The 57,671-nt window shown below is 39.6% G+C and carries 45 protein-coding genes and 1 pseudogene (2 of these 46 running past the window's edge); 13 read left to right on the plus strand and 33 right to left on the minus strand.

Annotated elements, in window-relative coordinates:
• Positions 1–386 carry the beginning of a sulfatase family protein gene (locus KI363_RS03720; protein ID WP_212965542.1) on the minus strand. The gene continues 1,132 nt to the left of window position 1, outside the view, so 386 of the gene's 1,518 nt are visible here — the first part of the coding sequence; its start codon is at positions 384–386; its stop codon lies beyond the left edge, outside the window.
• 145 nt (positions 387–531) lie between these two features.
• Between KI363_RS03720 and KI363_RS03725 the strand changes: the two genes are divergently transcribed.
• The gene (locus KI363_RS03725) at positions 532–1,377 is read left to right on the plus strand and encodes a helix-turn-helix transcriptional regulator (RefSeq protein ID WP_212965543.1); all 846 of its coding nucleotides are present in this window, start codon (positions 532–534) and stop codon (positions 1,375–1,377) included.
• 98 nt (positions 1,378–1,475) lie between these two features.
• Here the strand turns inward: KI363_RS03725 and KI363_RS03730 are convergent, their stop codons facing one another.
• The 17 genes from KI363_RS03730 to KI363_RS03810 form a co-directional block, all read right to left on the minus strand.
• Positions 1,476–5,588: a carbohydrate-binding protein gene (locus KI363_RS03730; protein WP_212965544.1), complete on the minus strand. Its 4,113-nt coding sequence runs from the start codon at positions 5,586–5,588 to the stop codon at positions 1,476–1,478.
• 226 nt (positions 5,589–5,814) lie between these two features.
• The gene (locus tag KI363_RS03735; protein WP_191967496.1) at positions 5,815–5,985 is read right to left on the minus strand and encodes a hypothetical protein; all 171 of its coding nucleotides are present in this window, start codon (positions 5,983–5,985) and stop codon (positions 5,815–5,817) included.
• Between the two features lie 70 nt (positions 5,986–6,055).
• Positions 6,056–6,460 carry a hypothetical protein gene (locus KI363_RS03740; RefSeq protein WP_158322619.1) on the minus strand — a complete coding sequence of 135 codons (405 nt, stop codon included), beginning with the start codon at positions 6,458–6,460 and terminating at the stop codon, positions 6,056–6,058.
• A gap of 15 nt (positions 6,461–6,475) precedes the next feature.
• A complete protein-coding gene (locus tag KI363_RS03745) occupies positions 6,476–7,186 on the minus strand; it encodes a carbohydrate ABC transporter permease (protein ID WP_306345148.1) in 711 nt (236 codons plus the stop codon).
• 150 nt (positions 7,187–7,336) lie between these two features.
• Complete coding sequence (locus KI363_RS03750) at positions 7,337–8,260, minus strand: carbohydrate ABC transporter permease (protein ID WP_246516739.1); 924 nt, start codon at positions 8,258–8,260, stop codon at positions 7,337–7,339.
• A gap of 85 nt (positions 8,261–8,345) precedes the next feature.
• The gene (locus KI363_RS03755; RefSeq protein ID WP_212965545.1) at positions 8,346–9,608 is read right to left on the minus strand and encodes an extracellular solute-binding protein; all 1,263 of its coding nucleotides are present in this window, start codon (positions 9,606–9,608) and stop codon (positions 8,346–8,348) included.
• A 239-nt stretch (positions 9,609–9,847) separates the two neighbouring features.
• Positions 9,848–11,626 carry a glycoside hydrolase family 2 protein gene (locus KI363_RS03760; protein WP_158322616.1) on the minus strand — a complete coding sequence of 593 codons (1,779 nt, stop codon included), beginning with the start codon at positions 11,624–11,626 and terminating at the stop codon, positions 9,848–9,850.
• Positions 11,627–11,879: 253 nt separating this feature from the next.
• Positions 11,880–12,812 (minus strand): ArsR/SmtB family transcription factor, encoded by a 933-nt coding sequence (locus KI363_RS03765; protein ID WP_306345149.1) that lies wholly within the window; start codon positions 12,810–12,812, stop codon positions 11,880–11,882.
• Between the two features lie 296 nt (positions 12,813–13,108).
• Positions 13,109–13,750 carry a spore coat protein gene (locus KI363_RS03770; RefSeq protein ID WP_212965546.1) on the minus strand — a complete coding sequence of 214 codons (642 nt, stop codon included), beginning with the start codon at positions 13,748–13,750 and terminating at the stop codon, positions 13,109–13,111.
• A 245-nt stretch (positions 13,751–13,995) separates the two neighbouring features.
• The gene (locus tag KI363_RS21950; protein WP_191967495.1) at positions 13,996–17,400 is read right to left on the minus strand and encodes a rhamnogalacturonan lyase family protein; all 3,405 of its coding nucleotides are present in this window, start codon (positions 17,398–17,400) and stop codon (positions 13,996–13,998) included.
• Between the two features lie 508 nt (positions 17,401–17,908).
• Positions 17,909–18,106, minus strand: a complete 198-nt coding sequence (locus KI363_RS03780) for a YwbE family protein (RefSeq protein WP_158322613.1) — start codon at positions 18,104–18,106, stop codon at positions 17,909–17,911.
• 223 nt (positions 18,107–18,329) lie between these two features.
• Positions 18,330–20,537 (minus strand): ABC transporter ATP-binding protein, encoded by a 2,208-nt coding sequence (locus KI363_RS03785; RefSeq protein WP_212965547.1) that lies wholly within the window; start codon positions 20,535–20,537, stop codon positions 18,330–18,332.
• A 437-nt stretch (positions 20,538–20,974) separates the two neighbouring features.
• The gene (locus KI363_RS03790; protein WP_246516740.1) at positions 20,975–21,514 is read right to left on the minus strand and encodes a DUF1854 domain-containing protein; all 540 of its coding nucleotides are present in this window, start codon (positions 21,512–21,514) and stop codon (positions 20,975–20,977) included.
• Positions 21,515–23,818: an ABC transporter ATP-binding protein gene (locus KI363_RS03795; protein WP_246516741.1), complete on the minus strand. Its 2,304-nt coding sequence runs from the start codon at positions 23,816–23,818 to the stop codon at positions 21,515–21,517.
• A gap of 95 nt (positions 23,819–23,913) precedes the next feature.
• Positions 23,914–24,771, minus strand: a complete 858-nt coding sequence (locus KI363_RS03800) for a TolB family protein (RefSeq protein ID WP_212965548.1) — start codon at positions 24,769–24,771, stop codon at positions 23,914–23,916.
• A gap of 271 nt (positions 24,772–25,042) precedes the next feature.
• Positions 25,043–25,672 (minus strand): peptidylprolyl isomerase, encoded by a 630-nt coding sequence (locus tag KI363_RS03805; protein WP_212965549.1) that lies wholly within the window; start codon positions 25,670–25,672, stop codon positions 25,043–25,045.
• 208 nt (positions 25,673–25,880) lie between these two features.
• Complete coding sequence (locus KI363_RS03810; protein WP_158321481.1) at positions 25,881–26,183, minus strand: metal-sensing transcriptional repressor; 303 nt, start codon at positions 26,181–26,183, stop codon at positions 25,881–25,883.
• Between the two features lie 556 nt (positions 26,184–26,739).
• Here KI363_RS03810 and ahpC point away from each other — a divergent pair.
• From ahpC to KI363_RS03830, 4 genes are all read left to right on the plus strand, one after another.
• A complete protein-coding gene (gene ahpC / locus KI363_RS03815; protein WP_158321482.1) occupies positions 26,740–27,309 on the plus strand; it encodes an alkyl hydroperoxide reductase subunit C in 570 nt (189 codons plus the stop codon).
• A gap of 13 nt (positions 27,310–27,322) precedes the next feature.
• Positions 27,323–28,852, plus strand: coding sequence for an alkyl hydroperoxide reductase subunit F (gene ahpF, locus KI363_RS03820; RefSeq protein ID WP_212965550.1), 1,530 nt, complete (start codon positions 27,323–27,325; stop codon positions 28,850–28,852).
• Between the two features lie 350 nt (positions 28,853–29,202).
• Positions 29,203–30,087, plus strand: coding sequence for a fructose bisphosphate aldolase (locus KI363_RS03825; protein ID WP_212965551.1), 885 nt, complete (start codon positions 29,203–29,205; stop codon positions 30,085–30,087).
• 223 nt (positions 30,088–30,310) lie between these two features.
• A complete protein-coding gene (locus tag KI363_RS03830; RefSeq protein ID WP_212965552.1) occupies positions 30,311–31,582 on the plus strand; it encodes an acetyl-CoA hydrolase/transferase family protein in 1,272 nt (423 codons plus the stop codon).
• 108 nt (positions 31,583–31,690) lie between these two features.
• Here the strand turns inward: KI363_RS03830 and curA are convergent, their stop codons facing one another.
• From curA to KI363_RS03865, 7 genes are all read right to left on the minus strand, one after another.
• The gene (gene curA, locus KI363_RS03835) at positions 31,691–32,716 is read right to left on the minus strand and encodes an NADPH-dependent curcumin/dihydrocurcumin reductase (RefSeq protein ID WP_212965553.1); all 1,026 of its coding nucleotides are present in this window, start codon (positions 32,714–32,716) and stop codon (positions 31,691–31,693) included.
• 279 nt (positions 32,717–32,995) lie between these two features.
• On the minus strand, positions 32,996–34,564 hold the full coding sequence (locus tag KI363_RS03840; RefSeq protein ID WP_281414058.1) for a malate:quinone oxidoreductase: 1,569 nt from the start codon (positions 34,562–34,564) through the stop codon (positions 32,996–32,998).
• A 260-nt stretch (positions 34,565–34,824) separates the two neighbouring features.
• Entirely contained in the window at positions 34,825–35,640 is an 816-nt protein-coding gene (phnX, locus tag KI363_RS03845) for a phosphonoacetaldehyde hydrolase (protein ID WP_212965555.1), read from the minus strand.
• The gene (phnW, locus tag KI363_RS03850) at positions 35,637–36,731 is read right to left on the minus strand and encodes a 2-aminoethylphosphonate--pyruvate transaminase (RefSeq protein ID WP_212965556.1); all 1,095 of its coding nucleotides are present in this window, start codon (positions 36,729–36,731) and stop codon (positions 35,637–35,639) included. The genes phnX and phnW overlap by 4 nt, the downstream gene beginning before the upstream one ends.
• A 20-nt stretch (positions 36,732–36,751) precedes the next feature.
• Positions 36,752–37,750: an extracellular solute-binding protein gene (locus KI363_RS03855; protein ID WP_212965557.1), complete on the minus strand. Its 999-nt coding sequence runs from the start codon at positions 37,748–37,750 to the stop codon at positions 36,752–36,754.
• Positions 37,751–37,781: 31 nt separating this feature from the next.
• Positions 37,782–39,407, minus strand: a complete 1,626-nt coding sequence (locus KI363_RS03860) for an ABC transporter permease subunit (RefSeq protein ID WP_212965558.1) — start codon at positions 39,405–39,407, stop codon at positions 37,782–37,784.
• A complete protein-coding gene (locus KI363_RS03865; protein ID WP_212965559.1) occupies positions 39,400–40,152 on the minus strand; it encodes an ABC transporter ATP-binding protein in 753 nt (250 codons plus the stop codon). The genes KI363_RS03860 and KI363_RS03865 overlap by 8 nt, the downstream gene beginning before the upstream one ends.
• A 379-nt stretch (positions 40,153–40,531) precedes the next feature.
• On the opposite strand from KI363_RS03865, the gene KI363_RS03870 reads away from it, so the two are divergent.
• Entirely contained in the window at positions 40,532–41,533 is a 1,002-nt protein-coding gene (locus KI363_RS03870; protein WP_212965560.1) for an LLM class flavin-dependent oxidoreductase, read from the plus strand.
• A 50-nt stretch (positions 41,534–41,583) separates the two neighbouring features.
• Here the strand turns inward: KI363_RS03870 and KI363_RS03875 are convergent, their stop codons facing one another.
• Positions 41,584–42,747 carry a DUF4317 domain-containing protein gene (locus KI363_RS03875; RefSeq protein WP_212965561.1) on the minus strand — a complete coding sequence of 388 codons (1,164 nt, stop codon included), beginning with the start codon at positions 42,745–42,747 and terminating at the stop codon, positions 41,584–41,586.
• A gap of 199 nt (positions 42,748–42,946) precedes the next feature.
• On the opposite strand from KI363_RS03875, the pseudogene KI363_RS03880 reads away from it, so the two are divergent.
• A pseudogene (locus KI363_RS03880) lies at positions 42,947–43,234 on the plus strand (SDR family oxidoreductase); the annotation flags it as partial.
• A 156-nt stretch (positions 43,235–43,390) separates the two neighbouring features.
• Here KI363_RS03880 and KI363_RS03885 read toward each other — a convergent pair.
• The 4 genes from KI363_RS03885 to KI363_RS03900 form a co-directional block, all read right to left on the minus strand.
• Positions 43,391–43,876, minus strand: coding sequence for an NUDIX hydrolase (locus KI363_RS03885; protein ID WP_158321496.1), 486 nt, complete (start codon positions 43,874–43,876; stop codon positions 43,391–43,393).
• 85 nt (positions 43,877–43,961) lie between these two features.
• The gene (locus KI363_RS03890; protein ID WP_158321497.1) at positions 43,962–44,954 is read right to left on the minus strand and encodes an LLM class flavin-dependent oxidoreductase; all 993 of its coding nucleotides are present in this window, start codon (positions 44,952–44,954) and stop codon (positions 43,962–43,964) included.
• Complete coding sequence (locus KI363_RS03895; protein WP_212965562.1) at positions 44,954–45,217, minus strand: DUF3219 family protein; 264 nt, start codon at positions 45,215–45,217, stop codon at positions 44,954–44,956. Before KI363_RS03895 ends, KI363_RS03890 begins: the two co-directional genes overlap by 1 nt.
• A gap of 96 nt (positions 45,218–45,313) precedes the next feature.
• A complete protein-coding gene (locus KI363_RS03900; protein ID WP_246516743.1) occupies positions 45,314–46,432 on the minus strand; it encodes an RNA-guided endonuclease InsQ/TnpB family protein in 1,119 nt (372 codons plus the stop codon).
• Positions 46,433–46,821: 389 nt separating this feature from the next.
• On the opposite strand from KI363_RS03900, the gene brnQ reads away from it, so the two are divergent.
• Entirely contained in the window at positions 46,822–48,204 is a 1,383-nt protein-coding gene (brnQ, locus tag KI363_RS03905) for a branched-chain amino acid transport system II carrier protein (RefSeq protein WP_158321554.1), read from the plus strand.
• Between the two features lie 102 nt (positions 48,205–48,306).
• On the opposite strand, the gene KI363_RS03910 is transcribed toward brnQ, so the two are convergent.
• A complete protein-coding gene (locus KI363_RS03910; protein WP_158321499.1) occupies positions 48,307–48,969 on the minus strand; it encodes a GntR family transcriptional regulator in 663 nt (220 codons plus the stop codon).
• A gap of 343 nt (positions 48,970–49,312) precedes the next feature.
• Between KI363_RS03910 and KI363_RS03915 the strand changes: the two genes are divergently transcribed.
• Positions 49,313–50,401, plus strand: coding sequence for a 5-methyltetrahydropteroyltriglutamate--homocysteine S-methyltransferase (locus tag KI363_RS03915; RefSeq protein ID WP_212965564.1), 1,089 nt, complete (start codon positions 49,313–49,315; stop codon positions 50,399–50,401).
• Between the two features lie 79 nt (positions 50,402–50,480).
• On the opposite strand, the gene KI363_RS03920 is transcribed toward KI363_RS03915, so the two are convergent.
• Positions 50,481–52,082 carry a ribonuclease J gene (locus KI363_RS03920; protein WP_373306720.1) on the minus strand — a complete coding sequence of 534 codons (1,602 nt, stop codon included), beginning with the start codon at positions 52,080–52,082 and terminating at the stop codon, positions 50,481–50,483.
• Between the two features lie 334 nt (positions 52,083–52,416).
• Here KI363_RS03920 and KI363_RS03925 point away from each other — a divergent pair, with 334 nt between their 5' ends.
• The 4 genes from KI363_RS03925 (at position 52,417) to KI363_RS03940 (ending at position 56,588) form a co-directional block, all read left to right on the plus strand.
• A complete protein-coding gene (locus KI363_RS03925; RefSeq protein WP_306345150.1) occupies positions 52,417–52,851 on the plus strand; it encodes a MarR family winged helix-turn-helix transcriptional regulator in 435 nt (144 codons plus the stop codon).
• Positions 52,852–52,863: 12 nt separating this feature from the next.
• Positions 52,864–54,087 carry an MFS transporter gene (locus KI363_RS03930; protein WP_158321502.1) on the plus strand — a complete coding sequence of 408 codons (1,224 nt, stop codon included), beginning with the start codon at positions 52,864–52,866 and terminating at the stop codon, positions 54,085–54,087.
• 415 nt (positions 54,088–54,502) lie between these two features.
• Positions 54,503–54,784, plus strand: a complete 282-nt coding sequence (locus KI363_RS03935; protein ID WP_158321503.1) for a hypothetical protein — start codon at positions 54,503–54,505, stop codon at positions 54,782–54,784.
• Positions 54,785–54,968: 184 nt separating this feature from the next.
• The gene (locus KI363_RS03940) at positions 54,969–56,588 is read left to right on the plus strand and encodes an ABC-F family ATP-binding cassette domain-containing protein (protein WP_212965566.1); all 1,620 of its coding nucleotides are present in this window, start codon (positions 54,969–54,971) and stop codon (positions 56,586–56,588) included.
• A 450-nt stretch (positions 56,589–57,038) separates the two neighbouring features.
• Here the strand turns inward: KI363_RS03940 and KI363_RS03945 are convergent, their stop codons facing one another.
• Positions 57,039–57,671, minus strand: the 3' portion of a protein-coding gene (locus KI363_RS03945; RefSeq protein WP_158321505.1) for a zf-HC2 domain-containing protein. The gene runs 90 nt beyond the window's last position; 633 of the gene's 723 nt are visible here — the last part of the coding sequence; the start codon falls outside the window, past its right edge — the gene reads right to left on this strand; the stop codon is at positions 57,039–57,041.

A 57,671-nucleotide genomic window follows, 5' to 3' on the forward strand; every position in this document is an offset into this window, starting at 1 on the left:
TCTTTCCAAAAATCACGATCATGTATATGTGGTGGGGCTTCAAAACTACCCTCTTTTAATACAGGCTTAAAATGTGCCTTTCCAAACAACCCTGTCGTATATCCATGTTCCACCATTAACTGACCCATAGTTGTTCTATTTTCATCTAATTCAACACCTATATTCCAGCATTTATGTCTCGAAGGGTATTCCCCCGTAATAATGGAGGAACGACTCGGAGAACAAACCGGACTTGTAACATATGCCCTTTCGAAAGCAATCCCTTCCTTGACCAATCGATCCAAGTTCGGGGTATGTATCGTTTCGTTCCCTAATGCATGAATCGTATTCCAATGTTGTTGATCTGTTGAAATTAACAGAATGTTAGGTTGTTTTTCTTTTCCCACTTGCTAGACCTCCAGTTGTCACAATATAATAGATATAAAAATAAACCTTAGTTTCTAAGATAGCCAAAAATTCTTAAACCCTGAATGTTATATTGTTAGATGAATAGATAACAATTTGTTAGATTTTCGAAAGGAGGGGTTACACTTGAAGGAATTTTCCCATGAATATGCGGAACATTGGTTTCATACCCCAACCCCAATGGAAAAGGCTGGTGGGCTTTGGCCTATTAGAGCGGGGCGTAACAAGGCCAAGTCGAATTATAAAATGGGGCCACGTATGATTACATATTATAGTGTACACTTCATCCTAGATGGTGAAGGAATGTTTAATCAGAACGAGACGAATAAAAACATTCAGCAAGGAGATATATTTTGCTTACTCCCTAATCAAACGCACCAATATTCATCCAATCCTGACCATCCACTCCAGATGTTCTGGTTGGCCTTTGATGGGAGACAAGCAATTCCACTTTTAAAACGGATTGGGATTACGAACTATTCCACTCATGTGAAAGGGATAATAAATGAGGAAATTATTGAAATTTTAAGTGAACTTGCTACACATTTTAAAAAGGATGAGGAAGATGATGATCTATTTGGCTTAAGTATCATGTATAAACTATTTCACAGCCTTTCTGTTCAATCAAAACAGAAAAACCTCGCTCCTGCTACACCTAGAAATTGGCTGCAAAAAAGTCAAGAATATATGAATATGCACTTTGCAGAAAATATCTCCGTAAAAGACGTAGCCAAATACGTTGGTATTCACCGCTCCTACTTTGCTGATTCATTTGTTAATGAGGTCGGAGTGACACCAAGTAATTATCTTCTGTCTTTAAAAATGAATCGAGCGGTGGAATTAATTTTAGAGAGAACACATACAATTACCGAAATAGCGCTCTCTCTTGGTTATTCAGACCTTTACTCTTTTTCTCGGGCTTTCAAAAATTATTATGGTGTTTCGCCAAATCGATACCATGCAAAAGAATAAGTGTAAGGACATAATCCCTTCGAAACCAATGGTATCTATACATAAGAATTCCCCATGCTAGAAAACTACCTGCATGGGGAATTTCCACTTAGCTCCTCTTATTTTCCTTTCCAATTCTCAATGAGCGAGTTGGTAGTAGTCGTTAAAACCCCGTACAGCTCATTAGAAATCAAATCATTTTCTAGCTGATAATCAAGCAATTGACTGAAGCTTTCCATATGTTTGATTACCTTTTTAGCCGCTCCTTTTTTCTCAAATTGTCCAACTGCTGTCAAATGAACTTTAAGTGATCGATAATCTTTTTCTGCTAAATCTCCTTGATGCTCCGTAAGGATTGATAGTATATCATTCGTACTTGGTTCTAAAGGGCGCACAAAAATATTATCGTATTTTGTATCACTAAAGACACTTCTAACACCAACCTTACCGTGGATAAACGCGGTAGCACTATGATCATCGTAATCAATTTTTGGCTTGTCCATGTCTCCTACATATATCTTGATATTCGTTCCGCTTGCAACTACTTTAATATGCTGCCATTCATCGATTGGATCATCAAGTTTGGCCCCTGTCAGGTAGGTCCAATTGTAGTTAAATTTACCGAGATGAACGCCATCTTTATTAATATAGGCGACATATCCTTGTAACATATCGGCATTATTGTGGTTCAGTTCTTTTCCATGGGCAGGATTATTTACCCTGAATAGGATACCGCCATCCCCTTTTCCATCCACAACCTGAACATCCGCTTCAACCACATAATTATGCCATGCACTATCCCCAATCACTGACTTTCCAAATGTTCCGGCCCCTGAACGATAAACTCCTTCTTGGTCAATTGGTTGATACTGATCTTGTTCAATAAAACTGAAATGGTGAAAATCAAACTCACCCTTCACCGTTTCTACCTTAATCGTGTGCTTTCCGCTAGGTAATGAAATGTTTTCTTTTATTACACTAGACCAATCATCCCATTCCCCTGTTCGTGGAATATCGATTACTCCCGTGAGATCTATTTTATCATCTAACCACAATCTTACTTGACCACCCTGTTGTTTAGTTGCGACATTTATATCTAATACATAGTCACCACTTTTGGCAATATCAACATTATATTTATACCATTCATCGGTTTGATTCCACCCAATATTAAACGTGCCATCCGGATGATTGCGAATATCCACGCCATCATACCGATATTTGCCTCCGATATTTCTCGGGGTTTTATCATGATAGGCTACACCTTCACCACCAGTCATATAATCGACGGCCATCACTTTTCCCGGCAAGGAGTTAGCACTATCAAATGTATGGAAAATCATTTTTGTAAAAGATAATTCGCCATCGATCACTTCAATCTTGAGCGTATGTTTTCCTTGCGGTAAATCTAAATCGGAAATAGAAATATTCTCCCAATCCTTTTCTTTATCCGTAACGGAAATGGTTATGCTTTCCACTACATCTATTCCATCATCTAACGAAATACGTATTTTCGTATCTTCATCGGAATTATTGGCAATAAAATCAAGTCCATATTTATCTGATTCAGATATGTTTACATTATATTTGATCCATTCTCCCTTTTTTAAATCGCGGATGGCATATCCGCCTTCCGGATCAGGTTTAATGTTTACCCCGTCTTCTCTAAATTCCCCATCGGTATTTGAATCCACATGAACATGATACGCGACACCTTCGCCACCAAGATTATAATCTTCTGCTTCAATTGTGCCAGGGATAGGTTTGTGGATGTCAAAAGATCTAAAGTGGAATTTAGAGATATCAAATTCCCCTTTCACAATTTCTATCTTTAACGTATGTTCTCCTTTTGGCAATTGGACATTTTCCATCCTAAGTATCTGCCAATCGTTCCAACCTTCTGTTGCAGGAACATCAACTATGCCCGTTAAATCAATTTTATCATCCAACCAAAATCTTACCTTGGCGTCCTCGAAAGTTGTGCCGTATTCCATTTCCAGATTGTAGATTCCTTCAGCTTGAATATCGACATTATACTTTAACCATTCACCCGTTTGATTCCATCCAACTGCAGTTCCACCACCTGGCTTATCGCGAATATCAACGGCATCATCTCTTAGCACACCGCCAATATTTTCTGGAGTCGTATCATGATAGGCAACGCCTTCCCCACCCGTGATGTAATACGCTGCTTGAATATCTCCGGGAATCGGTTTAAAACCATCAAATACACTTATGGAATCTTGATTGGTATCCACTCTCCAATTACCTTCATAACGATCCCAGCCGGAATCAAACCCATCATTAAAATCCTCAAAAAGAATGGGTGCATCCTTATACTTACTAATCTCAAAACTAGCAAAAGATAATGAACCCTGAGTGACTTCGATTTTCAGCTTGTGATTTCCTTTTGGTAAAGAAACATGATCGATTATAAAGTTTTGCCATTGACCACCGGTATCTGGAACATCAACCATACCGGTCAAATCAGTCTTGTCATCAAGCGATACTCGCACTTTTGCTCCATTTTTTCCTGTAGCAACCCTTAAGTTAATACTATATTGACCTTCCTCTTCTACATTGACGTTATATTGCAGCCAATCTTTTTTCGCTAGCTTAACACTATACCCACCTTCAGAATTTGGCTGAGTATCAACTTCATCCTGCCGATACGTATGATTTAATTCACCATCAGAAATGTGATAGCCAATACCTTCCCCACCTGAATTATAATGAACAGCCTCTATTTTACCTGGCAAAGGTTTGTGGAAATCAAATACACTACTTCCATTTACTTTATTGCTTGTTGCGATATAACCAAAAGAGGCATGTGCATCGCTTGTTGTGTACCCAATCTTCCCACCATTTAATGAACTTACATCTCTTGTTTGCTTATGCATTCCATCAACGAATATGTTAAACTTGGAGTCTTCCTTTTCAACTCTAATTTGATGTAACTGTTTATAATCAAAATCAGTAGGAAGTGCTGATTTCTTCCAACCCTGTTCAACACCATCAACAACAAAATTTGTTTCTAATTGATTTTCATTTGCACTTAAAACAGCGACTCCATAATTATCCTCGTCTTGGTAGGAAAATACCGCTCCATAACGGGGGTTAGTACTTTCACCTTTATTCACTAAAGTCATGTTAAATTCAGCTGTATAATTGTTTTCTGTCTCATAAGTGGTAACGAGGCGATGCCATGAAGCGTCATTGATTGACTTTTGTTCCAGGGCATGATCATGAAGCGACCAAGTACCGCCATTAACTTCTGACCATTGATTGCCAATATCCTTTCGTTTAAAACGATCACTAAAATCCGGTAAGCCTGGATTTTCTTGTTCAAATGTGGTGGGGCCTAGCACCGTCATCTTATCCCCGTTCCATGCAATCCGATCCATATTAAAATAGCGACCGGGATTCGCATGACTGTGATACACGATGTACTCAGAATCTAAATCAGGACCTCTTACAATGCCATTATGTCCTAGTCCAACATTTTCACCTTCCGTTTTAAGAAGAATTGGATTCTGTAGTGATTTCTCTTTAAAGTTTTTCGTTGGAGAATCACTTGTCGCGTAGTTAATACGATAAGCTTTGCTCCAAACATGATTCCCCACATAGGTCATATAGTATTGCCCATGTCTTTTAAAGACTGTGGGAGCTTCTGTCCATCCATCCATCTCCGCACCTGTGTTTATGGCTGGACCAAAGGTATAGGGATCTTCCATTTTGTAAGCACTTATGCGATCAGACCCCGTACCATAAAAATACCATTGACCATCGTCATCAATAAAGACGTGACCGTCGATTCCCATTCCCAAGTTTTCTGTTTGTTTTACAAAAGGACCTAACGGGCTTGAGCTTTTATAGACATAATGCCCATTGCCGCCTGGCGATGTATACATATAAAAGGCCCCATTCCAATAGGTCACTTCAGGCGCATAAGCTGCTTTTGTACTTGGTTCCTCCGTGACAAGGCCAGCATACTCCCAGTTAATCAGATCTTCCGAAGTCCAAGCCTTGACACCGCTTTTATCATCAACAGTACTAACATAGAGATAGTAGGTGCCATTATATTTTAATATGTAAGGATCTCCTTCCCCATAAAAATCTCCATTATCCCATTCCCATGAATTTGGCAGATCAAAGGGGTTACTGTAGGCAAATGAAACGCTCGGGAATAGGAACAATCCACCTAATATGAGAAGTGCACGTACAAACTGCATTGTGAATAACCCCCATTACTTAATATTCGAATCCTTTAGACGTCCATTTTTCCAATTTTCCCCATCCCTCTAGAATTTTGGAACTACATGATTTGCAAAGCCTTAAATTTAGGTCGTAAGCTGCTTGGTAGGAGACAATGTGGCTGAAATAATTATCAATTCGCCCTGCGTGTATCATTAACCTCTTTAATCTTATCCAATGAAATCTTCGGTGTTCGATCTTCCCTTAATAATCCGTTATTTCCTGATAACGCTTTAAAAGTGCTTCTTCTGAATCAACCTTGTTTCCATCCCCCAAACCATCATTGACAGTGACCAGCCCTTTGCTATCAAATGCTTTTGTCAGATGATAAATTCCTTCCATAAGAAATGCCAATTCATTATCAGGGCTGCCCAATTAATGACTCTTGATCATATTTGGTAAACTGTGGCCCCGAAGGTAACCCTTTCATTTTTTCCTCCTTCAATTAATCATTTAATATTTTTAGTGAGCGATTTTTTGCAAGAATAATAATACCAGCGCCCATATATAGAATTAGGCTGATTATATCCATCGTAAAATATGAAATGATACCACATATTAGAAACCAGAAAGGAACCTTCTTGGGTACGATGCCTTTTTTTAAATAGGTCCTTGTTAGGTAAATAGTTATCAAACCTAGTAAAATGAGTAAAATCCCGTAGATAGAAGCAACGCTATACATACTCCCTAAGAGAGAGTCTAACCCTTCTTTTTCCACAAAAGATAATTCAGCATTATGCGCTCCTTTGTTCCTTATATAAGGTCCATAGATAAAGATGGTTATGAGTCCATCTAAAAGCTGCCAGCCAGATGCAATATAAACTAAAGTTTTTTCCATTTTATTAGACATACTCACAACCCCTTATTATCCCTTTATACCAGCAGAAAGTGACATGGATTCCAAAAAATACTTTTGTGCGAATAAATATATAATGAACGTAGGAATAATAGCAATTACAGCTCCAGCCATAAGCATAGTCGGTTGTGAGTTATACATTCCTTGTAATAACTGAAGTCCTGCAGTTATTGGCATTCTTTCAATATCATTGAAGACAATGGACGGCCATAGAAAGTCATTCCACGAGCCCGTAAAACTGAATAATGCAACAACCATTAAAATAGGTTTTAATTGCGGCAAAACAACTTTATAGAATATCTGAAAATCCCCAGCACCATCTACTCTTGCTGCCTCATCATATTCGATCGGAATATTCGCCAAAAATTGCCTTACTAGAAAGATATTAAATACTCCGGCGGCTCCAGGAACAATTGCTGCCCAATAAGAATTGATCCAACCAAGCGTATCAACAATTTTATACAAAGGGATTAAGTTAACAACACCTGGAAACATCATTGTAGCCATTAAAAACATAAAAATAGCATTACGGCCTTTAAATTGTAATCGACCATAAGCGAATGCAGCTAAAGCAACTACGACTAGAACTAATAGAGTATGAACAACTGATATAATTAATGAGTTAAAAAACCAGTGTAACAATGGTGAACTATAGTTATCCACTAAGAGTGAAGTGTAATTCGTGGTTACCCATTCAACAGGCAGAAATTTAAAACCCATCATCTTAAATTCCATATCAGTCTTAAAGGATGTGACTAGTCCCCATACTAAGGGAATAACCCATATAATTGCCATTAATAGTAGAAATAAAAAAGCCACTAATTTAGGAAAAGACAGTAGTTTTTTTTTCATCCATTCTTCACCCCACATCTAATCTTTATTACGTAAAAAGAGAAATTGAATAAGTGATACAACCATAATACATAGACCAAGCATAAAGGCCATGGCCGATGCAATCCCTGCAATCGATTGACCAGACCCAAATGCATTCTGTTGAATATCCATTAACAGAACACGTGTAGAGTCAGCCGGGCCTCCATTTGTAAGCATCAATGGTTGACCATATACATTAAATTGGGCAATGGTTGTAATAACGACTGTATAAAGTATTTGTCCACGAATGCCGGGAAGCGTAATTTTAAAGAATTTTTGAATAGAATTAGCTCCGTCTATAGAGGCTGCCTCATAAAGATCTTTTGAGATTCCATTCAAAGCAGCTTGATAAATAATCATGTTACTGCCAATGCACCACCATACTGTGACAATCACTATAGATGCCCAGGCATACGGCTGCGAACCAGTCCAAAGGATCGATTTACCAAGTAAATTGTTAATAGGCCCTTGATTCACATTAAACATTAAGGTCCATATAATCACAACAGCAGAAATAGAAAATAAAGTCGGCATATAAAAAATAGATTGAAATAACTTATGAAATCTTGGTTTAGCATTTAAAGCACTAGCCAATAATAGCGGTATGATGATACAACTAGGAACAGATAAAATGACAAAAATGAATGTATTTTTAAGTCCATTGTGGAATTGTGTATAAAAAGAAGAATCCTTTTGGGATAAGATCTCTTTATAGTTCTCTAATCCGACAAAATCTGCTTTCCCAATCAAATCCCAATTAGTAAAAGAAATATAAATCCCATAAAGAATCGGCACTAGAAAAAAAAGGCTAAAAATCAACAAATGTGGTGTAACAAAAGCCCAAGGAGTCCAGTTCACAGATTTTCTTTTGGACGGTTTTATCTTCGACTGTGGCTCCATAGACCGCAAAGGTACTTCCATAACTACCCCTCCAAGATGATTAATTGGTGGAAGCTGCATACTAAATTCTATAGAAGCAGCTTCCATTGCTTTAAGTTCATTCTTCCTATTTATTCGAAGCATCCTTAGCTATTTTATCTTCTAGTGTCTTTTGAATATCGGCAAGTCCTTTATCAACAGGAATTTTGCCGAATATAATATCAATCCCTTTGGCATCCAGTTCCTCTGACACGTAACCATTGTATTTGTAGTCAAAAATCTTAAGAGAAGCTTGTTCCTCAGGATCATTCAATAAAAATGATTGAGCCATTTCTTTATATTCTGGTTCATCAAGAATTTTAAGGGAAGCTGGGTTTTGTCCTGCTTTTGCCCATTCCAGTGAATTGTCACGAACCCAGTCGATAAACTCTACAACACTTTTCGCTTTTTCATCCGAACGATCTTTACTATTAAACATGACAAATTGATGGGATGAAGACCAGTTGACCATTTTGCTCTTATCATCAGTTAATTGCGGTGCATTGGTTAATCCATACTCAAATTTTGCATCTCTTAAATTATTATTCATCCAAATTCCTTCTGGATAGAAGATTAATTTCCCTTGAAGGAATAATTGAGCAGGGTCTTCGCCATCTTTATTTGTAATATGTGAGTCATATAAATCAATCCATTGTTGGAATGAAGCCTTTGATTGATCATTATCAAAGGTTGGGTCTGTACCATTTTCCGTTAACTCCCCACCATTTTGTGCGTACAAGGAAAGAATATTCGGTTTAACCCACGTAACCCCTAGGCTGGTAATCTTATCCTTCTGCGATTGTTCTCCGGCAGCTTTAATTTCGTCAAAAGTAACAATATTATCATCAAGTGCTCCTGGAGCATATTTTTCTACAAGATCTTTGTTGTAATACATTACGAATGAATGGATATCAAGAGGAATACTGTATCTAGAACCATCTAAATCTCCAATTTTCCATGCTTCTTGTATATAATTTTCTTCTTTTATTTCTGGGTAATCGCTTAAATATTCATCATAACTAGTTAGCATCTCATTATCTACATACTGCTTGATACGTTCTGCATGAACAATCATCAAATCCGGGACGTTTTTCCCTGAATTCACAACCGTTTGAATTTTCGTATACATATCTCCTTCTTTTAGAGGGATATTTTTTATTTTATATTCTGGATTTGTTTTGTTATATTCGTCCACCATTTTTTTCATATTTTCGCCATCTGGGCCAGTAAATGGATTCCAAAAGACTATCTCTTTGCTTGAACCAGAACTTGAACCGGAAGCATTACTACCACAGGCCGATAGTGTGACAACAAGGACAATTGACATAAATAATAAACCTAGTTTTCTCATTTTTAATACCCCCCTAATTTTTCGTATTGTCAAAAACTTTATAGTAAAAAGTTAATAAAACCTTGAAAGAGAGAAAAAACTTGCCACCCCCTAAAAATCTAAGGATCATTGAGGTTACCAGACCACCAACATCCCAGATTAGGAAGTGACAAGCGAGCCCTCAATTAATAACTTACTTACTCAAACTTATCAAGTATCAAGACCAAATTATTACGCTAGCTAATTTAATGCTGTAATGACTACCGATTCGCCCTGCGTGTATCATTAACCTTTTTAATCTTATCCAATGCAATCTTCGGTGTTCGATCTTCCCTTAATAATCCGTTAATTTCCTGTTGAACATCCGTTGTTTGCGTATAGCAATATCCACTTATATAAGGAATAGCCTTTATCGCATCCGTTATTTCTTGATAACGCTTTAAGAACGCTTCTTCTGAATCTACCTGGTTTCCATATCCCCAACCACGATCGTCATTAAAAGCAATCCCGCCATATTCCGTTAGCATGACAGGCTGTCCTTTATATTCATATCCTTCGGCAAATGCGTATTTATGATGGTTATGAGTGATTTCATTATTAAGAATTCTATCCTTATCTTTATAACGCTCGTAGAACGCTTTTCCTAATTCTTCATAGTCGTGTAAGGCGATAATATCTGAAATTGTATGTTCCCAACCATCATTCACGATAACTGGTCGTTCGGCATCGATTGACTTGGTTAAATAATAAATTGCTTCTGTAAACTTTTGTTGTTTTTCATCTGTAAGGATATTCGGCACTCCCCAAGATTCATTGAACGGAACCCACGTGATGATCGAAGGATGATTATAATGCTGTTGCACAATCTCTAGCCACTCGTTTGTAAAGTTTTCAACTGCTTCATCTGAAAACTCATATGTGGCAGCCATCTCGGACCATACCAATAGTCCCTTTTTATCACACCAATATAAAAATCGTTCATCCTCAATCTTTTGATGTTTTCGAACGCCATTAAAACCCATCTGAAGCGTTTTTTCAATATCCTCTAACATCGCTTCATCGGATGGAGGTGTTAACATAGTATCAGTCCAATAACCTTGATCTAATAAAAGCTTTTGGTAGATTGGCACATTATTTAGCAGAACCTGCCCATTTTTAATAGAGATTTTTCTCATACCAAAATAGGAATCTACTTCATCGACAAGTTCACCTTCTACATATAAACGAAATTGAACATCATATAAATTCGGATGTTGCGGTGCCCAATGAAATACTTTCCATTCATGTATTTCTGATGTAAGATCTACCTCAAAATGGATATTTGAACGATCAGGAATAATCGAAAATTGTTTCACCTTTTTTCCTGAAAATGTAATGGTTGTCTCTAGTCTTGAATCTTCTGCCAATTCCCCGTGTAGTTTATAGTCAAAAGCAACAGATTTTGTATCAATATTTGGCGTCATCTTCACACTTTCAATACTTTCTTCATTTAGAAATTCGAGCCAAACAGTTTGCCAAATACCTGTAGTTTGTACATACCAGCAACCAAAGTTCTTATCTGTCCATCGCTGTTTTCCTCTTGGCTGAGTACAGCTCTGGGAGTCTTCCACTTTTACTACTACTTCATTTTCTTTTGTGTGATCAATCGCATGGCTAATATCAAAGGAAAAGGCCGCATATCCCCCGACGTGTTCACCAATATACCTACCATTCACCCATACTTTGGTGACATAATCAGATGCTTGGAATCGTAAAATGGCTCTTTTCCCAATTTCCTCTTTTGGAATTTCAAATGTTCTTTGATACCAAATATATGGATGGAACTTCTCTTCACCAATCCCACTAGCCTTTGTTTCATACGTAAAAGGGACTTGAATCTCTGTTGAAAAAGAAGGTTGTTCATGCCATCCTCCCTTTTCACCAACATTGTGATCATCAAATGCAAATTTCCATGTCCCATTTAAATTCATCCAAGATTGACGCTGAAATTGCGGTCTCGGATATTCTGTTCTTTGATATGTCGTTACACTCGTGGTCATCTACATTACTCCCCTTCGATTTATTCTTCTCTAATGAGTCAATATCCATGTTCTGATTATCTGTCACACATCCCCTATTACAATAAAACTGTTTTAATACTATTTTATTGTAATTAATGTCAAGAATACACCTTCATTTAATGAATGTCAAGGTTAATCTTTATTATTTTTGAATTGTTCCATTATTTATGTTTCATTTAAAAAAGCCCTTCCGTTTTTCTAGAATAGAAGAGCATTGAGTAGGTCTCATTTTCTATGAGTATTCTACACTCAATTTTATATCTTGTGGGTGATCTCCGAATTCACGGCCAAATAAATTTAAACCTCCTTTATGAATCGCATCTTCCTTAATGCCAATCTTAAAGGACATAAACATACGGTCTAAGATACCTAGTTCATCAACGGTCACATCGGAAAGGGGAAAATCATCGATGGTTGAATTTTTTTTTGTTATTTTCCACGTTTTTAATAATCCATATTGTGTACTAGTTGTTTCGCACCAATATTTAGGATTCAGTTTTCCCGGACGATCCCCAAAGTCTCCTGGGCTAGTCCATGTCCCGACATCAATGTCGTTTATCCATACGGTTAAATCTGATGGCCAATTAGGATCATGGTTAGGTGCCTCCGAACATAGCTCTAAGGAAAGTTGAACAGATTCTATTTTTGAACCAGCCGGAATTACGAGTGGAAATTTATATTCAAAATATCCCTTTCTTGTCCATATAATCTGTGCTTTCGCTCTCTCTGGACTATAAAAGTGGACAGGAGCATCTTCCGGAATAATCATTCCTTCATGATTCGCCATTCCACATGTAGGAGCGACATCAAAATCGGTGTACTGCCCGATCGGCATTTCCAATTCAAAAACCTTCTGAGTATTTTTCATGAAATTTTCGGCACTATTTAATTGAATATGTATATCATCAAAGTTACGTTTGCAAACTTTCATAGCACCCCTACTGGCCGGACGAAGTTCTGTATTGATCAATCCGGCTTTTTCGAGTATTTTTATATGCGAAGCTGTAGTGGAGACAGGAATCTCCAAACTTTCAGCCAGCTGATTGACATTCATATTACCTTTATTCAGCAGATTAATGATTTGTAAGCGCACTCCTGATGATAAAGCATGAGCAATTTTTTGCAAACCTTCAGGGTCTTCCATTGATAATTCTAGCAAGGTCATTCCTCCAAATCGTGTGTAGTCCATACATCTATTATATATATATTCCTTATTCTAATATAAACAAAAAAATTGTAGATATCTACAATTTTAGTAATAGTATATGTATTGTAATCGGTAAGTCCTTTATAAATTCATTTTGTTTGAACCAATTAACGCACTAAAAACACCACTTCCATGAAAGAGGAAGCGGCGTTTTTTTAAGATGAGAGGGGATCCAGCTCTCGCTCAAGAGTCTCAGCTACATTAACTTGGCAATTGGCTTTTAAGCCATTCTTCCTTCAATGCGCTTACCGAAATTAGTGCGTAGGATTGTTCCCCGGCATTTGCGGTTGGACTGTGGCAGGTGCATAGCCATTTTGCATTTGCTGCATGTCTTGTTGTGCCAGTTGTGGCACTTGATAATAACCATGCTTATTTTGATAAAGAGATATTTCATAGGCCATTTCAATACAGTTTGGCAAAGAATCGGCAAGTACACGGCGAACGACCGGATTGGTTGCTTCCATAGCAGCAGCTGTTTTAACAGGAGCACCCGATTTAACGGCATTAAGCATGCTTTGCGCTATGATTTCATCGTTGATTTCTGTAGCAGACTGCATTGGTTTTTGCGGTTGACCCGTCGGTTGCATTCCATAAGTGAAGTCATTCCCCTGTTTCATTTTATAGCTTTGCGTAGGCTTTGCAGGATCTTGTCCCGTTTGAAAACATTCTAAAGTGATGTTATATTCATCTACCATGAATTGCTTCTGACGTTGCAATATATCGCGAAGCTCCGGATCTTGTACATGTTCACTTAGCATCGTATAAGTATTCATTGTGTTAATGGCACCTGACAACACCTCGTGAACATCAAACATTTCATGACCGCCATGGTTCATTTGCGGTGGTACAACACCTGTTTCAACGTTTTGGTGATTTTGTGGCTGTTGGAATTCCATTCTTATACCTCCTAAATATGGTTTACTTGATGTAGTATGAGCTATTTGTGAAAAACTATCCGTTCCACTTACGAGAAGTCAGTAAAAATAGAATAGAATTAAGAAATCACACCTAGCCGACATTATTCTATATTTTTAAAAAGGCGGGCCGTTTTCCCGACTTTTTTATATATTGAACTTTGTTTCCACTCAGTTTCAAGTTCCCCCTACCATCGTGGTAAAGGGAACTCTTTGTGAAATTTTTGTTACGCTCCTTCCCATTTCTGAATAAGTGAATCGGCTTCTGTTTTTAGGGAATCATACAGTTCTTGAGAAATAGAGGCATTTTCTAGCTGATAATCCAGCAGTTGTTTAAAACTCCCCATGTGTTTGATAACCTTTGCAGCCGCTCCCTTTTGCTCAAATTGGCCAATAGCGGTCAAGTGAACAGCAAGGGATCGATAATCTTTTTCCGATAAATCCTCTTGATACTCCTCAAGGATGGAGAGCAGATAGGATGTATCCAGTTCCTCTAGAGGCTTTAATCCGTCGATCGCTATTTGTAAAGCAGCAATCGCGGAATTCAGTTCTTCCTCTGTTTTCACTTCTCCCACTGCCTTTTCTGCTACTGAAATGGCTTTTTGTAAAGCGGTATACGAGGATTCCGTATACTTTCCTTCATTCTTAATTAACTTTGCTTCTTTCACTAATGATTCTAATTCAGAAACATCCAAATCTGGATCTTCCCAATCTCCTTTTACAACTTCAATATTCGGCATTGCTGGCTCCTCCATATTCGCTCCAATAAAGAAACTCGGATGTGGCGGCTGATTATAAGCAACATTTTGCCAAGCAATGGCCGTACGATATTGTGGATCATGCATTAACGTAAAGATTCTGTGTTCCGTGATGTCTGTTGTCGTATAAATTCGTAATTCAGTACTATCAGCAGAAGGCCAAATGACTTCTTCTCGCCAATCTCCGAACAAGTCAGCTTGAAGGGACGGATTCCCCTTTGTCCAGTTATTAGTACGGGTGCCCTCCGGAACCAATAGTGTTTCTAATTTTTCCGTTTCCCAATTCCACTTTTCAATTTTACCGACACCATGTGGATCAACATCAGGGTTAAAATTATGATCTAGCAACTCACGTAAAAGGTCCCCGTCCCACCAAATGGCAAAGTTCATGGAACTTGGTGTCTCCTTGGTGATCAATTCACCTTCGACCGAGAAGAGGCCACTCTTACCACTGGATCCATCCCAACTACTAGAAGCCCAATATTCTGCACCGTCATAGCGCGGATCTATGTCTGCTATCAGCGCGCGTCCAACATCTGTACCTGTACGTTTTCCAGATAACACTTCACCTGTTTCTGCATCTCGTATCGCAAATCCATATGGAGAGCTTTTATCTTCATAAGATTCATAGATTTCCAACCCAGGGCGATTAGGGTTGAAATTACTTACATGGCCTGCATCCCCATGTCCGAAGCCTGTTGAATAAAGTCCCGTACCATCATGATCAATGACTGCGGCGCCATAAATAATTTCATCTTTGCCATCTCCATCGACATCAGCTACAGATAGGCTATGATTTCCCTGTCCAGCATACGCTTCATTTCCAGGTTCATCACTATCGAAGACCCATTCTTCCGTTAATTTGCCATCCCGCCAATTATAGGCCGCTAAGACGGTTCGTGTATAATACCCACGTGCCATGACGAAGCTCGGACGTTCCCCATCCAAATAGGCAACTCCAGCTAAGAAACGGTCGACACGATTTCCGTAATTGTCGCCCCAGTCGTTAACATTGCCACGTGGAGGATAATAATCTATCGTTTCCATCGCCTCTCCTGTTTCACCATTAAACACGGTCAGGTACTCCGGACCATCCAATATATATCCATTCGAATTACGATAATCGGCATCAGGGTCACCAATGACATTACCAACACCATCGACGGTTCCATCTGCTGTCTTCATAACGACTTCTGCTTTACCATCTCCATCAAAGTCATAGACTAAGAATTGCGTGTAATGGGCACCTGCACGGATATTTCTCCCGAGATCAATTCTCCAGAGTCTTTCCCCCTCAAGTGTATAGGCATCAATATAAACATTGCCTGTATGACCACTATGTGAATTGTCTTTAGAGTTGGATGGATCCCATTTTAAAATAATCTCGTAATTTCCGTCACCATTCACATCCCCAACACTGGCATCATTGGCAGAGTACGTGTATTCCACCCCATCAGGCGTAACGCCACCTTCTGGTTTGTCTATGGGAATGCTTAAATATTGTTCAGACCAAACTCCGACCTCTTCCGTCACTGGATCCCCACTACCGTTATTGACACGCACTTGATATTTAGAATCGATCGTTCCCTCTTCATCTAAATAGTTTGTACTTGTAGTAATTGGTTCCTTATTCACCTTTTCTCCATCACGGTAAAGATCAAAGGTGACACTTTTCGAGTCCGTCCCTAACATCCTCCAGCCTACATAAATACCGTTCTCCGTATCTACAGCAACCAATGAGCGGTTGAGATCTTCCATTTGCCGCAACTGCTTTTTCGTAATAGGCGTTTCTAACACCTCTGATGCCTCCGATATTCCACCTTCATTTACCGCAAAAACTACATAATAATAATGGTTAGTAGTGAAAATGGAATCATCTTTAAAACGAGTGTCCTTTGTTGTCGCAACTTTTGTGTAATGGACATCATAGTCAGGGTAATCCTCTTGGTTAAACCTTGACCGATAGATATGATATTCAACTGCTCTATCAACGGGTTCCCATTTAAAAGCAACGGAGTCTTCTTCAGCATTTTCCAATTCTAACCCTTTTGGTGCTTCGGGAATAGCAACAGACTCATCAATCATATTTACGGACACCTCATTACTTTTGGTTGTTTCAATCCCTTGATCATTGACCAACGAGACAGCATACGTATAGCTTGAGCCTAATTCAACAGTCTCATCCGTGTATTCAGCTTTTGTTGAATGACCAAGATGCGTAAACGCCTGATCTCCATCTTGTTTTCGGTAAATCTTATAGCTTTTAGCTGATTCATCTTTATTCCAATTTAGTTTGACAAATGTCTCCGGTGATAAAGAAACCTTGCTTATCTTAAGTTTTGGAACCTCAGACATCGGGGTAATTTCCAACGCATTGATGCGGCCATTCTCACCAATTTTAATATTTAACTGTCCATCTGAAACAGTTATATTCGTTGTTAGCTCCGAAAATTCCCCTGACTGTGATGTGATATTGCCATGTTCTTCGTCCTCGATCGTAAAGCTGCTACGATTAAAGGCGATATTGTCTCCTGCAATGATTCGAATAAAATAATCACCATTCGGTAAATCAACCATAAATTCAGCACCATCTGCGAGGGCAAAGTCCCTCCGCAAGTTATCTGGTTCACCACGATCACGGAATCCTACCTCTTTATCAAAACCATATCCAACTTCCTCATTGTATAAAAGTGTATTCGCAACCTTGAGATACCCTTCTTCCGTTGGGCTTGTTTCAGAACCAAAATCAAATAGAAAACTTAGTGGTTTATCTTCTTTACCATTGGGTGACTGAGAGTCGGCGAGCACACTGCTCTGAGAAAAGAGAGAAACCACCATGAACAACACCATGAACATCGAAAACCTTTTACTCATGAAATTCCTCCTTTTTTTATCAAAAGGTTCCTTTATGCTGATTTACACCTTGCCTATTCATTGCTTGCCCTTATCCCTGAACGAGCTTACCTTTTGCAATTTTCCTTTTAAAGTTTCTGAAGCAGTCTCCCTGTAAAAAACAATTAGGCAACAAAAAACAAGGAAAAGTAAAAACATGTTTTTCTCCCTTGTTGTCGTTCAATACACCTGTCCTTTCTTTTTGATATACATGTAAGAAGATTCATGGTGTTAGTATTCAATTCTCGCCTTTCTATTCTCTCTCCCTTCTCATGTTTTGCAAGCGCATTCATATATAATTTACATAAGTTTCCAGTAACTTTGTATCCAAATATCCGTTCAAACTGTTTAAAAAACAGTTTTTACCACTTAAGTTATATAATGTAAACCCACAAATGACATTGTTGCCCCTTTTTGACCAAGTCAGAACATTTCAGAGACAGTCTCCCCCACCTTATTCAAGCATTAACACAGTGGGAGACTGTTTTGTTTAATCTTCCACTATTTCCTTTACCCTGCCTACCTGTCCATCCTGAAGACGGACTTTGATACCATGGGGATGTGAAGAAGAGTTAGTAAGGACTTTTTGCACAATTCCACGTGTTGTTTTACCTGTTGCTTGATCCTTTTTTAATACAATGTCCACTGTTTGTCCCTCTATAATATTTGATCTATTTTTTCCATCCATAAAATCCCCGCCTTTACTAAACTTTTATTTAGTTAAAATTATATAACCTTTTCAGTATATCCTACAACTGTATTGTGATTAGATAGCCTCTTCCGAGAAAAGCAAGATTTAATAGAATCCTTCAGTTTCGACTTTAAAAAGCAAAAATGGCAGTGATTCTAAGAGGATCACTGCCGTTTATACGCCTTATTTCTTTTTATCATACAAAATACTCCTACAAACATTACCCCGTCTTCGCCTTCGTTTTCGTCATATTCCGTTGAGCCATAATTAATCCATAGTAGATCCCCTGTTTTTGCATGAGTTCTTGATGAGTTCCGACTTCCGCAATCTCACCTTTATTCAAAACGAAGAGTCGATCAGCATTCTTTAGCGTGGAAAGCCTGTGAGCAATGGCGATCGTTGTGCGATTTTTCGTAATCCGTTGTAAGGCTTCTTGAATCTCTGATTCTGTGTCGATATCAAGGGAAGCTGTTGCTTCATCCAAAATTAAGATGCGCGGGTTATGGAGGACAGCCCGGGCGATTGTAATGCGTTGTCGCTCACCTCCAGATAAATTATTACCGTTCTCTTCTAATCTTGTATCATACCCATCTGGTAACTCAATGATAAATTCATGGGCATTGGCAATTCTCGCTGCCTGAATCACTTCTTCCATCGTCGCATCGGGTTTAGAATAACGAATGTTTTCCATAATCGAACCTCTAAAGAGCATTGTTTCTTGTAGAACCACACCAATTTGTGAACGTAGCTCCTCCTGCTGAATCGTCCTGATATCGTGACCATCTATTAAAATTTCCCCTTCATTTACATCATAAAAGCGAGACACGAGATTAATAAGCGTCGATTTCCCTGAACCAGAATGGCCAACAAGGCCAATCATTTCCCCCGGTTTAATCGTAAAATTAATATTTTTTAAAACAGGTTCATATGATTTATATCCAAATGTTACATCATGAAATTGAATCGTCCCATGAATGGCATGCGGGATTGATGTTTCCTTGTCAAAGACTTCTGGTTCCTCATCGATCACTGAAAAAATACGATCAATCGCTATAGCGGCATTCGCAATCCATCTTGGCATATTCATGAGCCAGGCAAGAGGGCCAAAAATCATACTCGCATATCCCGTAAATTGGACGAGCTCTCCCAGGTTCAAGTCACCCTTTAGAATCATATTACACCCAACCAATAACACAAAATACGTGCCAATTTGAAGAAGATACGTCGAGATCGGAGTTAGAATACTGTATACTTTTTCGGATTTAAAGGCCGCTACCGCATACTCCGTATTATACTGTCTAAACCGTTTGATTTCCCGTTGTTCCTTTCCAAATGTTTTCACTACTCTAATGCCGCTCAGCACATCATGAAGATAGGAATTCGCCCGATCAAAGATCTTCCACTGCTTACGAAAAAGTCTTCTTACAATCACACGCCAAGTCATAAATTGTAAATAAGCGACAAACGGTGCCGGTAATAACACAATTAACGCTAAGCGCCAGTCTGTCATGAATAATAAGACCGTCACCGAGATAAGCACGATTACTTGATAGATGGCAGTCGTAAAGACCTCTTGAATAAGCCGTCTAATTCGATTCGTATCAGATGATACCCGGTTCATCAAATCGCCCGCTCGCTGGGATGTTAAAAATCCAAGTGAAAGATTTTGGATTTTTTCATAGACCATCTTTCTTAAATCTGCAGCAATCGTGGAACTAACGGTCGCCATCACCCGACCTTTCGCGACATTTAGAAGTTCCCCAGCAACTAGTGCAAATAGAATACCGCCAATCGCCACAAAGAACATAGATACGCTTGGACTTTGCCCCGCTGGCGGCTGGAGCGATGAGTTGACAAGAAGCTTTTGGAAATAAGGACCTGATAAGGCAACAGCAGAAGTGATAAGTAAAATAAATAATCCCAACACGAGCAGACGCCAATGAGATTTGGACACGCCTAATAATCTTTTCAAAACCGCAGTCTTATTCATACATTTGGCACAGGCCCGTGTTCCATGAAGTAGTCTACTTCCGCAATTCGAACATACCCGTTCTTCTTCCTCATTGTAGATCCGAATTTCACTATTCGTCGTCATATAGTTTAAGATTTGCGCTATATAGGAGAGCCGGGCGACATGCTCCATTGAAACTCTTACAATGATCCGCTTGCCCAGTTCATCCGTCGCTTCAAGAATAGCATTTCCAATTAGAGGGATAACCTTATAGTCATATGCTTCCGATATAAAACCACTTTCGTGTACTTTTCCCGCTTCCACATAGGCCCATTTTTCCTGGCCAATCGCAAAATAGCCTTTAGTTCTTCGTCCACTTAGGGATAAATCAGCCGGTACACAATATCGAATTGTATTCCCAATCATCTTTTGAACAGCTAATCGATCTTCATTTGAAAGTTCATAATTTAAATTCATAATCGCCTTCCCTTTAAAATTAGAAAGTATATTCGTATTTCCTTTATCTCAGGCCAATAGGATGTTGGTCACAAAGGCGTTGCGCCAGGACGGCGCGTATTTAGCCTTTGAGCCTTTTTATCCAAATTTGTACGCCGCTGAACAACCGCCTTCTGCTTTTCTTTGTCTAGCTACAGCGCCCAGCGACTAGCAAACTTTCGGTGCCCTCCTACGATAAGTCAACATCGATTCACCCTTCGGGTTCATCGTGTTTCCTTTATCTCGTCAGGCCCCTAAAAAGTTTGTACGTCGCTAAACGGGCGCTTCCGCTTTTCTTTGTCTAGCTACAGGCGGTAGGGGCTCGAGGTCAAATAACCTTGAACCAACGAAGGGAAAGTTCACCCTTCTTTGGTTCAAGAACATTTGCTTGTCGCCCCTGAACAACCGCCTTCCGCTTTTCACGTAATATACATTTCGACCATGCGGTATTCTTTGTCCGTTAGGGCGGAGAGGTCTTTTATGATAAAGCGGTTTCCGTCGACATCGGTGATTAATACTTTAGTGGCTGTTACGGCTGTGACATTGCCTTTCCCCATGCGGACAGTGAAATAGCAGCTTCCAGAAGTGGTTTCGGTCTCCCAATAGGAATAGCCGAATTCTTCGGTTATTTTATTTACTTTTATAATTTCGGGAGCAAAATAACGTAAGTTGATATGTTCTTCAAGCAAGCGTACGATTTCATCAGGAAATTCATCTAAAGATTTAATGATGCCGATTTCTTCATTTTCATCTGTTCTGACAGAAATATATATTCGGTTATTCATATGAGGAAAGGAACAATATAAATAGACAGCAGGATATATTTTTCCATCTATATGAACCGTTAACATATGGCCCGCACTTTTCACAAACGTCGCATTATCCTTCGTTAAATAGTTCATCTTCGCCGCTTCGGCTAGATCTGATTTACTTCCATGATCTATATGGAGCCTTTCCAATTAAATCGCCTCTTTCATTTTTAAAGCTTCTTCATGCTTTTTCACCATACCAGCGTAGATCGCATCGATGTCCATGAGTTCTTCATGTGTTCCTTCTTCAACAACCTTTCCATCTTCCATCACATATAAATAATCCGCATTTCGCAATGTTGATAAACGATGGGCAATGGCGATGGTGGTTCTTCCTCTCGCCAACGACTCTAGGGCCTCCTGAATTTGTAATTCCGTCTCTGTATCTAGGGATGCCGTGGCTTCATCTAGGATCAAGATTTGCGGATCATGTAAAATCGCTCTGGCAATCGAGATCCGCTGTTTTTCACCGCCCGACAGATTATACCCGCCTGTTCCTACGACCGTATCATAACCATCCGGTAGATTCGCAATAAAATCATGAGCATTCGCCACTTTCGCTGCGTGGATAATATCTTCGAGGGAACAGTCTGGATTCGCATAAGCAATGTTTTCCGCAATTGTTCCCATAAAAACATACACTTCCTGCGAGACAATGCCGATATGTTTTCGTAATGTATCGGCAGTTAGATCCTTTACATTGATCCCATCTAGTTTGATCTCCCCTTCATTCACTTCATAGATTCGTGAAATCAAGTTTACCAATGTCGATTTACCCGCGCCTGAAGGGCCCACAATGCCAATCATTTGCCCCGGTTTTGCCTGTAACGAGACATCCCGCAAAATCGGCTTATTGGCTTCATAATAAAAGCTAACCTTTGAAATCTCGATATCTCCTGAGAGCTTTTCTAAATGAAGAGCATCCTCCTTTTCGGTTATTTCTGGAACAGCATCTTGAATTTCAAACACCCGCTGTGCCGCTGACATGCAATAGGACCACCAACCGGCAATATCGTTCATAAATTGAATTGGACCAAATAACATGTAAATATACGTAATGAAAGTCATGATTTCTCCAAATGTTAATCCTCCGCCCATCACTCGCCAGCCACCGAAGGCCCAAATTAAAACGCCGCCAATCTGAGTTAACATATTAATGATGGGGAAAATCGTACTGCTCATTTTATTAAATTTCTGTTCCGCATTGGAAAAAGAAACATTTGCCCCCTGAAAGCGATCGATCTCCACTTTTTCCTTTCCAAACGCCTTCACAATTCTTGCACCACGGACCGTATCACTAATAATCGAATTCATCGCACTCGCCTTCCTATGCCTTTTCCAGGACATTCTCCATAACTTTGGAAAAACCGAGCGGATTAATAAAACGACAAATGGCAATGGAATTAAACAAACGAGTGTTAGTTTCCAATCCATCACAAGTAGGATGGTGGTCACCCCAATAATATTCATTGCGTTCACAATAAAATAGGGAATCCCATCGACAAAGAAAAACTGTAGCTCATTCGCATCATCATTTACTCTTGTCATCAATTGACCGGTTTGCTTCTTTTGAAAAAATGATAAGGACAATCGTTGCATCGAGGTAAATATGCTTGCCTTTAGGTCGAAGACAATATCGGCGGCCATACGAGCATTAATCACACCAAACAAGATTCCGAACAATAATGACAACGTTCGAAAAATGATAATTAACAAAATAACGAGTCCAATTTTACCCGCAAACGCGCCCGTTCCTCCTAACGCTTGGTCAAATAAGACGGTCCCCTGAAAATAGGGAATCACAAGGCCTGTTGCTGAGTTAAGGAGCATAAATAATATAATGAAGAAAATCGACCATCTATGACGAGTTGTAAATCCCAATAGTCTTATAAATATAGCCCCTTTCTTCATGCATTTAGGACAGATTTGGCGCCCCTCTTCAGGGTATATCATCCCGCATGTAGGGCAGGATTTTATACTTTTATCCTCCTCCTCGTGCCGATCGATCGGTTCCCCATCCTTTATTTTCATGAACGTTGTAGCAAATTTTGCCGCAGTAGCTATATGTCCATTTGTGACAGCCGCAATTGCTCTTTCCTCAGGGGCCTTAATGATAATGAGGCCAGAGGCGATTAAATTTACGGTATGGATACTTTCAATTTCTTCTATCTTAAATTGATCGAGGTGAATTTTGTTTATTTCATTAGGGATCGGGTTCTTCTCTTTTTGATCGAATACACGAAATCCTTTAAAAACCTTTTCCTTTTGCTTTTCATTGGCATTGGATAATCGATAAAGTGAATCCTTTGTCAGAAGTAAATAGGTATTGACAAAACCGCCATCTATCCCCCGATCACAAATCACCCAATCTAGGATTTCCGCTTCTACTATACTGGTTTGAGACAATAGGGTTTTCAACTCTTCAGGTAATGTATTCATATACTTTTCAATCATGCACCTCACACGGAATGAGCTGCTAGAGGCCCATTCTATTCATCTATTTTTCAAAAGTCCTAAGTTAATTCTCCATTAGTAGCAGAACGTACTTTTTAACAAAACTCATACCGTACAAAGGCCAGTTGCTTGCTATCCGGTGACCAAGAATTTACATTGATCGTCCCTTGACCTCCAAATAGCTTTACGAGCACACGTGATTCACCACCACAATTTGGCAGTAAACGCAGTTCAACTTCTTTATTCGGGGGATGATCATCAGGGGCCACATCTCCTTTCTGATAGGCGATATACACAACATGCTGCCCATCAGGGGACACATGAGGGAACCAATTATGACTGTCTTCAAAGGTCATTTGTGTTTGTTCCCGACCATCTGGATTCATTCGCCATAGTTGCATGAGGCCTGTGCGTGTTGAATTGAACCAAATATGGCGGCCATCTGGTGAGTATTCAGGACCATCATCTAATCCTGGAGTATGAGTCAATTGCTTTTCCACTCCCCCGATTGCCGGAATGGTATAAATATTATATTGCCCGTTTCGCTCAGCACAGTAAGCCAACTCCCTGCCATCAGGAGACCATCCGTGTAAATAAGAAGGTCCCAATGGAGTAATCAGAAGCGGATGTCCGCCTTCTCTTGGCAAAATATAAATACGCGATTGCCGATCTTCATGAGTATGATGACTAATCCCAATATACGTTTCATCCGGGGATAAAACATGATCGTTATTACAAGAGGTAGCAAACCCGGAGTCTAGGAAAGTGCTTTCATTCATTTCAAGATCAAATGAATACAGATGCCCACCACTGTTATAAATAAGTTTTCCATCTCGCGTCCAATTAGGTGCTTCAATCACTTGGTCAAATGTTGCCAAGGTTTTCCTCTCACCTGTTTCTATATAGACCGTCTCCAGGAAGCTTTTTATATCTCCTCGTTTAAGATCTTCCATTGTATCCGCCTTTCTTTTCCTACGGCTTTCGAAATTTTTAAAGTCATACATTATTATTCTATATAAATGTAATAATTCCTTTGAAGAATTCGAATATTCTTTACCGAGGCTAGTAAATGAGATGGATCAAGTACCACATCATCTAGCTTATTCAGGTATAATTTCAATTAGACATTTTATTTTCTATTTATAATAAATACATCTCCCACAGCCAAAAAGGACGTGACAATAATCGCCACGCCGTTTTAACCAACCTGCAATTGGTCCCGTATCATTGAGTTTTTTTCACTTCTGGGTAAGTGACACCAAACGTGTCAACCGTTACTTTTTTCATCGTTTGGTCAGCCAATGGCTTGTCTGCCGAATCCCGTTCCGCGCTGATAATTTGATCCACAATCTCCATTCCCTCCGTTACTTTTCCAAATGCGGCATATTCCCCATCAAGATGAGTAGCATCTTCAACCATAATAAAAAACTGGGAACCAGCAGAATCAGGGTCTTGAGTCCGAGCCATTGAGATCACACCCCGTTCATGTTTTAGATTATTTTCAACACCATTCGAAGAAAATTCTCCGGCAATACTATAGTCAGGTCCACCTGTACCATTTCCATTAGGGTCACCACCTTGAATCATAAACCCAGGGATCACACGATGAAAAATGAGGCCATCATAAAACTGGTCCTCTACAAGAGAAACAAAGTTTGCAACTGTATTAGGGGCTACATTCGGATCTAGCTCTACTTTAATCGTTCCCCCGTCTTCCATTTCGATCGTCACAATTGGATTTTTCTCTACGTGAACTTTTTTATTATCCGGTTTTGTCTCTTTACCGCAACCACCGACTATGAGAACAAATAAAAGCAAAAGCGGCATCCATATTTTATTATGTATTTTGTTCATCACGACCCTCTCCTTTCCATACCCTCTTCCCTATCATAACTTGAATTAGGAGAAGGGACTACGATCTTTTTTGAGGTTCAAAAAAACCTGAAAAAATGGATGGTAAAACTTTTTGTATAATCGAATATTTAAAGTTTTTGTTTACCGACATACCCACTCAAGGTATATAAACATCCAAATTAAAAACCAGCCAATGCATGACCGGTTTTTAAGAAGACTTTGTAAACCGTTTAAACACATCCATTAACTCCTGTATCGCTTCTTCTTCATTCCCATCCTTTATCGCATCTGACACACAATGTTGAGTATGCCTTTCTAACAAATGAAGGCCAACCTTATTCATAGCGGCATTAATTGCAGAAATCTGTGTAAGGATATCCACACAATAGCGATCATTTTCGATCATATTTTGGATCCCACGAACCTGCCCCTCAATCCGCTTTAAACGATTCACCAGCTGTTCTTTTTCCCTTGTTGGTCTATGCGTTACCTTACCTTCCACTTCATCCATATCGTCACCTTCATTTCTTCATTTTCACATCATACATACGTTCATAACGTATGTATGATCATACCATAAAATGTGCGAAAATATAGCCATCCATGAATTCCAATGCATATACCTCTGTATTTATGTGATATACAAGATGACTAGACCCCTTTTTGCACACGCACTTTTATATAAAACTACTTTCCACTATTATAAGATAGACCTTACTATTTCCATAGAGGTATCTCTACCTTTTTCATGATATTTTTTAAAAGTGTAGTTATACGGGAGTTTAGTCAATCCAACCGAAGTCATGAAATGATCGAGAATCATCATTGTTAATTGAGAATATAAATTCTAACTTCTAATTCAGTTCAATCGATCCCTTTTCTCAAATTGATAGAGCCAAGGACAAGCCAAGTGAATTTTTTATTGATCTACAAATACTATCTAAGATAAAAATTCTAAAGCAAGTATTAAATTTGACAAAAGATAGTTTTTATATGATAATAACTGTTGTATTAGAATTATTATTGTTAGCTTATAAAATATAAAAATATATTAGGAGGAATAGCATATGTCTTTAATTGGAAAAGAAGTACAACCATTCAAAGCATCAGCTTATAACAGCGGGAACGGAGAGTTTATCGATATTACGGATGAGAGTCTAAAAGGTCAATGGAGCATTGTTTGCTTTTACCCAGCAGACTTTACATTCGTTTGCCCAACTGAACTTGAGGATTTGCAAAACCATTATGCAGAACTGAAAGAACTTGGTGTGGAAGTATATTCCGTATCAACTGATACACACTTTACACATAAAGCTTGGCATGATCATTCAGATGCGATCAGCAAACTTGAATACATTATGATCGGTGACCCTTCACAAACGATTTCTCGCAACTTCGATGTATTGGATGAAGAAGCTGGACTTGCTCAACGTGGTACGTTCATTATCGATCCAGATGGCGTCGTACAAGCTGCTGAAATTAATGCAGATGGCATCGGCCGTGATGCAAGCACACTTGTTAACAAGATTAAAGCAGCTCAATACGTGCGCAACAATCCTGGTGAAGTGTGCCCAGCAAAATGGCAAGAAGGTTCTGAAACACTAAAACCAAGTCTTGATCTTGTAGGTAAGATCTAAGGAGTGCTCAATCATGCAACTAGATGAAAATATCAAAGCACAATTAGCCCAATATCTTCAAATGTTAGAGGGCGATGTGTTACTAAAAGTGAGCGCGGGAGCGGATCAAGTTTCCCGCGAGATGCTAGATCTAGTCGATGAGCTAGCGACGATGTCTGCTCACATTAAGGTAGAACACGCTGAGCTTGAGAGAACACCGAGCTTTAGTGTCAATCGTATTGGTGAAGAGACTGGGATCACTTTTGCGGGTGTTCCACTTGGGCATGAATTCACTTCCCTTGTACTCGCTCTGCTTCAAGTTAGTGGGAGAGCACCAAAGGTTGATCAAAAAGTCATCGATCAAGTGCAAATGATTCAAGAAACCTACCACTTCGAGACTTACGTTAGTTTAAGCTGTCAAAATTGCCCTGATGTTGTACAGGCATTGAATACGATGAGTGTTCTGAACCCTGGTATTTCCCATACAATGATTGATGGCGCAGCTTACAAAGAAGAAGTGGAAAGCAAAAACATCATGGCGGTACCTACCGTATACCTTAATGGGGAGCCATTCGGTAACGGTCGTATGACACTTGAAGAGATTCTTGCGAAACTAGGAAGTGCACCTGATGCATCAGAATTCGCTAATAAAGAGCCGTTTGATGTGCTTGTAGTAGGAGGCGGACCAGCGGGTGCAAGCGCGGCTGTCTATGCGGCACGTAAAGGTATCCGTACTGGGATTGTTGCTGAGCGCTTTGGCGGTCAGATCCTAGATACAGCATCCATTGAAAACTTTATTAGTGTGAAGCATACAGAAGGTCCAAAACTTGCAGCGAATCTTGAAGAGCACGTAAAGGAATACAACATTGATGTGATGAATTTACAGCGTGCAAAACGGTTAGAAAAGAAAGACCATATCGAAATCGAATTGGAAAACGGTGCTGTTCTAAAAAGTAAAACCGTCATCCTTTCAACAGGTGCTCGCTGGCGTAATATTGGCGTACCTGGTGAAGCTGAATTCAAAAACAAAGGTGTCGCATACTGCCCTCACTGTGATGGCCCATTGTTTGAAGGCAAACACGTAGCCGTTATTGGCGGTGGTAATTCCGGTATTGAAGCTGCCATTGACCTTGCCGGCATTGTGAAACATGTCACAGTTCTTGAATTTATGCCTGAACTGAAAGCTGATTCTGTCCTTCAAGACCGTCTTTACAGTCTACCGAATGTAACAGTTCTGAAGAATGTTCAAACAAAGGAAATTACCGGGACAGACAGTGTGAACGGAATTACTTACATTGAACGTGACACAGGAACAGAACAACATATTGAATTATCCGGTGTATTTGTTCAAATCGGTCTTGTACCAAATACAGATTGGCTTGGCGATGCCGTAGAGCGCAATAAGTTTGGGGAGATCGTTGTCGACAATCGTGGAGCAACGAACGTACCTGGCGTATTTGCCGCAGGCGACTGTACCACTGCCCCATATAAACAAATCATTATTTCCATGGGATCCGGTGCGACGGCATCCTTAGGTGCATTTGATTATCTCGTTCGGAATTAATGGAGTATAAAAGCCTGCTGTAAAGGAATTATTCCTTTTTACAGCAGGCTTTTTTAACTTAAAAACGAAATGATTTAAAAACCCTATTCTTCCCTGCTAATTCATAGCGTCATTCCATCCTTTTGTGGATTTTCCTCTCTAACTTCTTCCACACCTCCTCTATTTTTAAACTCTCACTTTTAGATCTTCTATTGAAATCATATTCAATTTAAGGAAGGCCAAAGCAGTATATTAGCAGCACTTCCCCATGCATATGAGTATGACCATCCTTTTAATAGTGCTAAAATGTTGTTAGGAAGATTAAATTCTGGGATAGAAGACGACACTATTTGGATGAAGGAGTGGTTATGATGAACCAAAGTCAGTTTGAGAAAGTCAAAAATGGGAAGGGTTTTATCGCAGCACTAGACCAAAGTGGAGGCAGTACACCTAAGGCACTAGCCGCTTATGGGATCTCAGAAGATGCCTATTCAACAGAAGATGAAATGTTTGAGTTAGTCCACAAAATGCGGACGCGAATTATAACGTCACCCGCTTTTGATTCAAAGTATATTTTAGGTGCGATTCTTTTTGAACAAACAATGGACAGCAAAATTGAAGGTATGTACACCGCCGATTATTTGGCCGAAAAGAAAGGCATCGTTCCTTTTCTAAAAGTGGATAAAGGACTTGACCAAGAAGCGAATGGTGTCCAGCTGATGAAGCCGAACCCAGGCCTTGGAGAACTACTAAACCGTGCGAACGAACGTCATATTTTTGGGACAAAAATGCGCTCGGTTATTAAAGAGGCGAATGTAGAAGGCATTAAAGCTGTGGTCCGTCAGCAATTTGAAATCGGCAAGCAAATCATTGCAGCTGGGCTTGTTCCTATTATCGAACCAGAAGTCGATATTCATAGCTCAGAAAAAGAAAAATGCGAAGACTTATTAAAAACAGAACTACTAAACCATCTCAATAACTTAAGTGAAGATGAGAATGTCATGCTCAAAGTCACGATTCCTACAAAAGCCAACTTGTATAAGGAATTAATCGATCATCCAAAGGTCGTTCGTGTCGTAGCCCTCTCTGGTGGTTACTCCGCTGATGAAGCCAATGCAAAACTAAAAGAAAATGATGGCCTCATAGCCAGCTTCTCTCGTGCCCTCAGTCAAGACTTGAGAAACGACCAAACAGATGAAGAATTTAACTCTACTCTCAGGAAAGCCGTTCAATCTATTTACGAAGCATCCATTTAATACAGGGCTTGACCCCCATTGTGATAAAGCATGGGGGTCAAGCCTCTCTTTTGGAAACTAACATGGTTGGTCTATCCTCGCCTGTGTGAGATGATATGTGAAAACCAAGCCCATTGCCTCCTCTTTAATGACATTTATTTAAAGGGACTGCCCCCTTAAATTGACACCAGGTCCTAATAGTTGGTATATTCCTAGTATAATCAACGTAGGAGGACAGTTGGGCATGACCATCAAAGAAAAGGATTTAACTGAATTATTATCTATTTTATCTAAACATCGTGATGTGATTGTCGCTATGGGGAATGGCGAGCCTGATTATATTTTATCTGCGATTGACAAGAATCCAAATGCCTTTTCAAGTTTAAAAATACATCAGATTTTAGAAATGAAAGATCGGAAATACATCCAGGGAGAACACCCAAATATCCGTTATATTTCTTATTTTATGAGTGGGTTTGCAAGGAAGGCTTTTTTAAGCGGGAAATGTGATTTGATGCCTAATCACTTTCATCAAATGCCGCAATTACTAACTAGTGTCACGAAAAATCCTGTGATTGTTTGCCAAACATCCCCTATGGATGGGGACGGTTATTTTTCTTTAGGCACAGAAGCAGATTATACGGCCCATTTTATTGGCAAAGCCCCGTTTGTTATCCAAGTAAATGAATATGTACCTCGATCTGTAGGAGAAAACAAAATTCATATTTCACAAGTGGAAGGTTTCGTTCATCATAATCAACCATTGCACGAGTTGCCGGTAATCCCCGTGAGGGATATTGATCAAAAGATTGCAACTTATATTGCAGAGAGAATTGAAGATGGGTCTACTTTACAAGTAGGCATTGGTGGGATTCCGAACGCAGTCGTCGGATTATTACGTCATCACCGTAACTTAGGGATCCATACGGAAATGCTTACAGACGGTATTTATGATTTAGTTCAACACGGGGTCATCACTGGGACTGAAAAAAAGACACATAAAGGGAAGATGGTCGCTACTTTCGCTTTAGGGTCTAAAAAGCTGTACGATTTCATGGACCATAATCACAGCATTAAAATGTTACCTGTTGACCAAGTCAATGACCCACGCATTATTGCGCAAGAAGACAATATAGTGGCGATCAATGCGTCAACGGAGGTCGATTTTTATGGTCAATGTGCGTCTGAAACGGTCTCTGGTAAATACTATAGTTCTACTGGCGGGCAAGCTGACTTTGGGGCCGGTGTCCGCTTTGCAAAGAACGGCAAAGGCTTTATCTGTTTATATTCAACGGCCAAAAATGACACCATTTCTAGAATCCGGCCGACCTTAGCTCCTGGTTCTGTTGTAACAACTTCAAAAAATGATGTTGATTATGTTGTAACAGAATATGGGATTGCCCAATTAAAAGGCAAAAGCATCTTTGAAAGAACAAAATTACTAATTGATATCGCCCATCCCAAATTCCGTGAAGAACTCACCTTTGAAGCAAAGAAGATGGGATTTCTTCTTTGAGGATTCATAATATTCACCTAAGGAGCCACTTATTATGAACAAAGGTCAACGCTTAAAGATTAAGCTGTTGACCTTTTTAGTTAGAAAGGCTACGAGAGACACGCCGATTCAATTCTGGTATTGACGATCGGCTACTTTGACAAGCAATTTCCCGACATTATTTCCCTTAAACAAATCAAGGAACGCATTTGGGATATTCTCAAAGCCTTCTTTAATGGTTTCCCGATACGTTAATTTCCCTTCCTGCAACCATTGGCCGAGCTGCATTGCGCCTTCGTTGAAACGATTGGCATAATTCCCTACGGTGAAGCCTTGCATTAGTGCACTTTTTTTAATTAGAGTAGCTTGTACGCGAGGTCCAAGATCGGTCTTCTCCAGATTATAAGAAGAAATCGCTCCACAAACAGGAATGCGTGCATATCGATTTAACTGAGTAAAGACTGCATCTGAAATCTCTCCTCCAACGTTATCAAAGTACACATCAATCCCATCTGGACACGCCTCTTTTAAGGCCTCTTCCATATTTTTGGTAGAACGATAATTGATTCCTTCATCAAATTGTAATTCCTCTTGCAAATATTGAATTTTTTCATCAGAACCTGCGATCCCGACGACACGCGCTCCTTTTATTTTGGCAATTTGTCCAACAACAGAACCAACTGCACCAGCCGCTCCGGAAATAACAACCGTTTCCCCCTCCTTTGGTTGGCCAATATCAAGCAAACCAAAGTAGGCTGTTAAGCCCGTCATTCCTAATATTCCTAAATGAGTGGATATAGGTGCAAGGGATGGATCAATTTTTCTTAGCTCTTTTTCATTGGCAATATAATACTCTTGCCAACCAAACATTCCGAGTACCACGTCTCCTTGCTGAAAACGATCGGACTTGGAATCAATCACCTCTCCAATCGCTCCCCCTTCGATCACTTCATTGACCTTATAAGGTTCTACATAGGATTCGGTATCCTCCATTCTCCCCCTCATATAAGGATCAACAGAAACATACAAAGTTCGAACAAGCACTTGGCCCTCTTTCAGTTCTCCAACATCCTGTTTAACAAAACGAAAAGTGTTCTGATCTGGCATCCCTTTTGGTCTTTCAGCTAAAATAATTTGCTTATTAACAAGTGTCATATACATTCTCTCCCCTTTGTTATGCTCCAAGTGTACTTATCTTGATGTTACATGGGTTCTAGTTCGCTTGCAAATAGTTGATACATGACCATTTTTTTAAAAAAGCCATGATATGATTTATTATTTGCAAAAGCAATGCCTTACATACAAACCTCGCTATTTGTGCTTGGTTTTCTTCATTTTGGCTATCATGAACGAGATGAGGAGGTTAGGAGAAGAATAATAGAAAAGAACCTTCAATCCAATTTATGATTAAAGGTTCTTTATTTATATATTTTCCTAGACTTTTTCTAATACTCTTGTTTCTTCAGCCGCAGAATGGAGTTGGTTTGCCGAGTCTTCACTTAAACCAAGCGCCTGCGCTGTGGAAGTATGAATTTCGTGGAAAAGTTCTGGGTTGTCCGCTAATGATACGCCATAGGATGGAATCATTTCTTTAATTTTTGGTTCCCACTCTTTTAAATGTTCTGGGAAGCATCTTTTTATAACGTCAAGCATAACGTGAACAGCGGTAGATGCACCTGGAGAAGCACCGAGCAAAGCAGCAATAGAGCCATCTTCGGCACTTACCACTTCAGTACCAAATTGCAATGTTCCTTTTCCATCAGTAGTCGTATCTTTAATCACTTGGACACGTTGGCCAGCCACAACTAAATCCCAATCCTCACTGTTGGCATTCGGAATAAACGCGCGTAACTCTTCCATACGTTGTTCTTTCGATAACATCAGTTGTTGGATCAAGTATTTTGTCAAGGACAGCTCCTTAACGCCTGCTGCCAACATTGTTATGACATTATGCGGTTTCACGGACGTGATCAAGTCAAAGATAGACCCTGTTTTAAGGAACTTCGGTGAGAATCCAGCAAATGGTCCAAATAGCAACGATTTTTTGCTGTCAATATACCTTGTGTCTAGGTGTGGAACCGACATTGGGGGAGCCCCAACCGATGCTTTACCATATACTTTTGCATGGTGTTGCTCTGCAACTTCAGGATTATTACACACCATAAATAGCCCGCTTACTGGGAACCCGCCAATATGTTTTCCTTCGGGAATACCGGATTTTTGCAGTAAATGTAAGCTTCCACCTCCGCCTCCGATAAAGACGAATTTCGCCGTATGATGTTCGACAGAACCACTGTCAAGATTTTTTACTTTTAATTCCCAGCGCCCGTCACTCGTACGTTTGATGTTATTCACACTATGTTTATAGTTGATCTCGACATCATGACTTTGTAAGTGGTCAAACAGCATACGCGTTAAAGCACCAAAATTAACATCTGTTCCAGAATCAATTTTTGTTGCAGCTATAGGCTCATTTAAATTGCGATCCTTCAACATAAGTGGAACCCATTCCGCTAACTTTTCAGGGTCGTCGGAAAATTCCATCCCTTGAAACAAAGGATTGTTGGAAAGGGCTTCAAAACGTTTTTTCAAAAAGTTTACATTTTCCTCCCCATGTACGTAACTCATATGCGGCAATGGCATGATAAAGTCTTGTGGATGACGGATCAGATTACGATTAACCAAATAAGACCAAAACTGTCTGGATAGTTGGAACTGTTCATTCACTTTAATCGCTTTACTAATATCGAGTGAACCATCCGGTTTTTCAACGGTATAATTTAGTTCGCATAGTGCAGAGTGTCCTGTTCCCGCATTATTCCATTCATTAGAGCTTTCTTCCCCTGGCTTCTCAAGTTTCTCAAAAACCTTAATCTCCCAGTCTGGTGCTAATTCCTTCAGGATCGTCCCTAAAGTCGCACTCATAACCCCGGCACCGATTAAGATAACGTCTGTTTTCTCTTGTCTGTTACTCATTTTTACCATATCCTTATACCTAGAGATTTGCAGAAAAGATGTAAGCGCTCCTGTTTAAGCGTCCCAGCAAACCATGACAAAGCCTAGGGACTCACCTTTTCTGTATCATAATCACCAATTATAGTAAGTCTATATTCTTTATAGATTAAAATATTTATATAGAATATTATAACATAGTTGAACACTTTGTGAACACTTTCTCATGCAAAAATCCCTGGAACTTTTTAGTCCCAGGGGCTCCTAACAAATCTATTTCACACCATTTTTCATTCACCAACTTACCCATCTTAGCTTGTATAAGGCCTTTTACCTTCTAAAATAAGGGCATTGATTTCCTCAATTAATGGAGGTAGCTCGCTCATCGATTTGATTGTAAAATCTGCTCCGTTTTGTAAAAAGGTGGATGCTGTTTCCGAGATGATTTTCTCTTGATCTGTCTCAGATAAAGCTTCAAATTCAGCTAAGCTAAGGCCCATTTCTGAACTACCAATAAGGACGCCCACCGCCCAAACACCCGCATGAACAGCTTCCTTCATGTCTGAGACCGTGTCTCCTACTTTTACGACCCTCCAAGGGGCTGATAACTTTAAAGCTTCCATGTTTCGATAAATCATATAAGGATAAGGTCTTCCGAGGGAATTTGTTCCATCAGGTGTAATATAAAAATCTGGACGATACCCTTTTTCCGCTGCATTAGGTACCACAATATCCATCATTGTTTGGGTATACCCTGTTGTAGAACCAATTTTCAGGCCCTGATCTCTTAAGACCGCAACGGTTTCCACCACTTCCGGAATTGGATTTATATATTCGCTTAAGGAAGACAGTAGAACAGGTTCAAATTCTGCATAAAGGTCCTCGACATCCTGTTCATTGAACATTCTTCCAAACTTTTCTTCCCATAATGCAGAAATTCTTGGCATTGCGAGCATGGCACGAATATGGTCTATCTTCAGCATGCCCATTGGCGCCCTCGCTTCCTCCGTCGTCACTTCAATGCCTACATTTTTAAAAATATCTATGAATACATTTACAGGAGCAAAGCAGCCAAAGTCAACCGTTGTTCCCGCCCAATCAAAAATTACGCCTTCTATTTTATTCATTTCACCATCACTCCCATATATTCTTCCACAATATTGCACAATGCTAGAATGTCTTCTTCATAAATTTCACCAATATTCCCGATTCGGAATGTGTCGACATCTGTTAGCTTTCCAGGGTAGAGGACGAAGCCTCTTTCTTTTACATAAGCATAGAAGTCTCCAAAATCAAAGGATTCATTTGGGAAAAGAAAGGTTGTAATAATCGGTGACTGTTTTTCTTCCGAAATATAGGCGTGTATTCCTAATCTCTCAAGTCTTTCTCTTAAAATCTGATTATTCTTTCGATAACGTGTATATCTAGCAGAAACCCCTCCTTCCGCCATTAACTCATCCAGCGCTTTTGAAAAGGCGGCAACAACATGTGTTGGCGATGTATAGCGCCATTTCCCGTCTCGATTCATTTCTCGCCATTGATCATATAAATCAAGGGATAAACTTCGAGAGTTTCCTCCACATCCTAGTAACTCTTCTAGCTTAGCAATCACAAAACCAAAACCCGGTACACCTTGAATGCATTTATTGGCACTGCTGATTAAATAGTCAATTCCAAGGGACGGTATATCCATCTCCACTCCGCCAAAACTGCTCATGGCGTCAATGATTAATGTTTTACCAAAATCCTTCGATAGCTTGGCAACCATGTCAACTGGGTTTAATATTCCTGTTGTGGTTTCACAATGAACCATGATCATATGTGTAATAGCTGGATCTTCTTCTAAAATTGTTCGAATGTCCGCTTCTTTTGGATATTGATGATAGTCTACACGATATTCACTAAAATGAAGCCCCATATATTGAGCGATTTTGACAATTCGTTCCCCATACGCCCCATTTGTAATGATCAAAGCCTTATCCTCATTCGTTATCGCCGTTTGAAGAACCGATTCAACCACAAATGTCCCGCTTCCTTGCATCAGTACAGCCGCATATTCATGCATAGAAGCACCTGCAAGTTCAAGAAGCTGAGATCTGATCTTTTGGGTGATTACTTTATAATCTTGATCCCATGTGCAACGATCATAGAGCATTTCCGCTTTAACTGTGTTTGTTGTTGTTAAAGGACCTGGTGTTAATAGTTTCAAATTATTCATATCACTCATTCTCCTTTTGATTATTTTGCAGATTGAAAAAATTCTTGGTGTTGTTTTAATAGCTCAACGGACAGAGCCTCTGCAAACTTTTTTGTATGGGCTGGTTTATGAACGTCACTCACCGTTTCTCCTTCATAAAGAGCAACTGGATAATCAGTAAGCAAATCCTTTCTACCATCCTGCAAAATTACTTCCGCCATTTCCATGGCAAGTTTTGTTGTTTGTTCCTCTTTCTTCACAACGGCAATCGATTCAATCAAAGAGAAATTCCCTTCGATCGGATCAATATAATCAATCGGAGCGCCTTGTTCCTGCGCCAGAACTGCTTGATGACGAAGTCCAAAACCAGCGGCTACTTCTCCAGCCTGTACTTTCTTAAGTGGGCCTGAACCAGAACTTTCAAGATGTGGTCCCACATTTGTCAATAAATCACGAAGAAGCACTTTCCCCTCTACTTCTCCGTATTCAGCAAGGATGGCTTGAATTAGTAGCCAACCTGTTGAGGAATCCATCATATTCGGAATGGATACAAGTCCTTTAAATCCTGGTTTGGTTAAATCCTTGATCGATGTTGGCGTCGGTAACCCCTTTTCCTTGAGCACCTCTGTATTGACAAAAAGAGCACCCGTATTTGCTAAAAACGGCGTATGGTAGGCTGGATATTCCTCCAGGGCATGAGTTGTAAAAGTTAAATCTTTGAACATCTGATGCTTTTCTTGCGCTGTTTCGAGAAAATAGGAGCTCATTGTCACTAAATCAGCCTCAATCTTATCTCCCTCTGCGATGAGCTTTCCCCCTAATTCTGATGTCCCTAACGATTGCACAATGTATTGCCCCTCGTAGCCCGCTCCTTTTAAGGCCGTTTCCATCGCAGCTACAGCTTCCTCATCACCATTCGTTACAATAGCCACCTTTTTGGCTCCATCTGGTGCAGCCCCTGCCTGATTACAGCCAACGAGTGCAAGTGCTAAACAACCTACAATAAGAAACAACCAGATTCCTTGCATTCTTTTGAACATATATTTTCCCTCCCCTTCGTAATGGCTAAATTCACCCATGAGCCTTACTGGATACTCTTGTTTGCAAAAAATCACAACATAACTTCACGATTAAATTGGTAGCAAAAATTAAAATCGATAAAACGAAGATTTCATTGAATTTAGCAAAATGCTGTAATTCTTTCATTTTACTTGCGACGACAGAAGTTTCAGCTGTCACCAAGAAAATGATCCCACTAATCGTTACCATCGCGTGAATGAAGTAATAACTCACCATCTCAAAGATCGTAGAAACGGAGTTTGGCAGTATGACCCGGCAAACGGTCTTAAGCCAATGATCGCCTAGTAATTCACCAGTCGTTTCCCAAGACGGGTTCATTTTCGCTAAAGCGTTTTTGGCCATCAAATAGGGCGAAGTAAAATAGTGAACAATCGTACAGAGCACAATGATGATTAATGTTCCCTTTAAACTGCTGTTATTAAAGAGCAATAAATAAGCTATTCCAAGTACCATCCCTGGTACTGAGTTCGTCAGCATGGAAATGACGTCGATTATGGCCCTTCCTTTCACGGTTGTTCGTGTATTTAAAAGGGCTGCTCCATACGCAATGAACGTCCCAAAGATCGCTGTTAACCCTGCAACGATTAGAGAATTTTTATAGACATTCACTAGATCGCTTGACTGTAAGACATTCGCAAAGTGTCTTCCTGTAAAATCTAGATTATAGGGATAACTCTGGACCAATGGAGCAACGAACATGACGATAAAAATGGCCAGCATGCAAAGCAAAATGACAGATGAGAAGATGCCAAAGAAAAAATCTCGTCCTTTATGTTGAATCTGCTTGATGTCACTAAATTTGTCATAATGGAAATTAAATTTTTCAAGATATTGTAAAAGCAAAACACCAAACCCAGCTGGGATTAACATAAAAACAGCAATCGCAGCACCTTGATGAAAATCTGGAATCGAACCAAGCATCATTTGATAGAGGCCCATAGCTACAACTGAATACGTTCCCCCAATGGAAGCAGGTATGCCAAAATCCGTAAAACTAAGGATAAACGAAAGGACGAAGGCCCCTCCAATCGTCCCCAATAAGGGACGAATTGTCGTGTTCATAAAGCTCCGAACCACCCCATCGCCCATCAGCTTTGAAACAATGATAAACTTCTTATCCACATACTGAAACGAGTTATGAATAAGCAAAAAGGCTGGCGGAAGTGTATACAAACAGTAACCGATTAATAAGCCATTAAATCCGTAAATCTCAAATAAATTTCGGCCAAATAACTTAGTAATAATTCCTTGATTTCCAAAAGAATACATAATCGCAAACCCATATGTAATAGTCGGTAGCAACATCGGAATCAAAATTCCTGTTTTAATGACCGTCTTTATCGGGCGATACACCCTCGTGCCGTGGACAGTATAGGCTAACACAAAGGCTAAAATAGTCGTGATCGCCGCTGCTAAGCTCGAAACTTTTATACTATTTCCAAACGACTCTATTAACGCTTTGTTCGAGAGCACGGAAAGATAATGAGTCAGGTCGAATCCCTTATTTGTTGCAAACGATTGAATCAATAAGAAGCCTAAAGGTAGGACAAGAAAAACAGCAAATACACATAATATGATCGTATAACCCATCCGTATTTCTGGCTTCACACTATGCATACTTTTCACCGAATAAGTGATAAATATTTTGCCTTTTAATATGTAATTGCTTCAGGATAAATTCCTTCACAAAATCATTACTTGGTTGGTGGATAATTTGTTGTGGTGTACCGAACTGGGAAATTCCGCCATTTTGAATGATTAAAATTTTATCGGATAAAGTTAAGGCTTCCTCAGGGTCATGTGTCACAATAATGGTTGTAAGTTTAAATTCCCTTGCAATCGACTGAATCCGTTCCTTAATCGATTCCTTGATTACTCCATCTAAGGCACTTAAAGGCTCATCTAACAATAATAGTTTCGGCTTCATAACTAATGTTCTAGCTAGAGCTACTCTTTGTTTCTGGCCACCTGATAACTCGCCGATCTTCTTTGTTAAATGCGGTTTTAGCTCTAAAAATTCGATGTACTCCCGAATTTCCTTCTCTGATATAAGACCTCGCTTATTTTTCAACCCATATACGATATTGTCATACGCATTTAAATGGGGAAAAAGAGCATAGTCCTGGAAAACAATATTAAATCCTCGATTCTTCATAGAGACATGACTCAAATCTTTGCCATTAAAAATGATCCTGCCTTGATCCATTTTCGTTAGCCCAAGAATAATATGTAATAATGTTGTTTTACCGCTACCACTGGGGCCTAGCAGTGAAACAATTTCTCCTGACTCAATCTCAAAATTAATATCTTCTAAAACGATTTTTTGATTGAATTGTTTGCCTATATTTTGCAATTCCAGCAAACGAGCTCACCTCCTTGATTACACATTTAGTATAATTTCAGAATGTCAATTTTAAGAGAAGCTCATGTAAAGGGGGTGTAAATATTGCATGTATTTTACTTAAACGTTGCCTAACTTGTGCATAGGTAATCATGTTATTTTCGTAAGTGGGATGGGTCATCAGTGAACTAAGTGAATAAGGTTGCTTCCTTTTGAAGGCAGAAGATAATCGTTGGTTATTAATGTTGAGAAAAGTAATGGGGGCGCTGCCATTCCTTTTCTATAAATAGTCAGAGGGAGCATGGCCGTGGAGCATTTCAATGTGTTTTTCCGCGTATTCTTGTTACGATAGTAGGGATAAGGGGCTATGCCTAACTTCTACAGGAAAGGACAAGGAATCATGTCAAACATACAAATTCCAGTTTCTGTTTTAAATCTTGTTCCGATTAGACAAGGGCAAGGACCAAAAGAAGCGATTGATTCAATGGTGGATTTGGCTCAGGCAACGGAAGAAATGGGTTATACACGCTATTGGATTGCGGAACACCATAATACTGCTACACTTGTCAGTTCTGCAACATCGATATTAATAAAACATACTTTAGAACATACGAAAAAAATCCGTGTGGGTTCCGGTGGAGTCATGCTACCTAATCATGCGCCATTGGTAGTGGCAGAGCAATTTGGGACAATGGCCACCATCTATCCCGATCGTTTGGATTTAGGTCTTGGCCGTGCGCCGGGAACGGACATGTTAACAGCCAGTGCATTAAGACGATCCAAAAGTGATACCGTCTATACTTTCCCTGAAGACGTAAAATCGTTACTCACTTATTTTGGTCCAGAGGAAAAACAAGGCGCGGTGAAGGCTTATCCTGGCGTTGGGACGAATATTCCTATTTACATTCTTGGCTCTTCTCCTGATTCTGCCCACCTAGCAGCGAGATTAGGCTTGCCCTATGTATTTGCTTCTCACTTTGCACCAAGATGGATGGCGGATGCCATTGATATTTACCGGAGTGAATTTCAGCCTTCCGAGTATTTAGACAAACCTTATATGATGGTCTGTTTAAATGTGATTGCCGCTGAAACAGACGAGGAAGCCAAACGTGAATCCACCACCATGCAGCAATTTTTCCTAAACGTTGTAAGGGGATCTTCTGTAAAACTAAGTCCGCCCGTTGACAATATGGACACACTTTGGAACGAACATGAAAAAGCAATTGCCTCCAACATGAGTAGTCTCACTTTTATGGGAAGCAAAGCAAGCATTCGAGCGCAAATGAAACAATTTCAAGATCAATACCATGTTGATGAAATCATGGCCGTATCCTATATTTTTGATCCAGAAAAGCAAAAACGCTCTTATGAAATTTTGAAAGAAGTTGTGGATGAAGGATAAGAGAAGGCCTGTCCCCTTATGCTAATGCTTTAGCATGGGGGAACAGACCCTCAATAACTCAATGAAGCCTCCGGTATAATTTTAAAGCCGTCAATGTACGTTTCTTCGTCCACTTCAATTAACAGGCAACGTTTGCCATTATGATTCACTTGTTTTACATACTTGATATCTTGCGGGCTAATCGAGATATTGGCGACCTTTGTTTGGATTTTAATGGATTTCGACGTATAGTTCGGAACGATGCTGCTTGCCTTCATCTCATATTTCTCATCATCGATCACTTTTTGAAAGGCCATTTCTACTTGATCGGTATCGACGCCTTCTACACCACTTACCTTTAAAACGCGTTCCACGTCTTTATAATCCAATTTAGGTGCTTCTTCCTCTTCCTCTTCCTCGATAATCCGATTAATTTCTTCATACACATTGGAGAGTGTATTTGTATCGACTTCCTCTCCCACAACTTCTTTGACAATTTCCTCAAAAACAGCCTTATCGTCCTCCGCTGTCATGATCTCTTCCCCATTTAAGACATTTTCAATAAAATGATAATCAAGTTTCTTCCCAGCTGAATAAAGAATATGATTCACATCCGCCGAGTTTTCAGTAAAGCTCGGGAATAAAAACCCAGCTACTGGGGATTTCAGGTTGATGATGGAATCAACAGCAACACTAGCCTTAAACTCCTTTTCAATATAATCAAACACAAGGGATCTTTTCGGTTGATCCGTTTGATTCATACTGCAAAGAATAAAAGGATGTAAATAGACCTCATCGCGATCGCTTATTTCCGCTTCATCATTACTTTTCTTCGTTGGTTTAAAATACTCCCCACGAATAAAGGTAACGACCATATCCTTTTCATACTCTACATCCCTAAACATTTTTTCAACAATCTTAAGCATTTGCTCTTCCCATTCCCCATCATCCATATCAAGTGCCTCATAGAGAATAACCTGGGTATGATCTTCTGCTTGTTCTTGAAACCTCACCTCAAACAACTTTTGATCCACTTTCCCCGTCAGCACCTTCTTAAAATTCGCCATAAACAACTCCTGCTGCTCCCGCTCTAACATCGGAAACGGCTGACTCTCCTGATGATAAATCTCACTACTCTCTTTTCTTATATAAACATTAAAAATATCCTTCACCTTTAATAAATCATTATCTAGTTTGAATTGTTTCCGTATTTGGGCTATATCATTCTTGTTCATTGAAAGTCCAACTCCTTAGCTGCTTCGCTTTTCTTACAAAGCCACAATCTTCTATTCTTGCACTCTAACATTATAACATTTTAATAGGGCCTGTCCCCACCATGTTAAAGCTTTAACACGTGAGGGGCAGGCCCCATAGCCATTAAGTTAAGCAATAAGATAGCAGTAATTCCATTTTTGTATATCCTCTTCTCAGTAAACGAAACACGCTGTTATTGGGATCACCAAAAATACGGCCTATATGTATGCTGAAAAGGGAATTCGTACCAATGCTATCGCAACGGGAGCTGTTGAAACAAACATTGGAAGCTCAATCACGAATATAAGTGAGTTCGGTGCAGCGAGGCAAAATGTTGGATTGCCACTTAATCCTCGAATTGGGAAACCAGAGGAAATTGCCCATGTTGCATTATTTTTAGGTTCTGATGAGGCAAGCTTTGTAAACGGTGCTGTTGTTGCTGCTGATGGCGGTTGGACAGCCTACTAAAATGCTAGGTTACGAAACAATTCAGAATTGTTTCGTAACCATTCAACATTACTTCAAGCATTGTTAAGACTCTCTAATTTCAAAATACTATACTAATTTAATTCTTGGGTGGAGTTGAGTTCGTTAGAATATCCTAACTTGCTTACTCCCCTCTAATCACACTTCCACTTGATTCCCCAAGCTTAATATCTCATATCCCAACATAATTCCATCTTGATAAGTAAATCTGTACTCGAACCCCATTTTTCCGTCTAGAATTTTAGGTAGGTAGATTGGAATATTGTCTACTACCCCCTTGTTGTTGGGGGCTAAGATCCAATCGATTCCTTTCCACTCAAGAATCCCTTCTTCGGTGCTAATTGGCGTTTGCATCTCCACCCCTTCTGGTAAGTCCGCCAGAAACAGATACATTCCAGAGTTTCCGTGGTCACTTTCCCATGTCACATTTCCAGCATGGATGACTTCGGCAAGGGAAATACCCGTTTCTTCCCGTGTTTCTCTCACTATTCCTTCAGTCGGAGATTCATTTTCTTCTATTTTTCCGCCAACTCCATTCCACAATCCCATATTTGGACTTTTGGTTCTGTTCAGCAACAGTAATTTACTTCCTTCTCTAATAAAGCAAAGTGTATATTTTAGCATCATGATTCTCCTTAAAAATGGATCGGCGGGGACAGACCCACCACGTTAATACTTTAGCACACGATGGAACTGTCCCCGAATACTTTCAAAGAACTTTTTCCGCTATTAACCGATAGGAGTTCACCCGATCCTTCGGGGAGTGTGTGATCGTTAAGATCATCATTTCATCTGTTTTATATTTTGTTTGTAACTGATGAAGGGCTTTGCCTACTTCTTGCGGATTTCCAATGATCATATTTTGCTTCATGATGTTTAGTTTTTCTTTTTCCTGATCCGTTAGTTCGTATTTTTGGGCTTCCTCGATGGATGGAATCCTCTGTCCCTTTCCTCTTTCTGTTTGTAGTTGCCAAATAAGCGAACTCATGGCGATTTCCTCTGCCTCTTCGGTTGTTTCTGCGCAAATCGCCGAAACGGTTAGAAGAACTTGTGGCAGTTGGCCACTCTTTTTCGGTTCAAATGAATCTATATATTGTTGAATAATTTTAGCGCCATTTTCCTCACTCATAAACTGACCAAATGCATAGGCCAAGCCATTTTTCGCAGCAAGTACCGCACTTTTTTGACTTGTTCCAAGTAGCCACGTCTCTGGTGTTACAGGTGGCACAGGTGCGGCTGTCACTTTTGAAAACTCATGATCTTTAGGAAAGTCACGATCGAGAAAGTGAAGTAAATCTGCGAGCAAATTTGGCATTTGATAGACTTTCTGCAAAAAATTATCGGATAAAGCATTGGTGGCTTCGGCTGATCCACCTGGTGCACGGCCAATTCCAATATCGATCCGACTCGGAAATAAGGTAGCCAGTAAGTTAAATGTTTCCGCAACTTTATAAGGTTTATAATGGGGTAATAATGTGGCACCCGAACCAATCCGAATCTTGCTTGTATGAGCTCCAATGAAGCTAAGCATCACTTCAGGTGCAGGACAAGCAAGCCCGGGGAGATCATGGTGTTCGGCAATCCAATATCGTGTATAACCGAATTTCTCCCCCGCCTGGGCTAATTTCATCGATTCATACAAGGCATCCTTTGCAGATTGATTGGATGAGATGGGTGACTGGTCTAATATGCTGATTCTCATCAAGACATCCCCCTCTCTTTATTTTTCACTTCAAGTAAACTTACATGATAGTCGCCAACTTCGCCCTTTTTATATAAATTGGTCATCGAAGTATAGTACTCCTGAATCGCTCCCCTAAATGCGATCCCCTTTTCGGGAACCTTCACATCAAAAATTCCTTCATATAATAACGTAGCGATATCATGATAATGCTCACTCTTCACCGTGAATGACCCCTCCTTAACATTTGTCGGGTTGTTTGAAGAAGGGGCTTCCTGTTTCATAAACCATTACCTATTGGGGTTGTCCCAATAGGTCTTACACAGTCTCCACAGGCGTAGATTATACTGTTCGGACACAACCTTGCCCTACAGTGATAGCTATTCCGTTATGGTAAGTAACTCATCTAATGCTTTTTGTAAGATATTTCGACTTGCATTATGGTCGCGATCAAGTATCATCCCGCATTTCGTGCAAATATGCGTACGAATAGATAGGGACTTTTTCACAAGATTGGTACAACTGGAGCAATCTTGTGAAGTGAATTTTGGGTCTACCTTGATCAGAACGCCTCCATTTCTTTCGCATTTGTATGTGAGCATGTTTCGAAACATACCCCAGCCTGCGTCCGAAATAGACTTTGCTAACTTTCTGTTCCGAACCATGTTTCGTATATTTAGATTCTCCACAGCAATAACCGAATATTCCTTCGTCAAGTTGTAACTTAATTTATGAAGAAAGTCCCTACGTTGGTTCCCCACTTTCTCATGTAATTGACGAACTCGTTGTACTTGCTTGAAATAGTTCGCCGAGCCCTTTTTCTTTTTGGAAAGTCTTCGCTGAGTTTTCTTTAATTGCTTTTCCTTTTTGCGAAGAAATCTTGGATTCTCATACTCTAGTCCATTAGAAAGAACGGCATATTTATTGATTCCAACGTCAATTCCTATTGCATTATGTATATCCAAAGTAGTTGGCGGCGCTTGTCCTTCGACACAGAAAATAGCATACCACCTGTTTCCTTGACGTTTGACAATCAGTTGCTTGATTATTCCTTCTAGTGGTCTATGAAGCAAAATATCTATTTCTCCTAACCTTGTATTATATAATTTTCCATTGCTGGAAAAGGACATCGCCATTCGATTCCCTTTCTTGTTGAATCCAAATTGAGGGAACGTCATACTCGTATACTCTTTGTATTTTTTCCGTTTTGGATATCTGGCGTTTTTGCGAAAGAAATTCTCAAAGGCTTTTTGTAATCGCACAAATACTTCCTGCAGAGGCTGGGAGGGCATTTCTTTTAGAAATGGATATTTTCTTTTATCCAATGTTAATTGTTTTTGCATGTCATAACGGTTGTAATTTTCCCTGTTTTGTTTATATTTGCGCTCTTTATCTAAAAGGGCAGAGTTATAAGTTTGACGGCAGTATTGGAGCCAACGATCTAACGTTTCTTTTTGTTTTTCTGTTGGGAAAATCTCATATTTTTGATTGACCAACACAGCCCTCACCTCCTCTGCTATATCTAACCACATTATAGAACATTAGTTCCGGAAATAAAAGCCTTTGGTTTACGCCAACCGAAATTCATCTCCCCCTTATCGTTGGACCACGCCTTTCACACGATTGAAGAGGAAGAATTCTTTCGGAGTGAAGTTAAACTGACTCTCATACATATCAAAATAAAACCTCTTATTTTGTAAAAGTTTCTGGTGTGCACCTGACACGATGATTTCTTCTTTTCCTGTTAAAATCTGGAAGATCCATTTTCTAAAGATTTCTCCGTAATATATTGTATTTTATGGTGAAAGATAGTATCATAGACTCCTCTAATATATTGCATATAGCTAAAAGTAAAAGATTTTAGTCATCTATGGAGGGAACAGATATGATAAAGGAAAAAGTACCTTTTTCTAAATATATTGCCATCGGCGTTATGTTATTTGCCTTATTCTTTGGTGCAGGGAACCTAATATTTCCGGCACTATTAGGTCAAAATGCTGGATCAAATCTTTGGCCAGCTGTACTAGGATTTCTGATTACCGGCGTCGGCTTACCGCTACTTGGGGTTTTGGCGATAGGTTTTTCTGGAAGCCGCAACCTACAGGAGCTTGCTAGTAGAGTAAGTCCAACGTATGGCGTCTTATTCACCTGCCTTCTCTATTTAACGATCGGCCCATTTTTTGCATCACCACGTACTGGTACAGTTGCCTATGAAGTGGGGATTGCCCCTTTCGTAAGTGATGGATTTCAACAAGGTGGATTACTAATTTTTTCATTTTTGTTTTTCGCTGCTACTCTTTGGTTTTCGTTGAATCCTGCAAAGATTGTTGATAATGTTGGAAAGATATTGGCCCCAGGTATTGTCATCCTTCTCGCCATTCTATTGTTTATGGTGATGATAAGACCAATAGGTGCCATTCAGGACCCAGTCGGTGGCTATACAAATGGAGCGTTTGTAACTGGATTTCTCGATGGATATAACACAATGGATGCACTCGCTTCTCTTGTATTCGGGATTATCGTGATCAGCTCTGTCCGTTCACTAGGCATAACCTCAAAGAGCGGGATCCTTAGTGCTACGGTAAAATCAGGTTTAATTGCTATCACGTTACTCGGCGCTATTTATATTGGCATTGCCTATCTGGGGGCAACGGGCACAGAAGCCTTTGGATTCTTTGACAACGGCGGGCCAGTCCTAAGCAACGCTACTTCCTATTATTTCGGAGCTTTTGGCATGGTCATGTTGGCGGTTTTGATTACACTGGCATGTTTAACAACAGCCATTGGGTTAACAACAGCATGTGCCGAGTATTTTCAAACACTATTTCCAAGATTCAGCTATAAGTCGTTGGTTGTATTTTTCTCTGTCCTTACCTTTGTGTTCGCTAACTTTGGACTAACAAATATTATCACATACTCCGTTCCAGTTCTAATGTTTCTTTATCCACTGGCCATTGTATTGATGATTTTAGCCTTTCTATCTCCGTTATTTCATCATAAGCGCGTAGTCTATGTGTTAACGACCGTTGTTACGTTTTTGGTTAGTATTTTTGATGGTTTGAAAGCTTTATGTAAATCATTAAAAATAGATAATTTCGAATGGATGACGCCGTTCCTGTCATTCTACGAAAAAACACTACCCATGTATGACAAAGGACTTGGATGGTTACTACCTGCCTTGATCATTATGATAATTACATCGATCGTAATTCGAATAATAAGTCCATCCAAAGTAGAGGCACAAAATGAAATGGAGCCTCATCATTATTAACTAAAGCTTTTTTATCTCTGCAAAATATAAAAAGCAGGCGCAACTTTTTAAAATGCCCTGCTTTTTATTATTGCCATTATGATTTATAAGGATTGACTTCCGTCATGTTGATTGGGAAGTTTGGAATTCCTCAATAGCGCGCAACCAATTGTTCTTCATGATGGAAGAGGCCTTCACACCATCCCCATTCTTCATGAACTTAACAATGTCAGCATGTTCGGCTATGGATTTTTCGGTCAAAATAATGGAGTTGTAAAAGAATAATCTGCTTACGTGCGGCTGCAACGATGCGAGCATTGATTGTATATAGCTATTTTTTGCCGCATCGACAATAATTTGGTGAAATTCTTCATCAATTTTCAAGGCCGAATAATAATTTTCCGATCGGATCGCCTTCGCAAACCGTTCGTTTGTATTTTCTAGTAAAGCCACAACTTCATCTGTTAAATGTGAGATAGCTAATTCGACAGACAGAGATTGTAACGCCGCCAAGGGTGGCAGTAAATCTTTGATGGATTCCCTATCCACTTCCGTTACCTGAGTAGCCTTGCCCGGATACATTTTTACAAGTCCCTGTACTTCTAGCAATTGTAATGATTCCCTAACGGGTGTCCTACTAACCCCAAGAGCTTTCGCTAGTTCTGTATCATTCAACTTCTCACCCGGCTGAAGCGTTCCCTCAATAATCCATTGTTGCAGTTGACTAAAAGCAGATTCCTTTGCCGTTAGCCGAATTGGTTTTAAATGATCTGAAGGTATCGGCATAGCTATTTATCCCCCTTACATAACCCTTTTTAATATTGAGTATACAATATATTGCACTACCTGTCACTTCCTACTCAGCACCAAGATCAGTTGAAGAATATCTACATGAATAAGAGATTCATTGTTGAAAGTCAGCGCAAATATAATTTACAAATCGGGAACTTAAACTATTTGATATAGTCTAAAGCTATAACGAGGGATAAAATTTATATGTTACCTATAACATTTTTTCAATGGTAAACTAATTTCAATGATAAAAGGCTAAGTTCGCGCCGTTCTGGCGCAACGCCTTTGTGATCTACATCCTGTAGACCTAATGTACATTACCGATAGGGGGATATTTATGACAAAGACACTCGTTCAGACTCCATTTAGGGCGGATCAAGTAGGAAGTTTATTACGGCCGGAAAATCTTAAAAAGGCGAAAAAGGACTTTAAGGACGGAAAAATCTCGGCTGAACAGCTTCATGAAGTTGAATTACAGGAAATTAAGCGAGCCATTGATAAACAAATTGAGGCTGGGTTACAAGTCGTAACCGAAGGGGAATTTGGTCGTGACTGGTGGCATTCTACTTTTATGGAACATCTATTAGGGGCTGAAGGGTATATTCCGGAACATGGATATAATTTTTCAAAACAAGAAACAGACCCTTATGCTGTGAGGCTTGTCGATAAAGTGGCGTACAATCCGAATCATCCGTTCTTCCAACAAGCGAAAGAGCTATTAGACATTGTTGGCGATCGGGCTGTTGTGAAGTTTACAATTCCAAGTCCGAACCAATTCTTCCACCCAGACATCATCAATGGACAATACAAAGACTATGAAGAGTTTGCATCAGATATTATTGAGGCATATAGAAAAACCATACGGGAGTTCTATCGAATTGGCATACGCTATCTTCAATTAGATGATGTATATTTAGCGGTTATTGCAACAGCTGACTTTCCTCCAGAAGAAAAGAAATATCTAGCTGAATTAGCAGTAAGAGTTGTGAACGGCGTCCTTGAAGGGAAACCAGAAGATCTGACTGTGACAACCCATGTATGCAGGGGGAACTATCGCTCTGACTACTCGTTCTCAGGAGGTTATGATACTGTCGCACCGATTGTCTTTGCGAATGAAAAAGTGGACGGGTTTTTCTTAGAATATGACGATGAACGCTCAGGCTCCTTTGAACCTCTTAAATATATACCTAAGGGTGGGCCAAGAGTCGTTCTAGGATTAGTGACTTCAAAAACGGGTCAATTAGAAGACAAAGAAGCGATTAAAGCAAGAGTTCAAGAAGCAACAAAGTATGTACCTTTAGAACAACTTTGCTTGAGCCCACAATGTGGCTTTGCTTCCACCCATCACGGCAATATTCTAACAGAAGAAGAACAATGGGAGAAATTAAAATTTGTAGTGGATACAGCCAAAGAAATTTGGGAATGAATTCAATGTACCAGTCCCCAGGCAAGTTGGAATTGCTTGGGGACTTGGTGCTTTTCTTTCTTTTTTATATGCCAACAAACTAAACCTCAATCAAAATCGGTACAATCATTGGCTTTTTCTTTGCATGTGTATATACAAATTGTCGGATGTTTTTCTTGATTTGTTTTTTAATAATATTTCGTTTGATTCGATTTTCTGCTTGTAGTTCTCGAATCGTTTCCATCGTAATTCGGTTTACTTCTTTCCGAAGCTTTGAGAAATTCCCATCCGTAAATCCGCGAGAAAGAATCTCAGGGTCAGCCTGAAGCTCTCCTTCCTCCTTATCGATCGTAATAATAATCATCAGCATGCCGTCTTCTGAAAGCTGTTTCCTGTCACGTAACACATACTCCAAATCGCCAACTTCGCCTCCATCTACATATGTGTTTCCTACTGGAATCGTACGAGTCTGGCGCGGAATCGATTCTTCTATATCCAAGACATCACCATTTTTCAAGATAAACGTATTTCCTTCCTCGACGCCAACCGATTCCGCTAACATCCGGTGATGGTGCAACATACGGTACTCCCCATGAATCGGTATAAAATATTGGGGCCTCATGAAGGTTAACATTAATTTTAAATCTTCTTGATAACCATGGCCTGAAACATGCATACCTGAAGTACTTCCTGATCCATAAATGACATGAGCCCCGAGCGCATATAAGTTGTCAACGATGGTCGTAATTCCTCGTTCATTTCCAGGGATGGGACCCGCTGCAAAAATCACCGTATCGCCTGGATCTACCTCGACATCGCGGAAGTCTCCCGTAGATAGACGCGCAAGTGCAGCCAACGGTTCCCCTTGACTTCCTGTGCAAAGAATCGCCACCTTCTCAGAAGGCCATTCATTGACCTCACGTGGTTCAATAAGCATTTCATCTGGTACAGTTAAATACCCATAATCCATCGCGACTTTTACGACATTGACCATCGTTCTTCCAAGTAAAGCCAGTTTGCGATTCGTTTTTTGTGCGGCGTTGATCACTTGTTGAAGACGGCTCACATTGGATGCAAATGTTGTTACAAACACTTTGCCATCTGCCTTTATGAATGCTTGTTCTAAATGTTTCCCAACCATTCGTTCCGATGGAGTGAAACCAGGACGTTCGGCATTTGTACTCTCCGATAATAAAAGCAAAACACCCTCTCTCCCGATTTCCGCCATTCGATGAATATCCGAATACTCTTGATTGGCTGGTGTTAAATCAAACTTAAAATCCCCCGTATGTACAATATTCCCTTCTGGTGTCTGAAATACAACCCCTACACAATCAGGAATACTATGAAATACCTTGAAAAAACTGACCTCCATTTGGCCGAACTTCAATTTCGAGTTTGGATTGATTTCAATCAATTCACTTTCCCGCAGAAGTTTATGTTCCTTTAATTTGATTTCAATTAATCCAAGAGTAAAACGTGTAGCATAAACAGGGATATTCAATTGTTTTAAGAAAAAGGGAATTCCCCCAATATGATCCTCATGTCCATGGGTAATAATTAATGCCCTTACTTTTTCCTTATTATCTACTAAGTACGTGATATCGGGGATGATTAGATCAACACCTAATAAACTTTCATCCGGAAACTTATTCCCACAATCAATTATGACAATATCCTCACCGTATTGAATGGCATACATATTTTTCCCAATTTCATTCAAGCCACCTAAAGCAAAGATCGACAACGTATCCTTACCTTTACTCAAACGAATCCCTCCTACCTTGAAAAAAGATAGTATTAGTATGCCTTCTTTAAAATTGCTTCATTCCTAAAAGAGACTGTCCCCCACTAGGATAAGATGAGGAAGGATGCTTATGGATAAAAATTCTCACATGCTTGTACTTTTACAAGAGACAGCCTAATGAACACAATTCCCCTTCTAATAAAGTCCTAATACGACTATTGACATTATTAAAAATAGCTGATAAGATTTTATAGTTACCTAAGATAACAGTTACCTATAGTAACTAATTGTGGAGGTGATTCCCATACAATCTGGACAAAAATTCTTTCACCAATTGATGATGTTATATCGTCCGTTTGAAAATCAGCTGAATGTCGAGCTAAACAAGCATAAGCTGCATCGAGCCCAATGGACGATCTTGTACTATTTATATAATTTTGGCTCAGCGACGCTTGTAGAAATTGCGAATTATCAAGGTGTGGAGAAACCAACCATCACGAGGACCTTTTCGCGATTAGAGGAATTGGGCTATGTAGAGCAACTCGCAGGCAAAGATAAGCGCGAAAAACGAATGCAGTTGACGATTCTTGGCAGAACGGTTTACGAGCAAGTTCGTGTCACCATTGATCAGTTCGAAGAGGAATGTTTAAAAGGCATATCGGAAGAAGAACAACAGAAAATCATTCAAATCATGGAAAAAGTGAGAAGCAACCTAATGAAGTAAGGAGATGGAGCTATGAATCAATCGAGCTCAAAATTATGGACGAAAGACTTTATAATCGTATCAGCGGCTAATTTTTTCCTATACTTAGTTTTTTATTTATTGTTAGTAACAATGGCCGTCTATGCCGTTGAGGAATTTCATGTTTCGGAAAGTCAGGCCGGACTTGTTACAGGTATTTTTATTATTGGAACTTTAATAGGGCGCTTGTTCATTGGCCGGATGATTACATCCATTGGCAATAAAAAGATGTTATATTTTGGTCTGATCTTTTTTATTTTGACATCCCTTTTATATTTTATCCACGCAGGGATTACAGTTTTGCTGATTACTCGTTTATTACATGGAATTGCATTAGGAATGGCAAGTACGGCAACAGGAACTATTGTTGCTGAGGTGATACCTGGTGAGCGTAAAGGTGAAGGAATCGGCTTTTTCAGTATGAGTATTACACTGGCTACAGCTATCGGCCCTTTCATCGGAATCTATATGAGCCAACACACCAGTTTTGAATCAATCTTTGGCTTCTGTCTTGCACTCGGAATCATTAGCTTTATTATCTCTCTATTTGTAAACATACCAGAAGTTAGTAAACCACCCAAAGAAGTGGCCAGTAAAAAATGGAAGCTATCTGAATTTCTGGAACCAAAAGCCTTCCCCATTGCGCTCGTTGTTATTCTCCTATCGCTTGGGTATTCAAGTGTTCTATCCTTTATTAATTTCTATGCGATTGAGATTGACTTGGTCGATACAGCAAGCCTGTTTTTTGTCGTTTATGCCATAGCGATCTTAGTATCTCGCCCATTCACTGGACGCTTAATGGACGTAAAAGGAGCAAATTCAATCATGTATCCCGCCTTCATCCTATTTGGAGCAGGGTTACTACTGTTAAGTACCGTGGCCAACAGCATCTCACTATTACTAGCCGGTGTCTTGATTGGTCTTGGTTTTGGTAATATGCAATCAACCACACAAGCGATTGCCGTGAAGATGACACCGCCGCATCGGATGGGATTGGCTACATCCACTTACTATATTGCATTAGATGCAGGACTTGGATTTGGTCCGTATCTGTTAGGATTCGTCATCCCCTTAACGGGATATAGCACTTTGTATATCATTATGGGAGTAATGGTCCTTGCTACGATCATTCTTTACTACTTCTTACATGGCAAAAAGGAAAATTCAATTTTAGCCAATATAGAACCTGCAACAACAAATTCAGAAGAATTGAGTTAAAAAATAATATACTTGTCCTCGGTGAAATAAGGACCACCTAGGACTTTTTTGTTCGATAACTGTACTGAGACAATCCGTAAACTATTTTAGTACATAGCAAAAGGATTATACCCCAATTATTGGTATTAATGGGTTATGTTTACAGACCCTCATTCTGGGAATAACTAATTTAAACTGGAAAATTAAGGAAGTTTCAGCCTGTGTTTGCCTGATTGAAAAAATAGTTTATTTAGATGACAGTACTCGGCTTCGACTGATTGGCAAACTGCAATTTACTTTAGTGATGGTGAAATGGTCAAGTAAACGTTAACATTATAACTAGAATATTTTGCCGGAAAGGTGATACCCATTGTCTCTATTCATATTTTTTATATTAATCGCCATAGCCATTTATTTAGTTAAGAGCTCCAAAGGGATGGTAACAATATATGAAGCGAATGAAAAAGGTATAGGGGAATCCCATCGTATTTTTGCGCTATTGAAAAATAGTGACCTTAGGCCAAAATATTCGGCGCCGATTGATTGGCAAACAGCCCTTTGGTTTGGAAGAGGGGAGAATAACATTGCCATATCTGTTAACGAAAAATACGAAGGCAAAGCTCGGCAATTAGTTATGTTATATCGTGCGGAACAAAGAAGGATAGAACGAAGCATTGAAAACGAACGAAGGAAAAGTGAACGTTTATTTTTAAGATAAAGGGTGCCAGTTACTGAAATCATTGTGAATCGTTTCAGTAAGTGGCTTTCCCCATATTCCCAAACATTTATTTTAAAATCTCGCCCAACCTAATTACAGTAAATCAGCTCAAGATCATTGACTTACTTAGTTAAAACGCATAAGCTTGCTGTGATAATCATTTCTTTGGAGGAATTATGCATATATGCTGACTGTTAATAATGTAAGTTTACAATATGGGGATCGAAAATTATTTGAGGATGTCAATATTAAATTCACCCTAGGTAATTGCTATGGGTTAATTGGTGCGAACGGAGCAGGCAAATCAACGTTTCTTAAGATTCTCTCTGGTGACATTGAGCCACAAACTGGGAATGTCAGTCTCGGTCCAAATGAGCGCCTTACCGTTTTAAAACAAAACCATTTCGAATATGAAGAATTTGAAGTGCTTCAGCTTGTGATCATGGGGCATGAACGACTCTATCAAATCATGAAAGAAAAAGACGCCATTTATATGAAATCGGATTTCACAGATGAAGACGGTATTAAGGCTGCCGAACTTGAAGGTGAATTTGCAGAATTAAATGGATGGGAAGCGGAATCTAGTGCTGCGATTCTTTTAAAAGGTCTTGGAATCGATGAAGAACTCCATTCCAAGAAAATGGCTGAGCTTACCGGCAGTCAAAAGGTAAAGGTGCTTCTCGCACAAGCTCTATTTGGAAATCCTGATATCCTGCTTCTTGACGAGCCGACGAACCACCTTGATCTAAAAGCGATTCAGTGGCTAGAGGAATTTCTCATGAATTTTGAAAATACGGTTATCGTTGTTTCCCATGATCGTCATTTTCTAAATAGGGTTTGTACCCACATTGCTGATCTTGATTTTGGTAAAATTGAAATTTACGTTGGTAATTATGACTTCTGGTATGAATCTAGTCAACTCGCAACAAAATTGGCTCAAGACCGCAATGCAAAAAAGGAAGCTCAAATCGAAGAATTAAAGAAATTTATTGCCCGATTTAGCGCGAATGCGGCGAAATCAAAACAAGCAACATCCCGTAAGAAATTATTGGAAAAAATTACACCTGAAGATATTAAACCTTCGTCCCGCCGCTATCCTTATATTGCTTTTACACAAGGACGTGAAATCGGGAATGATCTGTTAACCGTGAAAGACTTATCTAAAACTATTGATGGTGTTAAAGTGCTTGATCGTATTAGCTTTACTATGAATAAGGATGATAAAATTGCGCTTGTAGGTAATAACGAAATCGCAAAAACAACCTTATTTAAAATCTTGATGGGTGAAATGGAAGCTGATGAAGGGGAATTCAAATGGGGTGTGACAACCTCACAATCCTACTTTCCAAAGGATAATGCGGAATATTTTGAAGGTAGTGAACTTCCTCTTGTCGATTGGCTGCGTCAATATTCACCAAACGATCAGACGGAAAGCTTTTTAAGAGGATTTCTTGGAAGAATGCTCTTCTCAGGCGAAGAAGCACTAAAAAAGGCCAATGTTCTTTCAGGGGGAGAAAAAGTTCGTTGCATGCTTTCGAAAATGATGCTTACAGAGGCCAATGTCCTTCTACTTGATGAGCCAACGAACCACCTTGATTTAGAGTCGATCACAGCGTTAAATAATGGGTTAATTAAATTTAAAGGCTCGATTATTTTTGCTTCCCACGACTACCAATTTATACAGTCGATTGCAAACCGCATTATCGAAATTACACCGAATGGTTTGATCGATAAACAAATGGCGTACAATGAATATCTTGAAGATGAGAAATTACAAAAACAAGTAGCTGAAATGTACGCTTAATCAAACTATGCCAGGGGCTAAATTGTGTTAGTTCCTGGCATTTGTTTTAGGAACAAAGGCGCAAGCGCCCGTTTAGCGACGTACAAACTTTTTAGGGGCCTGACGAGATAAAGGAAACACAGCGAGCTACGAAAAGCGGAAGGCGGTTGTTCAGGGGCGACAAGCAAATGTTCTGGAATCCTGGAAGGGCGTTCTTACCCTTCCAGGATTCCAGGTTATTTGACCTCGAGCCCCTACCGCCTGCAGCTAGACATTGAAAGGCGAGCTGATGTTGACTTATCGTAGGAAGGCACCGAAAGTTTGCTAGTCGCTGGGCGCTGGAGCCGGACGTCAACACCCACATTTAGAACTTATCCACAAGCTAAAATTTTATAATTTGCTCAACAGCGAAAAATTGGAGCTACCCCATAAGTTATTGCATTATGGTCATTATTTATTTTCCCTGAGCACTTAATATTTCACCTCAACGATAAAAGTATCCGGCCCAGTTTGAACGATGCTGCCACCTTTAGGTTCAATACTTGCTTTAATTCGTTTCAAATGGCTGAAATCCTTACCTTGAATAAGGATTCGGGTTGAGCCATCTTCAATTGGCATGATTTTGTGTTGAATATTATCGTTGTTATAAAGAATCCATAGTTGGTAGTCTTGGTCATTTAACGGTCTTAATCCATCTACCTCTAAAAACATTTGGTCTGTCATTTGATTGATCCATATATTCCCCTCTACCCTTTCCTTATTGGACACCGGAATAATATTTAATTGCTGGGTATCGGGTTTTTCCTGGAAATCTTGGATATTTGCTTCATTATATTGTGCGATATGCACAGAACCTTTTCCCGCATTATTTTGATTATAATAAAACAGGCCGACAAATAGACAAACAATTGCAGCGAAGGAGGCCATTGAAAAGATTTTTTTACTTGAAAGAGGCATCCCTTTTCTTTTTTGTTTCGTTTCAAAACTCTCCCAGATCTTTTCCTTCAGTATAGGAGAAGGAGAATAGGACTGCTCTTTCTCTGAAAGTAGAACACTTTGCCAATGTTTGAACACTTGTTGACAGTTTTCACATTCTTTTAAATG

It is taken from the genome of Lederbergia ruris (genome assembly GCF_018332955.1).
Lineage (GTDB): Bacteria > Bacillota > Bacilli > Bacillales > Bacillaceae_C > Lederbergia > Lederbergia ruris.

Excerpts from the sequence above, each read along its gene's own strand:
- KI363_RS03855 (WP_212965557.1), bottom strand. The coding sequence starts at position 37,750 with ATGTTCAAAAGAATGCAAGGAATCTGGTTGTTTCTTATTGTAGGTTGT.
- KI363_RS03915 (WP_212965564.1), top strand. The coding sequence starts at position 49,313 with ATGACAAAGACACTCGTTCAGACTCCATTTAGGGCGGATCAAGTAGGA.
- KI363_RS03860 (WP_212965558.1), bottom strand. The coding sequence starts at position 39,407 with ATGCATAGTGTGAAGCCAGAAATACGGATGGGTTATACGATCATATTA.
- KI363_RS03800 (WP_212965548.1), bottom strand. The coding sequence starts at position 24,771 with ATGGAAGATCTTAAACGAGGAGATATAAAAAGCTTCCTGGAGACGGTC.
- phnW (WP_212965556.1), bottom strand. The coding sequence starts at position 36,731 with ATGAATAATTTGAAACTATTAACACCAGGTCCTTTAACAACAACAAAC.
- KI363_RS03890 (WP_158321497.1), bottom strand. The coding sequence starts at position 44,954 with ATGAGAATCAGCATATTAGACCAGTCACCCATCTCATCCAATCAATCT.
- KI363_RS03810 (WP_158321481.1), bottom strand. The coding sequence starts at position 26,183 with ATGGATGAAGTGGAAGGTAAGGTAACGCATAGACCAACAAGGGAAAAA.
- KI363_RS03930 (WP_158321502.1), top strand. The coding sequence starts at position 52,864 with ATGAATCAATCGAGCTCAAAATTATGGACGAAAGACTTTATAATCGTA.
- KI363_RS03740 (WP_158322619.1), bottom strand. The coding sequence starts at position 6,460 with ATGTCTAATAAAATGGAAAAAACTTTAGTTTATATTGCATCTGGCTGG.
- KI363_RS03940 (WP_212965566.1), top strand. The coding sequence starts at position 54,969 with ATGCTGACTGTTAATAATGTAAGTTTACAATATGGGGATCGAAAATTA.
- KI363_RS03795 (WP_246516741.1), bottom strand. The coding sequence starts at position 23,818 with ATGATTGAAAAGTATATGAATACATTACCTGAAGAGTTGAAAACCCTA.
- KI363_RS03780 (WP_158322613.1), bottom strand. The coding sequence starts at position 18,106 with ATGGATGGAAAAAATAGATCAAATATTATAGAGGGACAAACAGTGGAC.
- KI363_RS03895 (WP_212965562.1), bottom strand. The coding sequence starts at position 45,217 with ATGAAACAGGAAGCCCCTTCTTCAAACAACCCGACAAATGTTAAGGAG.
- KI363_RS03805 (WP_212965549.1), bottom strand. The coding sequence starts at position 25,672 with ATGAACAAAATACATAATAAAATATGGATGCCGCTTTTGCTTTTATTT.
- KI363_RS03870 (WP_212965560.1), top strand. The coding sequence starts at position 40,532 with ATGTCAAACATACAAATTCCAGTTTCTGTTTTAAATCTTGTTCCGATT.
- KI363_RS03785 (WP_212965547.1), bottom strand. The coding sequence starts at position 20,537 with ATGAATTTAAATTATGAACTTTCAAATGAAGATCGATTAGCTGTTCAA.
- KI363_RS03760 (WP_158322616.1), bottom strand. The coding sequence starts at position 11,626 with ATGACCACGAGTGTAACGACATATCAAAGAACAGAATATCCGAGACCG.
- KI363_RS03825 (WP_212965551.1), top strand. The coding sequence starts at position 29,203 with ATGAACCAAAGTCAGTTTGAGAAAGTCAAAAATGGGAAGGGTTTTATC.
- curA (WP_212965553.1), bottom strand. The coding sequence starts at position 32,716 with ATGACACTTGTTAATAAGCAAATTATTTTAGCTGAAAGACCAAAAGGG.
- KI363_RS03755 (WP_212965545.1), bottom strand. The coding sequence starts at position 9,608 with ATGAGAAAACTAGGTTTATTATTTATGTCAATTGTCCTTGTTGTCACA.
- KI363_RS03770 (WP_212965546.1), bottom strand. The coding sequence starts at position 13,750 with ATGGAATTCCAACAGCCACAAAATCACCAAAACGTTGAAACAGGTGTT.
- KI363_RS03875 (WP_212965561.1), bottom strand. The coding sequence starts at position 42,747 with ATGAACAAGAATGATATAGCCCAAATACGGAAACAATTCAAACTAGAT.
- KI363_RS03920 (WP_373306720.1), bottom strand. The coding sequence starts at position 52,082 with ATGTATGCCATTCAATACGGTGAGGATATTGTCATAATTGATTGTGGG.
- KI363_RS03745 (WP_306345148.1), bottom strand. The coding sequence starts at position 7,186 with ATGGGTTTTAAATTTCTGCCTGTTGAATGGGTAACCACGAATTACACT.
- KI363_RS03885 (WP_158321496.1), bottom strand. The coding sequence starts at position 43,876 with ATGCTAAAATATACACTTTGCTTTATTAGAGAAGGAAGTAAATTACTG.
- ahpC (WP_158321482.1), top strand. The coding sequence starts at position 26,740 with ATGTCTTTAATTGGAAAAGAAGTACAACCATTCAAAGCATCAGCTTAT.
- KI363_RS03830 (WP_212965552.1), top strand. The coding sequence starts at position 30,311 with ATGACCATCAAAGAAAAGGATTTAACTGAATTATTATCTATTTTATCT.
- KI363_RS03765 (WP_306345149.1), bottom strand. The coding sequence starts at position 12,812 with ATGACCTTGCTAGAATTATCAATGGAAGACCCTGAAGGTTTGCAAAAA.
- KI363_RS03730 (WP_212965544.1), bottom strand. The coding sequence starts at position 5,588 with ATGCAGTTTGTACGTGCACTTCTCATATTAGGTGGATTGTTCCTATTC.
- KI363_RS03935 (WP_158321503.1), top strand. The coding sequence starts at position 54,503 with ATGGTAACAATATATGAAGCGAATGAAAAAGGTATAGGGGAATCCCAT.
- KI363_RS21950 (WP_191967495.1), bottom strand. The coding sequence starts at position 17,400 with ATGAGTAAAAGGTTTTCGATGTTCATGGTGTTGTTCATGGTGGTTTCT.
- phnX (WP_212965555.1), bottom strand. The coding sequence starts at position 35,640 with ATGAATAAAATAGAAGGCGTAATTTTTGATTGGGCGGGAACAACGGTT.
- ahpF (WP_212965550.1), top strand. The coding sequence starts at position 27,323 with ATGCAACTAGATGAAAATATCAAAGCACAATTAGCCCAATATCTTCAA.
- KI363_RS03910 (WP_158321499.1), bottom strand. The coding sequence starts at position 48,969 with ATGCCGATACCTTCAGATCATTTAAAACCAATTCGGCTAACGGCAAAG.
- KI363_RS03750 (WP_246516739.1), bottom strand. The coding sequence starts at position 8,260 with ATGGAAGTACCTTTGCGGTCTATGGAGCCACAGTCGAAGATAAAACCG.